Consider the following 57,193-nt stretch of genomic DNA (forward strand, 5'->3'; position numbering starts at 1 on the left):
GAAGGTTTTTTCAAACGCTTCCGCGGCACGATGGGCAAGTACATTGTCTGGCATGAAGAAGATCTGAAAAAAGCAAAGTACAGAAGGAGATACAAGGATCGGATGATACCCTCTTCCGAACAATCAGGGAACAATTAAAGCGTACAATGAAAAAAGAATTGTCGGCTATTGAAGCCAAGTATGAAGCACAGAAGATCGCGTTTGGCCCGATGTACTTCCAGTCGGTGGTGGCCCTCAGGGACCTGGGCATTTTGCAGTACATCAGCGAAAACCGCAAGGGAGTAAGCATTGCCAACATTATCGAAAATGTGAATGTCTCCGAATACGGTGTGACGCTTTTGCTGGAAGCAGCGGAAATTCTGGGCGTGGTGGAAATAGAGCATGATATTGTCAGGATCAGTAAAATAGGTTTCTTTCTCTTGAAGGACGAAATGACGCGGGTGAACATGAATTTCATGAAAGACGTGTGCTACCTGGGTGCAAGCCACATGACTGAGAGTATCGTGAACGGCAAGCCCGAAGGCCTGAAAGAACTGGGCAATTGGCCGACGATCTACGAAGGACTCTCGATTTTGCCTGAGCCTGCCAAAACTTCCTGGTTCGAGTTCGACCATTATTATTCGGACAATGCATTCCCCGACGCGCTGAAAATCGTGTTTGCGAAAAAGCCTAAAATGCTTTTCGATATCGGTGGGAACACGGGGAAATGGTCGTTTGCATGCTGCGATCATGACGCGGATGTGAGGATTAAAATACTCGATCTGCCGGTGCAGCTCAATGTGGCGCGCGCGAATGCTACCGAGCGGGGCCTGCTCGACCGGATCGATTTCCACGCGATCAACCTGCTGGATACCACCCAGAAAATTCCGCAAGGCGCCGATGTGATCTGGATGAGCCAGTTTCTGGATTGTTTTTCAAAAGAGCAGATCGTCGCGATATTGGAAAATGCCTTCCAGGCAGCTTCCGAGAACACCACTTTGTACATTCTGGAACCATTTTTTGATAACCAGAATTATCCTGCTGCACATTATAGCCTGGTGGCGACATCTTTGTATTTCACCATCATGGCCAATGGCAATAGCAAAATGTACAGGATCGGCGTGATGAAAGAGCTGGTATGCCAGGCTGGGTTTGAGGTGGTTAACACTTATCCGCTGATTGGCGACAGTTATCATACGATTCTGGAATGCAGGAAAAAGGCTTGATGCCCGATCCTTTTAGATCCGGAATACGTAAATATTGATTGTTATGAAGCGAATGGTAGCGGTTTGCCTTGTTCTGCTTGCGGTGACGCTCACGGCCCAGGCGCAGATCGACAAGGGAGTTTATTACAAAGCATTGTCAAGCGGAGAGGAAGCGTCGATCGATAAGGTGCTCGCCAAGCTGGAAACCGAAAAGTCGTCATCGAAAGTAAATGCTTACAAAGGCGCGATGACGATGAAAAAGGCAGGTTTTGTCAAAGGGGTTGGGGGAAAGGTCAAGACCTTTAAGAAGGGAGCTAGCCTGCTCGAAGACGAGATTAAAAGCAACCCTGGAAACACAGAGTTCCGCTTCCTGCGGTTGACCGTACAGGAGCACGCGCCAGGGATTTTGAAATACAACAAGGAAATAGATGCCGATAAACAGGCCGTCGTTTCGGGCTATGGCAAGCTCGACGCCGATCTTAAAAACGTCATCGCCGATTATGCGAAGGATTCGAAGGTGTTGAAAGAATCGGATCTCAAATAGCAATGCATTAACAGGATTTTTGCGGATCAATGAAAAATATACTAGTCGTAAACTACTCTCAGTCAGGTCAGTTGAATGAAATTATCGATCAATTCCTGATTCCGTTCCAGCCTGAAACAGTAGAGCGATTAGAGATTTTCCCGGCAAAGCCTTTTGTGTTTCCCTGGACCTCGGACGAGTTTTTCGATAAAATGCCCGAATGCGTGCAGGAAGACACGATCGAGCTTAAACCACTGCATTTCGGTGCCGAACGTTACGATTTGATCGTGTTGGGTTACCAGCCGTGGTTTTTGTCGCCATCGCTGCCTATCACGGCGCTGCTTAAGAACCCTGGCTTTAAAGCCAGGGTTAAGGAGACGCCCATCGTGACGGTGATCGGCGGGCGGAATATGTGGCTCAACTCGCAGGAAAGTATTAAGAAGCTGATTGCCGAGGCGGGCGGGAAGCTGGTAGGAAATATCCCGCTGATGGACCGCGTTTCGAACCTTGTCAGCGCCGTAACCATTTTGCACTGGATGCTTACCGGCCGTAAAGACCGCAAGTGGGGCATTTTCCCCAAGCCAGGCGTAAGCGACGAAGACATCGAAGGCGCCTCCCGTTTTGGAGCGATCGTTAAGAACGCGTACGATAACCGGGAGTACGCCGGTTTACAGAAAGAAATCATGGCCACCGGCCTTATTAACATACCCACTGATATTCTTTTTATCGAAGGGCGGGCCAAGAAGCTGTTCAGGATCTGGGCAAAGCTGATCAAAACAAAGGGTACCACGCCTGAAAAGCGGAAAAGGCTGGTTGGTTTTTTCAAATACTACCTGCTGGTGGCCCTTTTTATGGTGGCGCCTGTGCTGGTGACGGTTTACCGGTTACTGATCGCCCCATTCGCCGCCAATGCGATTAAGAAGAAAAAAGAATACTTTTGTGGTGTAGAAACCAAATCATAATGTCAGAAGCATATATTACCAGGATTGCCAAGTTTTTACCGAATGAGTCCGTTTCCAATGAGGAAATGGAAGAATACTTAGGATACATCAACGGAAAACCTTCCAAATCAAAGGCCATTGTTTTGCGCAATAACGGTATCAAAAACCGGTATTATGCCTTGCGCAAAGACGGAACGCCCACGCACACCAACGCGGAAATGGCCTCTTTGGCTATTAAGGGCCTATTCAAAAACGCGCCGGCGGAAATCGGCGAAATGGATTTGCTGAGCTGCGCCACGTCCAGCCCCGACCAGCTGATGCCTTCGCACGGCTCTATGGTGCACGGTTACCTGCCCGAGGCTGCGTCGATCGAAGTGGTGTCACCTTCGGGCGTGTGCTGCGCGGGCATGCACGCATTCAAATATGCCTACATGGCCGTGAAACTAGGTGAGAAGCAGAAGGCGGTAGCCTGCGCTTCTGAGCGGCTGTCGACTGTGCTGCGCTCAGACCAGTTCGAAGATGAAGTCCAGCAGCTCACCCGCCTGGAAAAAAATCCTTTCCTGGCATTTGAAAAAGATTTTTTGCGCTGGATGCTTTCTGACGGCGCCGGGGCATTCTTGGTAGAATCGGCTCCGAACCAGGAAGGAATCTCGCTGAAAATAGACTGGATCGAAGGCTGCTCGTATGCCAACGAAGTGGAGGCGTGTATGTACATGGGCGCCGACAAGCTCGAAGACGGCACATTGAAAAGCTATAAGGATTTTACAGCCGAAGAAATAAAGGAACGTTCTGTTTTGAGTATCAAGCAGGATGTGAAGCTATTAGGTGAAAAAATTGTTAAATTGGGTTTTGCCAAACTCAAAGATATTCTTGTCAAAAAAGGAGTGACGATCGAGGATGTGAGCTATTTCCTGCCGCATTTGTCGAGCTATTTCTTCGAGGGCAAGATCGACGAATTTTTCAATGAAAACGGTATGCCCATTCCCAAAGAGAAATGGTATACCAACCTGGTGACGAAAGGCAACGTAGGAGCGGCGTCTATTTACATGATGCTCGAAGAGGTGTTCAATAGCGGGGCTTTGAAAAAGGGCGAGAAAATATTGCTGGCCGTACCGGAGAGCTCGCGCTTCTCGTACATGTTCTGCCTGCTCACCGTGTGCTGAAACCATACAAAAGCTGCCCATATCCATGAAAAAGGAAGACCTGCCGCAAGACCCCGGCGCGCTCGATAAGTTTACCCGGGAAGTATGCTACGTTAAAAACGAGGACGGTAAATACGAAACCGCGTTGAGCAAGGGCTGGGATGTGAAAAAACAGGCGCTGGATAGCGCCTGGGAAGAGGTCAACGAGCGGGTGGAACAGGCGCGCAGGGCGGTGGCCAGTGGTGAGAAAAGCCCGGTATACTATTTTATGGAACTTCGCCTGATGGATTTGCCGGTCCTGTCGGGTTACACGGGCATCTTCCCGTTTTTTATCAAACGACATTTCAAACCATCCGTTTTTAAAGGTCTCAGCGAGCGGAAACTGGAAAAATATGCCAGGGCTTTCGATATCACTGTGGACGAGTTGAAAAATTTTAAAGGTTGATACAGTGAATATTGACAGTCAAACGGATGAATTCCATCACATACAAACGGCCCATTGCGAAAACGGGGTTACGACGGCACTACTGCGCTACCACGGCCTTGATTTCATGACCGAGCCTCTGGCATTCGGTATGGGCTCGGGTCTGTTTTATATACAAATACCTTTTCTGACGGTCAATAACGGCCCGGCGATCTCATTCCGGACCATGCCGGGGGCGATCTTTAAACGCACCTGCAAGTCGCTTGGCGTGGAGGTTACCCGTAAGAAATTCTCCAATCCGGCTGCCGCGGAAGCATTTCTGGATAAGAAAGTAAGGGAAGGTATGCCGGTAGGCTGCCAGGTGGGTGTTTTTCACCTCACCTATTTTCCCAAAGAGTATCGCTTTCATTTCAACGCGCATAACCTGATTGTTTTCGGAGAAGAAAATGGCCGCTACCTGGTAAGCGACCCGGTTATGGAAGATGTGACCTCTCTTTCCAAAGAAGAGCTCTCGCGCGTACGGTTTGCGCAAGGCCCGCTGGCGCCCAAGGGACATATATACTTTCCTGAGAAAATAAAACCCATTACCCAGGACATGATCCGCAAGGGCATCGTGTCGGGCATTCGCCGTAATGTGCGGGATATGCTCAGCATTCCGGGTAATTTTGCGGGGGTGAATGGTATCCGGCACACTTCCAACCACGTCCGTAAATGGCGTGACAAGCTCGGTCTACGCAAGGCCAGCCTTTATTTGGGGCAAATCGTGCGTATGCAGGAGGAAATCGGCACGGGCGGCGGCGGCTTCCGTTTCCTTTACGGGGCTTTCCTGGAAGAGGCGGCCGCTTATTTGCAGGACGACCGCGTAGCCAATGTTTCGGAAGATTTTACCAAAGCCGGCGATATGTGGCGTGCCAGCGCCATTAAAATGGCGGGGGTATACAAAGGCCGCCTGACCGAACAGAAAGACTTCGAAGAAATTGCCGATATGATGCTGGAAATCCGTTTGGTGGAAAAAGAGGCGTTTGAAAAGCTTTCCAGCCTGAAACTGGGTAAATAAGTGCGGATGGATAGGACGGGTCAGGTGTGTATTGCGATCAGGGACGTGTGTAAGCGTTATAAATCCTCCCAGGAAGATAGCTTGTCCGATGTTTCGCTGGACATTATGCAGTCGGACGTATTTGGACTGCTGGGCCCGAATGGGGCAGGTAAGACGACGCTGATCTCGATTCTCTGCGGGATTATCCCCGTTTCTTCCGGCAAGGTGCAGTTTTTTAATAATGGCGCGCCTTATTCAAATGCTGAAAGAAAAAGCCGCATTGGTTTTGTCCCCCAGGAATATGCTTTCTATCAGGAGCTGACCCCGCGCCAGAATCTGGATTATTTCGGGGCGATGTACAACCTTCCCAAAAAGAAGCTGGAAATGCGTCGTGAGCATTTGCTGGAAGTATTGGGCCTTGAAAAAGCAGCTGACAGAAAGGTTGGCACGTTTTCGGGTGGAATGAAGCGGCGCGTGAACCTGGCGATCGGCATTATCCATGAGCCGGATATCCTTTTTCTCGACGAGCCGACCGTTGGCGTGGACGTGCAGAGCCGCAACGCGATTATCCGCTATTTACAGCAGATCAATCAAGCCGGAACGACGATCGTTTACACTTCGCACCATATGTCGGAAGCGGAGGAGTTTTGCAAAAACATCGCGCTGATCGATCACGGAAGGGTTATTGCAGCCGGTGGCTTGCAGCATTTGAAAACCATGCACGATGCAATCAGCCTGCAAACATTGTTCATCAACCTGACCGGCGAAGAGTACCGCGATTAAGCCTATGTTTAAATTATTCGCATCATTACGCAAAGAACTGCTGCTGCTGATCAACGATAAAGTGGGGCTGGCTCTAATGTTTCTGATGCCGTTGCTGCTGGTTTTTATCATTACCATTATTCAGGATAGCGCCTATAAAATGGTGAACGAGAACCAGATTCCGCTTTTGGTGGTCAACCATGACAACGGTAAAGAGGGTAACAAACTTGTGGAGCTGCTCACTAAATCCGGACTTTTCAAGATCGACTCGCAGAACGCGATTCGGCAGGAATCGTTAAAGTCGGAATTGTTGTCAAGGGGTAAAATGATAGCATTGTACATTCCGGCCTCTTTTTCAGCAGGGCTGGAAAGTAACGCCGAAGATGTGAGCACGATCCTGATGGATGACCTGGGCCTGGACCGCGACACGACCAGGCACCAGAAGGTGTCAATGCCCAAACTATCTTTTTACAACGACCCGGTTTTGCAGGAAAATTACAGCTACTCGGTCATGAGCGTGATCCAGTCCTATATGAGCGTGATCGAAAACTCGCTGATGATCGACCGCATGTATGCCAACATGGACATCGCCGAACGCTCTGGGAAGCTGAAAGACAAGATGATTTCCAACCGCGTAGGCATCGACCAGATCGTCGCGCGCAACAATAACTCGACGGCCATTCCCAATTCTACGCAGCATAATGTGCCTGCCTGGACCATTTTTGCCATGTTTTTCATGGTGGTCTCCCTGGGCAGCAACATTGTGAAAGAGCGCATTAATGGCAGTTTCCTACGTTTGAAAACGATGCCTACCACGTTTATGGTGGTGATGTTTAGTAAAATGGCGGTTTATGTGGTGGTAGCGGCATTGCAGGTAGCGCTCACATTCTCGATGGGCGTGTGGATTTTGCCCAAACTGGGTTTGCCCAAACTGAGCGTACCCGATAATATCATCGCGACTATCGCCGTGATTTTCATCAGCAGTATGGCGGCTGTGAGTTATGCTTTAATGATCGGCGCATTTGCTAAAACCGAGCAGCAAGCCAACGGGTTTGGCGCCATATCCATCATCATTTTCGGGGCGATAGGAGGTATTTTGGTGCCTACCTTCGTGATGCCGGGTTTTATGCAGTTTTTCAGCAACTTTTCGCCATTGCATTGGTGCCTGGAAGGCTTTTACGTATTGTTCCTTAAAGGCGGCAGCTGGCAGGACCTGCGGACGGTGTTCGCTTTTCTGGGCATTTTTATAGTGTTTTGCCAATTGGGCACATATTTTAAGTTGCGGTTGGAAAGAATTATTTAAGTTTGAAATTCCCCCGGCCGGTAAGCAGGCTGTAACCGGCGATTACATTAAGTGATTAACAAATCAATATGGACATAGAAAGCTTGAAGCCCATTCTGAAAGGGCAAATTGTACAGTACTTGAACCTGCTCGACATTAACCCTGCCGACATCAAAGACGACGAACCGCTTTTTGGCGGCGATCTGGGCCTGGACTCGATCGACTCGCTCGAACTGGTGGTGCTGCTCGAAAGGGAGTATGGTATCAAAATCAATAATCCGGCCGAGGGACGCAAGATCCTGGTCGATGTAAACCACATGGCCGAGTACATTCTCGCGCACACAAAAGCCGCTTAATTTTCGATGGGAAGGGTGTTGGTCACTGGTATGGGCATGATTTCGGCCATTGGCAACAATGTGCGGGAGAATCATGAGAGCTTGCGCGCGGGGCGCTCCGGGATCGGTAATGTTGCTTTTTTCGAATCGTTGTACGCCTCGCAGCTGCCTTTCGGCGAGGTGAAGCTCAGCAACGGGGAGCTCAAAGCATCGCGGCAACTCGAAGCCGCCACAGGTTACACGCGCACGTGCCTGCTGGCCGACAAGGCTTTCTCAGAGGCCGTTGCCGATGCCGCATTGACGCCAGGTCAGCTTTCATCGCTGGACACCGCATTGATATCCGCCAGCACAGTAGGCGGCATGTGCCTGACCGACCAGCTTTATGAGGATGCCAACCACAAGTCACAGGGCTCTGAATACCTCGAATCCTATGGCTGCTCAGCGCATACATTGAAGCTTATCCAGCGGTACCGTATCAAAGGCTTCACCGATACAATCAATACCGCCTGTTCCTCGTCTGCCAACGCCATTATGCTCGGCGCGCGGCTGATCCGCTCGGGGCGTGTGAAACGGGCGATCGTGGGTGGGGTCGATAGCCTGGCCAAATACACGGTCAATGGGTTTAATGCGTTGAAAATACTTTCGGAATCGCCTTGTAAGCCATTCGACGTGAACCGCGATGGCCTGAACCTGGGCGAAGGCGCTGCTTACCTGGTGCTGGAAGCCGAAGAGCTGGCCGCAGGAAAGAAGGTATATGCGGAAGTAGCGGGGTTCGGCAATGCAAACGATGCGCATCACCCCTCGGCGATGTCCGATGAAGCTACGGGCGCGATCCGCTGCATGCGTGAGGCGATCGCCTCGGCAGGGATCGAAACCGCGCAGATCGGGTACGTCAATGCGCACGGTACCGGCACGCAGAACAACGATCAGGTCGAGTTTTTCGGAATGGGGCAGTTATTCGGGGTAATGCCTCCTTATAGTTCTACCAAGGCCTTTACCGGGCATACGCTGGGTGCTGCCGGAGCTGTCGAGGCTATTTTCAGCATTTTAGGGATTGTCAACTCGGAGCTTTTTCCAAGTTTGAACGTAGCGGAGCCTATCAATGGCGCGGAAAATGCGCCGGTTTCACAATGGAGAGGCAACTACAAACTGAATTACGTGCTTTCCAACTCCTTTGGGTTTGGGGGCAATTGCACTTCGCTGGTTTTTGCGGGGGTTAACGCGGCAGATAAGCAGACTTAGTAATTTAGAGTAGGCAAGTACTATTTTTAGAACCGCAAATAAACTCTCGTCGAAAGGTTGTTGGTAAAGTAGATGAAACGAAAGAAGTTAGGAAGGCTAAACCTTGTTTCATTTTTTCTGGAATTTAAAGTTGAGGGGTAAAGTAGTTCCCCAAGTCTCTTTGGGGAGGGTGTAAGTCGAGGTTATTGGAATGTAATTCCCGTCAATCTTCAAATCTATGTATGGTAGATACCTGTCTAGCGAAACTGAATCGGATGATACGGGCCTAATATCTATCGCATCAGTCGTCTTCGGTAGTAGCTGGCTAACCTTATACGAGCCGTTTGCATCAGTAAATACAGTCACATTGAAAACAGTTGCCTGCTTTAATCCACGCTGTTCACTGCCATACATATTTATACCGGCGTTTTTAATCACACGCCCATCCTGGTCGATTACTACACCCTGAATTGTTGTATGTGTGTCGGGGATTTTGTCTCTGCATGCAGCGAAATTGAGAACGACCCAATAAACGAAGACAAATGACCAGGCTCTGTTGATTGCCATAAAGGTTTGGATTCTGTTTGAAAAGCTGGTATTAAACGCATTAGATAGTGCGAAGGTTAGCCGACTCAAGACCGTTTTCTCTCTACCACGCCTAATTTCCCTGCATCAGTTTGGCAAGAATCTCCTGGGCTGCAACCGAAATGACGGTCCCCGGGCCGAAAATGCCTTTTACGCCCGCATCATAAAGAAACTGGTAATCCTGCGCGGGGATCACGCCGCCCGCGATGACCATAATATCATTTCTTCCCAGTTTATTCAATTCGCTGATCAGCTCAGGAATGAGCGTTTTATGCCCCGCAGCGAGGCTCGATGCTCCTATGACGTGCACATCATTTTCAACGGCCTGCATGGCTACCTCCTGCGGCGTCTGGAACAATGGGGCAATATCGACGTCGAATCCCAGATCGGCGAAACTGGTCGCGATCACTTTTGCGCCCCGGTCGTGACCGTCCTGGCCCATTTTGGCAACCATCATTCTTGGGCGCCGGCCTTCCTGCCGGGCAAACTCGTCGGACATTGCAAGCGCGCGCCGGAAGTTTTCATCGTCGGAAACTTCCGCCCGGTAAACGCCCGAAATCGACCGGATGGTGGATTGGTATCTGCCAAACTGCTTTTCCATAGCCTGAGAAATTTCTCCTAATGTCGCTCTTTTACGTGCCGCATCCACAGCGAGTGCGAGCAGATTTGAATGCATGTCCTTACCGCCGGCGTGCTTGCTAGCCTGGGTAAGGCGGTCAAGGGCATGGCGCACCTCCGTTTCGTTCCGGTTGGCACGGATAGCTGCAAGCTGCGCAATTTGCGCGTTTCTTACGGCCTCATTGTCAATTTCAAGTATTTCAAAAGATTGCTTCTGGTGGGTTTTGTAGCGGTTAACCCCCACTATTACTTCCTTACCCGCGTCGATCCGCGCCTGTTTTCGGGCGGCGGCTTCTTCGATACGCATTTTAGGCAGGCCGGTTTCAATGGCCCTGGTCATGCCACCCAACGCTTCCACCTCCTCGATCAACGCCCAGGCCTTTTCGGCGAGCTGCATAGTCAGGTACTCGACATAGTAGGAGCCGCCCCACGGGTCGACGGCCTTGCAAAGGTCAGTTTCATTTTGAATAAAAAGCTGCGTATCGCGGGCAATACGGGCCGAAAAGTCGGTGGGCAAGGCAATGGCCTCATCGAAGGAATTGGTATGCAGCGACTGCGTGTGCCCCATTACCGCGGCCATGGCTTCGATCGTAGTGCGGGTAATGTTATTGAAAGGCTCCTGCTCGGTGAGGCTGTAACCACTCGTCTGGCAATGCGTGCGCAGCATCAGCGACTTTTCGTTTTGTGGGTTAAATTGCTTTACAATTTTCGCCCAAAGCATTCGTCCGGCCCGCATTTTAGCGATTTCCATGAAGTGGTTCATTCCAATTCCCCAGAAAAAGGAAAGCCGCGGCGCAAAGTCGTCGATGAGAATGCCGGCGGCGAGCCCGGTGCGGAGGTATTCAAGCCCGTCCGCGAGTGTGTAGGCCAGCTCTATGTGCGCAGGCGCGCCAGCCTCATGCATGTGATAGCCGCTGATGCTGATCGAGTTGAAACGGGGCATGTTTTGCGAGGCATAAGCAAAAATATCGCCCACAATGCGCATCGACGGCCCTGGTGGGTAGATATAGGTGTTGCGCACCATGAACTCTTTGAGGATGTCGTTCTGGATCGTTCCGGTGAGTTGCTCCGGCCGTACGCCCTGTTCTTCGGCTGCGACGATAAAAAAGGCCATTACAGGTATCACCGCGCCGTTCATGGTCATCGATACCGACATTTGATTCAACGGTATCTGGTCAAACAGCGTTTTCATGTCTTCTACCGAATCGATCGCAACGCCGGCTTTTCCGACATCGCCGGTCACACGCGGGTGGTCGGAGTCGTAGCCGCGGTGGGTGGCCAGGTCGAATGCAACGGACAAGCCCTTTTGTCCCGCCGCGAGATTCCGGCGGTAGAATGCATTGGATTCCGAGGCGGTCGAGAAGCCCGCATATTGGCGGATTGTCCAGGGCCGTTCCAGGTACATGCTCGCGTACGGCCCGCGAAGGAATGGGGGAGTACCAGCGCCGAATGCGAGGTGCCGGGCGTCGGTCAGGTCATTTGCCGTGAATTTGGTTTTAAGTGAGATGCCTTCGGCGGTTTGGAAAGCATCCTGCTGAGCTGTGGGTTCCGGCAGGATGCGGCCAGGCACGCTGAGGAATACCGGATACTTTTGTAAAAACTGATTCCAGGCCTGGGTGATCAGTTGATAGGTCATATCTTCCAGCAGATATGAACCTCCGGCAGGGTCGGCTACCTTGGCAAAAAAGCTCTCGTGTTCCAGGATCGTGGAAACATGACTGGCTAACCGGGTGGCTAATGCATTGTCGGGCGCGTTGTCAAACGGCAATACCGTGATTACATCGCATCCGCCGATGGCGGCGCTCATGGCTTGTGAGGTTGCGCGGACAAGGTTCGCATAGTCAGTTTGCCCTGCCTGGTAGGCGAGCAAGGAAATGCCGTGGATGAAAGGTGCTCTATCAGGAATATCAAAGGTCTTCGATACTTTGCGGAGCATGTATCGCAATGCCCGCAATTTGGCGATTTCGGTTAGATATTGGGAACTGATGGGCACGGTAATGCACACCCGGTCCAAAGTGTCCGGCCAATTTATGCCGGTTTGCCGGGCTTGCAGCATGGTTTCAGCGAACGCGGATACGAGGGTAAAAAGCTCGGAAACGGGATCGCCGGATGGTGTACTGATCTGAACCGGCGGCAGCTCATAGCCGGAAAGCAGGTTTAGATTCAGCCAGCCGGGTGTTTGTTTTTGCGCGGTGGCTATTTCTGCGGCCGCCTTCCAGTGCACTTCATCTTGGGTAACATAAGGTTTGAAATGCAAGCCTTTGGCAACTTCCCATGAATCCAGTAGCCCGGTACGGCCCTTTACCTCCTTCGCTGCGAGCTTTTCCCAGGCGCTTTTGTCCGAAGGAAGAAATTCAGAAAAGAGGTTTGCTGACATGGGCTGCTGGGTTGATCAACGGTTTGCGGAAATGTGCTATTAGCAAAACTACAAATTTTGAGACGCAATTGCGGGAGCCGAAACAGCAAAACCGCTTCTGTAACCTTCTGGGCACGATTACGCTCCCAATTTTATTTTGGGGTTTGCAGATACACTTTGTGACGATTAAATTGAATACCCGTTTCATCTGGAGAGATCAGGTATTTTTATATCTTTGCCGTCCTTTTGAACTATGATACTCAGAGTTTGGTAAATTATACATTGGAAAGAATCAGCACAAATAGAGAGGTAGACCAGGTTTGGGATGCTTGCCTGCGGATTATTCAGCAGCACATTCCCGAGCAGAGTTTTAAGACGTGGTTTGAACCCATTCGTCCCTTAAAGCTCTATGGTAAAGTACTTACCGTGCAGGTTCCCAGCCAGTTTTTCTACGAATGGCTGGAAGATAATTATGTCAATCTGTTGAGAAAGGCGCTGGACTATGCGATCGGCCGCGACGGTTTATTGGAATATTCCATTATTGTCGACACCGGTAACGAGAAGCATCAGCCGCTGACGATGAACGTCTCAACTCAGAAATCTCCAAATTATTCCAAACCGGATAATTTCTCTACCGACCCACGCATGGGGGCAAGCATAAAGGAGAAAGACCAGGATTCGCTCACGCTCGATACGTATCTGAACCCGAATTATTCGTTCGATAATTTCATCGAAGGGGACTGTAACAGGCTTGCGCGCTCGGCTGGTTTCGCCGTAGCGCAGCGTCCGGGGCTTACCTCGTTCAATCCGCTGATGATGTACGGCGGGGTAGGATTGGGTAAGACGCACCTTGTGCAGGCGATCGGAAACTACATTACCAACCACTACGAGAATAAGCTGGTACTATACGTTTCTTCTGAGAAATTTACCAACCAGTTCATCAACTCGATCCGCAACAACACGCTGCAAGAATTCACGGATTTTTACATGAAAGTGGATGTGCTCGCGATCGACGACGTGCAGTTTTTGTCGGGTAAGGAAAAAACGCAGGATACATTCTTCCATATTTTCAACCACCTGCACCAGCTCGGCAAGCAGATCATCATGACCAGCGACCGCCCGCCGCGCGAGTTGCAGGGCTTGCAGGATCGTTTACTATCCCGCTTCAAATGGGGGCTCACAGCCGATTTGCAAGCGCCGGATTTTGAAACGCGTATCGCGATCATCCAGAAAAAAATCCAGTCGGAAGGCATTTCGATCGATTATGATGTAATCGAATACATTGCGCACAGCGTGAACTCGAACGTAAGGGAGCTGGAAGGGGTGATCGTCTCGCTAATGGCGCAGGCATCGCTTACCCGCCGCAATATCGACGTGGAACTGGCGAAGAATACGCTCCGTAACATCGTGATGAACGAGGACAAGGAGGTTACCATTGACACCATCCAGGAAATTATCGCCGATTACTTCCAGGTATCGATTGCCGATCTGAAAAGCAAGAGCCGTAAAAAAGAAGTCGTATACCCACGCCAGCTTGCGATGTATCTGGCCAAAGAATACACCGATCTGCCGCTTAAATCGATCGGCTACCACTTCGGGGGGCGCGACCACAGTACGGTCATCCACTCGATCCAGAGCATTAACCTGCTGATGGATGAGACGCCGGACGTGGAAGAAACTTTGCAGAAGCTTCGCAGTTACTTCAAATAGGTTTTGACGTATCAATGTTCAGAAAATCCCCTGAACAGCATGGTACCAAAGCCTATTCTTCTTTCCAGAGAGCAAATCGACGCTCAATCCTGGGATAATCACATCCACAACAGCCGGCAAGGCGTGATCTACGCATTAAGCTGGTACCTGGACATCATATGCGAGCAGTGGGAGGCGTTTGTCTGGCCTTCTGCCGCTGATTTCTCCATTACCATGCCGCTGCCGGTAAAATGGAAATGGGGCAAACGCGTTTTATACCAGCCGCTGTTTTGCCAGTATCTTGGCATGTTTTCAGCACAGGAATTGAATGCAGGGCAACTGGATGCATTTCTTGAAGCTTTGAAAGCGCGATTTTCTTACATTTCCCATTATGCTTTCAATCCGGAGAATTTTTCGGTAATCGGTAGGCCCGGTCCGAACGGTTTTAAGATGGAGGTATTTCAAACGCATTGGCTGCATTTGAATCAGTCCTACACTGAACTTTATGCCCGCTATACGAAGGACCGGAAGGTGAACCTGAAAAGAGGTAGCCAGATATCTTGGGAGATTGTTGAATCGGAAGATTTCGAGCCGTTGATGGCGCTGTTTGAGAAAAATCATGCTAGGGGCATCGGTAAAATCAAAGCCGATGCTTATGGGATGTTAACAAGGCTCGGAACGGAATGCATTGGAAGGGCCTACGGCCGTCTGATGTATGCGCAGGAGGGTGCGCAAATGCGGGCGGGCGTGTTGCTCACGCGTTACCGCGGACGGACGATTTACCTTTTCAATGCAGCCGATCGCGCAGGTCGCCGCGGAAATGCAAGGGCCTTAATGCTCGACGCCTATTTTCGCGAAAATGCAGGTACAGCAATGATTTTCGATTTTGAGAGCCCGCCGAAGGCACCGGTTGCGGATTACTATGCAGGTTTCGGGGCAGTAGCAACCCCTTTTTACGTCATCAAAAGGAACGCCTTGCCCTTTCCATTCATGCAAATGCAAAACCTGCGAAAATGGCTACTGCCTAGAACCAGGCAATATCTCTTTTCAGTCCTTTATAGGATTTCAAATCCATTTCCAGCGAACCGATTTTAAGATCGACCTCGGCTTTCAATGGAATCTTGTTCGAATCGTCGGACACCCAGAGCGCCATTGGCTCCTCGCCTTTGAAGAATTTGTTCGAGGGGATTTGGGGCGATAGTCTCAATACTTTGCTTTTGCCAAACTTGGTTTTGATCACATCCCTGCCCACATATCGAATGCGCAGCTTGTAAACTTCGCCGTCAAAGAAGGTGGGAACTTCGATGATCTCGCCTTCGCGCACCTTGTCGAAATTGATGGTACGCAGGAAAAAATAACCGCTGATGATATCGTGGATGTTGTTGGGGACATTGTAGGTCTTGCTTTCGTCCTTCACGTTGGAAACCGCCTGATCTTTGCTGTGATTGAAAAATACGGTTTCCTCTTTGCGGTATTTGTTTTCCTGGATTTGCCGCTCGAACATGTGGGGGAGAATGGCGGTGGTGTCAATGTAGGAGCGCCACGTGTCGCGCACGCGGGAGATCAGGTCGAACGCGCCGACGGTCCGTCCGATCACGTTGACCCGGTAGCAAGGCCGGTTATTGATCATCGAAACTGCCTTGCCCACCTCTACTTTCGCCTCGGCGGCATTGATAAAGCCATAATGCACGCGGTATTCAACCCGTTCGCCGGTTCCGAAACTTTTATTGTGAACTACCCGGTCCATTTCCGCACTCTCCTCGAACTGGCGGAAAGAGAACAGCAATGTGAATGTCGATATGGCTAATAGTAATGCGTAGGATCTTTTCATGCTTATGATAACATTACAGGGAAGGGTATTTGCCCTTTAAATGGTTCAGGTATTTCTTCAAATCCCCATCAAACTTCTTTTCAAATTCCTGCCTGAAACTGTCCTGTTTCGACTTGTAGGTCAGATAGCTGTTAAAGTAAGCATTATTGGGAAGTTTTCCGTCGGGCCAGCGGCTTTTGTTTGTTAACGTACGCTTGCCTGAAAGAAGTGTATCTGTCGCGCTGACGATATCAGTGATCAGTTTCATCTTCAATGAGTCCTTTTCAGGGCTCGGGGTTGGATTCGCACCGAATGTCCTATAAAGACTATCCAGTCGGCCCGCACCCCTAAGCATGTGCCGCGAATAGGCATCATTATACCGTTTGGAATACTCATACTGGCGCATTTGTTCCGAATCTGGGCCGTATTTGTATTTTAAAAACCGTATCGTGCCCTGGTCACCTACAAAACTGGCCAGGTTTTCATTGAGTTCCAGGTTACTTTTCACAAAAAGCGTACCATGTGTGAGCTCGTGCAATATCAGATTGGTCAGGCTGCCAACGCGTCGGACCAGCATGCTCGAAAGGATGGGGTCTTTCAGGTAACCCAGCGTCGACCAGGCCGATACTTCACCGATATCGGTGTCCAACCCGTTGTCGATCAGAATCTTTTCTTCGGCGACGGCGCGGGTCGAATCAAAATAGCCTTTGTAAGGGAATGTGCCCACAATCGGGAAATGCCATTGGTATGGCTCTATTTTATAGCGTTCCGAGGCTGTAATGAGCCATATCAGCGGGCGGCCGTGCTGATTGTAGAAGGTAGTATAATTATCAGACGGCGTCAGCCCGAGCGAGTCGACGCCGAATTGCTTGATCTCCTGAATGAGGCGGATCCTGGCTTTGAGCGAATCGGGAAACGTTTTACTGGCAAGTACATCTTCAACGTCTTCCACCTGCATGAGTATGCCAATTTGTCCTTTGGCCTGCAAAAATGCGTAAGTAAGCACATCCCTTTGCCAAATGCCGAGCAATACCACGACGGCCAGAAGGGCAAGCAATATTTTCTTGATCACAATTTCAATGTTAAAATGAATGCGGATGGCCGTGGGCCGGCTTTCGTGTAGCGGTAACCGGAAATGGCTTGCCGGAGCGCGCTGTTGTTGCTTGCAAAATTAGCCAATTGGCAGACATTTAAATATCGGCAACCCAGCTTCTTCACCGTTTGGTAATCTGTTGTCTCCGCTTGCATATCGCCGTTTTCATACTTCTGTTACAAACGCCGTAAAATGCGAAAATTTCGGGAAAAATTAAGTTTTAGGGCAAAATTCGGGTTGTTGTTTTAGTGGAAATTAGCTATTTTTACAAAACAATAAAGACCCATTTACGAGCGGTTTTTGTCCTGCAAAAGCCGCTTTTTTATGTACCAACCAAATTACTGTTACCATTTCTATGGCACAAGCAACAACAGATAAAGACAACAAACTAAAAGCGTTACAGACCACGCTCGAGAAGCTCGATAAGACTTACGGAAAAGGTACTGTGATGCGTCTGAGCGACACCAAAGTATTAGATATTCCGGTGATTTCGACCGGTTCACTGGGGCTTGACCTTGCGCTGGGCGTAGGTGGTGTTCCCCGCGGCCGTATTGTGGAGATCTACGGGCCTGAATCATCGGGTAAAACCACCTTGTCGATGCACTGCATTGCCGAGGCGCAAAAAAAAGGCGGACTAGCGGCGTTCATCGATGCGGAACACGCATTTGACCGTACCTACGCTGAAAAGCTCGGTATCGACACCAGCAACCTGCTTATTTCGCAGCCCGACAGCGGTGAGCAGGCGCTCGAAATCGCTGAGCACCTGATCAGCTCAGGAGCGGTGGACATTATCGTAATCGACTCTGTGGCGGCATTGGTACCACGCGCCGAGCTCGAAGGCGAAATGGGCGATAGCAAAATGGGCTTGCAGGCACGTTTGATGTCACAAGCGCTGCGTAAGCTCACAGGCGTGATCAACAAAACAGGATGCTGCTGCATCTTCATCAACCAGCTTCGCGAGAAGATCGGTGTGATGTTCGGTAACCCTGAAACCACTACCGGTGGTAATGCATTGAAATACTACGCCTCGGTGCGTTTGGATATCCGCCGGGTAGGCCAGATCAAGGAAAGCGCCGACGCGATCCTGGGTAACCGTACACGGGTGAAGGTTGTGAAAAATAAAGTAGCACCTCCATTCAAAGTGGTTGAATTCGATATCATGTATGGAGAAGGCGTTTCCAAAGTAGGGGAGATCATCGACCTTGCGGTGGAGCTGGATATCGTGAAAAAATCGGGCTCGTGGTTCAGCTACGAAGGCAACCGCCTCGGACAGGGCCGTGACGCCGTAAAGGCGCTGATCAAAGACAATCCTGAGCTGATGGATGAGCTGGAAGGCAAAATCCGCGGCCAGGTGAATACCGATCCGGATTCATTGATCGACACCAGCGAGCCGAATGTTGCAGACGACGGCTCTCCTGAATAAGCATTCAAGATAAGTCATAAAAAAATGCCCTGTTTCGAGCAGGGCATTTTTGTTTATAAGCTATTGGATTAACCCAGGCCTTTCAGAAAGGCTTACGGTCATCATCGTCGTCATCTTCGAAGTCGTAATCGTCTTCTCCGGGCCCGGAGAACATGCTGCTTACCAAATCCTGGAACTTCATGCCCTGGTCAAGCGCCTGCTTGCCTACGAGCGAGAATTCGGCCATGCCATGCAATGCGAATTCCATCATGAAGAGCTTTTCCTGGGCATCGCCGTAGGCTGAGAGCATATCCACGAAATCGTCCAGGCCGTCGATGGTTTTCAGCCGGGCAATGTACTCGCGGTCAGTCATGTCGGCAGGCATTTCCATTTCGTTGCCCGCGCCAAACCATTCCACCACTTTTGCGTAAGGATTGATCTTGCTTTTTTTGCTCTTCTCAGGATCCGGGAAGAAATTCAGGAACTGCGTACGGATCGCTTTGCCGATCAGGTTCTGCGCCACGATCACCGGGCCTTCCACTTCACCTTCATAAACCAATTCCACCTTGCCGCAAATTGCCGAAACGACCCCGTAAAGGTCCGAAATGCGCACGTAAGTTGAGCTTTCGCCGTTGATCAGCGCTCTTCTTTCGGCAGTGCTCAACAGACTTTCATAGGCCGAAATCGTCAGACGAGCGGAAACGCCACTTTTACTATCGACATATTCACTCTCGCGGGCTTCAAATGCAATTTGTTCGATGAGCGTTTTCACCAGCTCATTGACGCGCACAGTGCTTTTCTGCTCAGGTTTTACCACCGCTTCCTGTTCGGTAATGCGCTTGCCGGTCTCGATCGTTTTCGGGTAGTGCGTCACGATCTGGCTCTCGATCCGGTCTTTGAGCGGTGTAACAATGCTTCCGCGGTTGGTATAGTCCTCCGGGTTAGCCGTGAATACGAACTGAATATCGAGTGGTAACCGCAGTTTGAAACCGCGGATCTGAATATCGCCTTCCTGCAAAATATTGAACAACGCCACCTGAATACGCGCCTGCAAATCGGGTAGTTCGTTGATCACAAAAATACCACGGTGGGAGCGCGGGATCAATCCGAAATGGATCACCCGTTCATCTGAATACGGCAATTTCAATGTCGCTGCCTTGATAGGGTCTACATCACCGATCAAATCCGCAACCGAAACATCCGGCGTTGCCAGTTTCTCGGTATAGCGCTCATCGCGATGCAGCCATTCGATTTCCGTATCGTTGCCCTCTGCGGCCAAGATGTCTTTGGCATAGCGGGAAAGCGGGGCGAACGGGTCGTCGTGCAGCTCCGAATTTTTAATGTAAGGGATATACTCGTCGAGCAGGCTGACCATCATGCGCGCGATACGCGTCTTGGCCTGTCCGCGAAGGCCCAGGAAGTTGATGTTATGCATCGAAAGAATGGCCCTTTCCACGTCGGGAATGACCGTTTCTTCATAACCCCAGATTCCCGGGAAGATATTCTCCTTATTCCTGATCTTTTCAATCAGGTTATCTCTCAGCTCCTGCTTGATAGAACGCGACTGATAACCTGCTTTTTTTAGTTCTCCGAGCGTTCGGATTCCCAGTAGTTCTGTGCTTGTAAGCTTTGAGTATGTCATGTATGAAATAGTGGATTAACGCGCGTAAGCCACCGACCGCATTTCACGGATCACCGTGATCTTGATCTGGCCGGGGTACTGCATTTCTTTTTCAATTTTTTGCGAGATATCAAACGAGAGCAAGCCCGCTTTTTCGTCGGAAACATTGTCGGCGTCGATAATCACGCGCAGCTCGCGGCCTGCCTGGATCGCGTAGCATTTCTCCACGCCGTCGAATGAAAGCGCCAGGTTTTCCAGGTCGCGAAGGCGCTGGATGTACGATTCCATCATTTCGCGGCGTGCGCCCGGGCGTGAGCCTGAAATGGCATCACAAACCTGGATGATCGGCGAGAGGATTGAGGTCATTTCGATCTCGTCGTGGTGGGCTCCGATCGCATTGCAAACCTCAGGGTTCTCTTTGTATTTCTTGGCCAGTTCCATCCCCAGGATTGCGTGCGGCAGATCCGATTCCTCAGGCCATACTTTACCAATATCGTGGAGCAGACCCGCGCGTTTTGCCAGTTTGGTGTTCAAGCCAAGTTCAGCAGCCATAGTAGCGCACAATTTGGCTACTTCGCGGGAGTGTTGCAGCAGGTTTTGTCCATATGAAGAGCGGAAACGCATCCGGCCGATCATTTTCACCAGTTCAGGGTGCAAGCCGTGTATACCCATGTCGATCACGGTTCTTTCACCTATTTCGACGATTTCGTCTTCGATATTCTTACGCGTTTTAGCAACCACTTCCTCGATGCGGGCAGGGTGGATGCGGCCGTCCTGCACCAAACGGTGCAGTGACAGGCGTGCGATTTCTCTTCTTACAGGGTCGAAACCGGAGATAACGATCGCTTCCGGGGTATCATCCACGATAATCTCGACGCCGGTAGCCGCTTCCAGCGCGCGGATATTACGCCCTTCCCGGCCGATGATTTTACCTTTGATATCGTCGTTTTCAATGTTGAATACCGACACGCAGTTCTCGATTGCGTGCTCGGCGGCAGTGCGCTGGATGGTTTCGATAACGATCTTTTTAGCTTCTTTCGTAGCCGTAAGACGCGCCTCTTCCATGGCGCTTTTGATGTAGGATCCCGCGCGCGTTTCGGCTTCCGCTTTCAATGCGTCTACCAGCTGCTCACGTGCCTGCTCGGCGGTGAGGTTTGCGATTTTTTCGAGCTGGGCTACCTGTTGTTGCAGTGATTTTTCAGCTTCCTCCCGGCGCTTTGTTGCCGTTTCGAGCTGCTGGTTGAGGTTGTTTTTCAGGTTATCAAGCTCGTTTTCCTTACGCTTGGTCTGTTCCATGCTCTGGTTGAGGCTCTGCTCGCGCTGTTTGAGCTTCTGCTCGTTGCTTTGCAGGATGCTGCGCTTTTTATTGGCATCTTCTTCAAATTCCGATTTCAAACGGAGGTACTTTTCTTTCGCTTCGAGAATGCGGTCTTTTTTGATGTTTTCGGCTGCTACCTCGGCATTGCGGAGAATTTCAGCGGCACGGTCCTGGGCTTCTTTTTCCTTTGCGTCGAATGATCGCTGAAAGATGTACTTTCCTGCAAAAATACCCACACCTATGGCGATGATATCGGACAGGATAACGATGAAATACAATGAATTAGACATTTCAATAATGGTTATATATAGTTGGTTTTACCGACTACACCCGCGTTGAAATGCCGAAGATGGAAGAAATTGAAAGTATATTTTGCAGATACTCTAAAATCAAAGGGTCAGGTATGGGTGTCAGCTCTCAATAGCACTGGCGAGCGTTTCGTCCAGTTTTTCCACTCTGCTCTTAAAAGCCGCTACCAGGTCGTCCATTTCTTCCTGGTTCCGTTGTAATGCCACCAGGCATTCGATAGAGGTTAATGCAATAGCCTCTATATCACCGTATACTTTCCCTTTTAATTTATGCTGTTGCACACGCTGCATGAACACCTCATACCCATCCCTGTAGAATTTCTCCTGATCCGCCGGAACGCTCAGTTTGAAACCTCTGTCCAGCAGTTTTATAAAGACAGAAACGTCTGGATTAGGTATGCTATTTTTTTTCATAAGGTATCTTCAAGCAATTCGATGCACTTATCGATCTCCTGGATATATCTTTCAACTGATTCTTTCAGTTCGGCAATTGCGCCTGTTGGTGTCAGTTTACTAGTGACAAGTTTAGCGAAACTTTTAGACTTATTAAAGTCTTTTTCCAAAGAGGTGTATTTTTTCCTTATTTCTTTCGATTCTTCCGTGAGCTTCGCATTGGCGGCCCGGAGCTCGGCGTTTTCACGCTGGAGCTCTGAGATCGACCAGTTTAACTTCTCTTTATGATTGATCAGGATTTCGAGTTTTTTCTCGACGTCGGACAGTTTGTGTTCGATAATACGTTCGGTAGTCCTCTCCATTTTCCTCAACTGAAAAAATCCGACAATGAAAAAACTGTGGTTTACTTTCTGATCACCGCTTCAAATTCCCTTTCGTAGGTAGCGATCAGGCGCTGCATCGTTTTATCGATCACTTTGTCGGTGAGCGTTTGCTGCTCGTCCTGCAAAATGAAGCTGATCGAATACGATTTTTTGCCTTCCAGGTTCGCCCCCTCGTACACGTCGAACACGTTCACTGCGCGCAGCAGATTGCGCTCGGTTTTGTAGGCCGCCTGACGCAGCTCTTCGAAGGTTACTTTCTTGTTGAGCACCACCGAAAGATCGCGGCGTACTTCGGGGAACTTTGGTACTTCCGCATACTCAACGGCCGCATTGTACTGGCGCAGCAGGTATTCCCAGTCGAAATCGGCGTAGAAGACAGGCGCCTTAATGTCAAGCTTCTTGGCAACAGCTGCATTCAGCAAACCAAAGGATACGACCGGTTTTTTACCGGCCAGCAAGGTAAGGCCGCTTTTGAAAATGGCGCTGTCGGCTTCCTGCTTCTGCACTTCCCTGATTTTCATTGAAGTCAGAACCTGGTTTACAAACGCGGCCAGGTCATGGAAAACCACTTCGCGCGACTTCTCAAACCAGCTTTCCTGGCTGATATTGCCTGTCAGGAAAACCGATAGACGCTCTTTTTCGGTGTATTTGCCGTCTGTTTCATGGTAGGTTTTACCGAATTCAAATACTTTCAGATCCTTCTGGCGGCGGTTGCTGTTGTAGGCGATCACCTCAAGCCCGGAGAAAAGCAGTGTCTGGCGCATTACCGAGAGGTCTTCGCTGAGGTAATTCAGGATTTTTACCGGATTACCCGCAAGGCTCTCTCCCAATATGGCCTGATATTCAGGTTTGGTCAACGAGTTGTTGATCATCTCATTGAAACCATTGCCTACCAGCAGCTCGGCAACGCGCAGTTTGAGCTTTTCCGGGTCATTCACAGGGAAATCCGAAAGGTAATCAGAGCTCAATGCGTCCGAAAGCTCCACCTGACCGAATCCGTAAATGCGCAGAATCTCTTCGATCACATCGGCCTCACGCTGCACGTCTACCCGGTAAGGCGGCACAATGGCCGTAAAACCAGCCTCGGTTTCGTCTGTAACGCGGATATCAAGCGATTCGAGAATGCTTTTGATCAGCTCTTTTTCCAGCGACTTGCCGATCAGCCGGTCGATGTTTTTGTATTTGATATTTACCTTGAAATCCTCGATAGGCTCAGGGTAAATGTCGATAACGCCGGATGAAATGCTTCCGCCTGCTATCTGCTGGATCAATAGCGCAGCGCGTTTCAATGCGAAAAGCGGCATATTCGGGTCGGTGCCGCGCTCGAAACGGAACGACGAATCGGTTTTCAATGCAAAACGCTGCGCGGTCCTTCGCACCCACACAGGCGAGAAGTAGGCCGATTCTAGGAAGATAGAACTCGTGCCGTCGGTTACCCCGGACGTAAGTCCGCCGAACACACCGGCAATGCACATCGGCTCGGGATTGCCATCGACGCCTTCATTGCAAATCATCAGGTCGCCAGCCGAAATCTTGCGCTCAACACCGTCCAGCGTCACGAATGGCGTACCTTCGGCAAGGGTTGTCACAATCACTTTTTTACCCAAAACCTTATCCGCATCGAATGCGTGCATCGGCTGGCCGAGCTCGTGGCAAACGTAATTGGTAATGTCGACGATGTTATTGATCGCGCGGATACCGATCGTTTGCAGGCGCTGTTTGAGCCATTCCGGCGATTCGGCCACGGTAATACCCGAAATTGTCAGGCCGGAGTAGCGGGGGCAGGCCTCCGTATTACGAACCTCTACCGGAATCGGCAGAGTCTGGTTATCTACTTTAAATGCATCCACCGAAGGCAAGGTGATCTCGCGCTTTAAAACCGCTTTCAAATCGCGCGCTACACCATAGTGCGAGGCCGCATCAGCGCGGTTAGGCGTAAGGCCGATCTCGATCAGGTAATCCGATGAAATGCCGAAATATTCAGCGGCAGGCGTGCCATTGGGGAGCTGGGTGTCGAGTACGAGAATGCCCTCGTGCGAGGTGCCTACGCCCAGCTCATCTTCGGCACAGATCATCCCTTCGGAAAGCGCTCCGCGGATTTTAGATTTTTTCAGAACCAGCGGCTGGTCGCTGCCGGTCGGATATAAGGTAGCGCCCACGGTCGCTACGATCACTTTTTGCCCGGCAGCCACATTCGGCGCGCCGCAAACGATGGAAAGGGGCGTTTCGCCGCCCACGTCCACGGTCGTCAGGCTCAAACGGTCGGCTTCCGGGTGCTTCTCACACGTGAGTACCTGACCGATCACCACGCCCTGCAAGCCGCCTTTTATCGATTCGATCTCTTCAATACCTTCGACTTCCAGCCCGGTGCCCGTTAGCAAACGGTCGATTTGTTCGGGTGTTTCAGTAATTTCAATTAAATCTTTAAGCCACTTATAAGAGATCTTCATCTAGAATGCTTTAATAACAATAAAAATTCAGGCGCAGCAAATGCGGCCTGTCTGCAAAATTAATGATTTAGTTTGAACGGCATTCGGGCATTTGATGCCGCGTGCTTGTTTTTTATCGGGCCATCACTCCTCGTGTGTGGCTTCCTCAGTCACTTCGCCTGCGTGAATGGCGACTCTCAACGTGTTTTCGGCAGGCGGCACCGGACAGGCGTAGCTTTCCTGGTAGGCGCAATAAGGGTTATAGGCCTTGTTGAAGTCGAGCACTATGGTGTTGTTCTTGATCTGATCCACCGGATAATCCAGGTAACGACCGCCGCCATAGGTCTGTTTCCCGCTGGTGCCATCGCGGAAAAGCACCGAAATAGTGCCCTCGTTCTTTAAAAGCAGCAGTTTTTGCGGCTGACCTTCGATGCTGAAATTGGCATAGCCGTATTTTTCATATTTCTCGGTGGTGCCGTCAGTATATTTCACGATTACCTCCTTATCGTCTTGCATGTAGGGAGAGATATTGGCTTTCACACGGAATGCCAGGCTCGGCTCGAAATAATGCAGGCCGTGAAAGCTCTCCTTATCCTTGATAGGGGAGTCGTCGCCGGACTTGAACTGCTCGTCCTTGGCGGCGCGTTCTTCGAGGATCTTGGCCTTATATGCCGCCGGGTTGGCCGCGACGGCATCATCGGAGCTGCTGGTGCCTGCCATATTTTCAATAATGAAGTAAGCAAGGATCGCAATGAACATTGCGATCGTGCTGTATCGGATCACTTTATTTTTGAACATAATAAGGATAATAGGGTAATCGGACTGCAAACTTACACCCGATCGCGCGCTTTGAAAAAGTATGGAAGGTTTATTTACTTTTTTGGAATAATTTTGAAACTTCGCGACCATCGGGTTTGCGATGTTGGTTGAAATATATCTAAATTGACCTGGGAAAAAACTTTAAACACAATACCTGCCCCATTGTATGTCATACACAAAACGAGTACTCATTGCCGAAGACAGTTCAGTTATTCAAAACCTGGCAAGGAAGATTCTGGAATTTCAGCATTATGAAATCACTTCCGTGAAAAACGGCGAGCAAGTGCTGCAATTGCTTGAAAAGGAGGATTTTGATATCATTCTTTTGGACATCAATATGCCAGTGATGGATGGAATGGAATGTGCGAGAAGCATCCGCAAATTGTCTGACGAGAAGAAGGCCAAAACGCCGATCGTAGCGATTACGGGCAATGCCAAAAATTATTCAGACGAAGATTTCAAAGAAGCAGGATTTGACGATGCGCTGATGAAGCCGTTGAATTTCGACCGCCTGGTTGAAGTGGTGGCGCATCTGACCGAATAAACACCTGATGAGGATTACATTTTTAGGAACCGGCACATCGCAGGGAATACCGGTTATTGCCTGCGATTGTGTCGTTTGCCGTTCTAATGATCAGCATGACAAGCGCTTAAGAACTTCCGTGTGGATTCAGACCCACGGGAAATCGTTTGTAGTTGATACTGGCCCCGACTTCCGCCAGCAAATGCTCCGCGCTAAGGTGAAGGATCTGGACGCGGCTATTTTCACCCACCAACACAAGGACCATACCGCCGGCCTAGACGACATCCGCGCGTTCAACCACCGCCAGCAAATGGATATCCCCCTTTACGGCAGGCAGGAAGTCTTGAACCAGATCAAAACCGAATTTGCCTACGCATTTGCCGAAAAGCGCTACCCGGGTGTTCCGCATTTTTCGCTGCATCCCATTGAAAACGAGCAGTTTGAGATAGAAGGTGTGAAGGTGATTCCTATTGAGGTAATGCATCATAAGCTTCCCGTTTTCGGCTACCGGATCGGGGATTTTACCTACATTACCGACGCTAATTACATTTCCGAAGAAGAGCAGGAGAAAATCAAAGGTTCGCAGGTGCTGGTGCTCGACACGCTGCAAAAAGAGCCGCATCTTTCGCATTTCACCCTTTCACAAGCGCTCGATCTGATCGACAAGCTGAATGTGCCCCAGGCTTATCTGACACATATGAGCCATAAACTAGGCCTGCACGCGGTGATTGAAAGCGAGTTGCCGCCGCACGTGCATCTGGCGTACGACGGCCTTGTGCTGGATCTTTGAGCTGGCAACCAACAAGAAGGGAAGCCCCTTGTTAGCCGAACAGGCTACTGTGATCCTTCACGAACTGCTCGAAGCTGAATGCGCTTTTTGCTGTGATATTTTCAACGGTGCTACGTACCAGCGCGGCTTCCCCGCGCGCATAATGGGCGTAGTCCTCGATCAAGCCACCTACCTGCCACTGGGGAAAACCGGCGGCTTCCAAACCTGCTTGCATTTGTTCGGGGGTGACGTCTATAAATTGTACAGGTTTGCTTAAAACCCGGGAAAAAATAGCAGCGATTTGATGGTGGCTAAGCGCCTCTGGTCCGGTCAAATCGTATACCTTATTTTCATGTCCGGTTTCAGTCAGACATGCGGCGGCCACTGCGGCAATATCTCTTACATCTATCGCGCTTACCCGGGCATTGCCGACGGAGGCAAAAAACTGGCCTTGGTCGCTGATGTATTCTTTGAAGGCTAATAGCCCCTGCATATATAAATTGGGCCTGAGAAACGTGTAGGTCAGCCCCAATGATCTGATCTTGTTTTCAACCCTGGCATGGTAGCGCAGAAACCGGACGGGCGAGTATTCGCTTGCGGCAAACTGGGATAATTTGACAATATGCCGGACACCGGCCCTGTGAGCAGCCTCCGCAAAGCCGATCTGCAAGCGCTCGGCCTGTTCGGATGAATTGGTCAAAAGAAAGGCCCTTTCTATTCCTTCGAGAGCTGCTTCAAAGCTGGCCGGATCGGCCAGGTCGCCCGTAACGACTTCCACATTTGGGATCGTTGTCAAATTTCCGGCTTGTGAGCCGGGCCTTACCAGCGCTTTGATCCGCACATTTGCAGACGCTAGTTTTTGAATCAATTGCGCGCCTACCGATCCGGTAGCGCCTGTCAGAAAGATTGTTGCCTGTTTCATAGATTGTGATTTTTAATGAACAGGACAAAATTCATCGTTGCGCGGCCCGAAAAATTGTAAGAAAACGAAAACGACAGGTTTCGCCTCAATCACCGATCCGGCAAACTGCCGACTGAAATTTGATATACCGGCTTGGCGTTAGATTCAGATAGTGATTAAAGTCGTGAATAAGCTGACTCTGGTCATAATAGCCGCACGCTTCGACGATTTGATGCCAGTCAATTTTGTGTGGCGGGTTTTGCAGCAATCGTACAGCTTCTAAAAACCGGTCGTAACGCGCTCTTTCCTTGGCGGTGTATCCCAGAAACTTTTTGTGGTTTAATTGCACGTTCCGCTCGCTTTGTCCGGTTTTTTGCGCCACTGCTTTGATCGGACTTACCGCACGGTAATCGGAGGCTGCTTCGGAAATGCCCTCGAACAGGGCATCGCGGCATTTCAGGTAAGGCCTGCAAAAGTCAAGCAGTAGCGCCGTCCGGTTATCCGCCGGCTCGTATCTCAGCCGAAGCCATAGTTGAGAGAAGCAATTCTGCTGCAAAAGCTGGTCGGGGTGCACCGTTACAAGCCCCGACATCAGCGCCGGGCCAAAGAAGCGGTAAAATGCATCGTCTTTGAAATTGACCACGAACAGATCCGCCGCCGGGGACAGGGTATATGCAATAGGCTGCTTAATCGGCCCAAGCACCAGGCATTGGTCCAGCGTAAGCGAATCCCCTCCGGATTTAAAGATGATCGGGGTCCCGAAGCTGAATACCAGAATGGTCTGAAAACTGGGAGCCAGTATTTTTGCAATATCCTTGTGTCCGCTATTCTGCGCAGCGTAGCAATAGGTTATCACCTCCAAAAATTCATCCGGAACTTGTATCCGGCGCTCGCAGTAATCTTCGCTGCCGTCGTGCATGGCCGTTTTATGCATTAGCTATACCGGTCGTTGCGCCACGGGTAGGCCGTATTGGAATACCCTCTCAACTCCCAGAATCCAAGTTGATTTTTAGGTAAAAACTGGATGCGACTGATCCATTTGCTGCCTTTCCAGGCATAAAGCTGCGGGGTGATCATGCGTACCGGGCCGCCGTGGTCGCGTTCGAGGGGCTTGCCGTCGGCGGTATGCACGAGCAGCACGTCTTCTTTGAGCGCTTCTTGCAGTGAAAGATTGGTCGTGTATTGGTCGTAACCATGGCAGAGCACGTGTGTAGCGGTCGGTTTGGGCATGACCAATGCGGCAATATCAACCAGGCGCACGCCCACCCAGGGCACGTCCATGCGCGACCAGGTGGTTACGCAATGAAAATCGCTTACATCGTTGGTTTGAGGTAATGCCATGAAATCGTCCCAGGTCAGCATGAGAGGCGATTCCACCTCGCCATCGACGACCAGCTTCCATTTGCTAAGCGGCACATCCGGCTTGAAACCCAGGTCTAATACAGGCCATTTGACGGTCTTAGTCTGACCTACCGGCAGCTGGGGCATCCCGTGGCGGTTGGGCGCGCCGCTTCCCATGGGCCGGGTATCAGAAACAGAAGGTGTTTCCGCCATTTGCTGCTCGAAGCGGGCTTTGAGCTTCATCCGCGCTTCGATGATTTTATCGAGTTTGCTGTTTTCTTCCATGTCAACCGTGTTTAGGTGCTGATCCATTGCATCATTAAAGCAGTCAAATACCCCCCATAAGTTCCGATGGCGTAACCTAAAATTGCCAGCAGCACGCCCACGGGCGCCAGCGAGGGGTGAAATGCGGCCGCCACAACGGAGGCCGAAGCCGAGCCGCCCACATTGGCCTGGCTGCCGACGGCAAGAAAAAAGAAGGGAACTTTAAGCCATCTGCACGCGATGACCAGGATCATGCCGTGAATTGAAATCCATATCAGCCCGATCGCGAATAGGCCGGGGTTACCGGCCACTGCTCCCAGATCCATTTGCATCCCGATTGTAGCCACCAGCACGTATAGGAACACCGAACCGAGCCGCGAGGCGCCGTAATATTCCAGCTTGCTTATTGGCGTGAGCGAAAGCAGGATACCGATGAGTGTAGCAATACTGATAACCCAGAAAAAGTTGGAAGTAAGGCTGTATTTTTCAAGCGCCGGATAATTTGCAGCCAGGTATGGAGTGATAACCTCCGCCAGCCCGTGCGCCACGCCCGTTGCGCCAAAACCTGCTGACGCCAGGAAGATATAGTCGCGCAGCATCGGGTTTTTTTCGTTGGCCTTTTGATCCAAGTCCAGGTGTTCCTTCACCTCTTGCACCGCGCGGCTGTCCGCGCCCAGAAACGCGTCCACACGCGATGCAATGCCGGCCCCGTAGATCAATGCGGCCATCCAGAGCTCGGCGATCAGCACGTCGACGGCTACCATTTGAGAGAACAATGCATCGCTGGGATGAAACACCTCGCGCAACGCGGTCTGGTTGGCCCCGCCGCCAATCCAGCTTCCGGCGATCGTCGCTAGTCCGCGCCACACGGCGTCCGCGCCTTGGCCGGCAACGGTGGCCGGGCTGATGCTGCCGACGATCCACAATGCAGCCGGGCCGCCTATCATAATGCCGGCAGTGCCAATCAACATGGCCGCCAATGCCTTTGGCCCCAGCCTAGTCAGCGACTTCCAGTCCATTCCGACGGTGAAAAGTACCAGACAGGCCGGCAGAAAGTATTTAGAAACGACTGGATACAGCTGCGATGTGGCGCCGTTGACCACCCCGAACGAGTTGAGCAAACCCGGTATGAAGTAGCATAGCAATAGGGGAGGTATAACGGTGTAAAACCGCTTCCAGCCGGGCTGGGCGGCCGTGTAGAAAATGCCGGCCAGTATCAGCATTAACAGGCCGAGCACGACGGCGTCGTTGGTAATCATGCGTCAGAATTACAGGTAAGGGAAAAGTGAATGGCTAAAAATAGCTGAAAAGTGCCGGAAATGCATTCTTTTAGCGGTTTTGCATAGGGCGGCTTGTGTGTGAAATTGCGGGTTTGTAACTTACTTCTAATATATCATTTACTTATATCATGGCCATGCAGGCAGGTTATTCCAATACAAGTCTTGTCAAAAAACTGGGCATCAAGCCTGGCTTTAAAATCAGGTTCGTAGATCCGCCGGAGCATTATTTCGACCTGCTGGAAGGACTACCTGCTGACATTGTAGTTTTCGAAGAACCCACGCCGGGTCTGGACTTCGTGCATTACTTCACCAAACAAGCAGCCAGTCTGGAAAGAGATTTACCGGCATTCAAACAAGAGATCGTTCCGAACGGCACTATCTGGATCTCGTGGCCAAAAAAGGCTTCCAAAGTACCAACCGACGTTACGGAGGACGTCATCCGGAATCTTGCAGTCTCGATTGGTCTGGTAGATGTGAAAGTATGCGCGGTAGACACGGTTTGGTCAGCTTTGAAGTTGGTTATCAGGGTTAAAGACAGGTAAGAATATGTTTGGAAAGCTAAAAAGGTATTTGCTCACGGTATTGTTGGTAAACCTGGTGTGCAATGCGCTAGCGCAGCAGGTTGACGAAAAGCGCCTTGATTCGAACATCAAAGCAAGCATTACCGCGATATGGGATACGACCGATGGTACCAAATACCGCCATTACTACAAACTGGCCAATGGCCGGGTGGTTGGGGAGGACAGCGTTTACGCATTCGATGCCATAGATGATTGTGAAAGCGATGGAAAAATTCGTTTTCGCGATCGCATTACCAATAAGGCCGGTTTTTTTGATCACCATGGAAAGGTGGTAATTCCCGCTATGTATAATGATGTTAGCAGGTTTCAAAACGGCATGGCCATGGTGATCAAGGATGCCAAACAAGTAGGATGGGACGGGGAAGATTGTGAAAAGGGCGGTTGCGAGCATTGGGTATGGAAGGGCGGCAGCACAATGCTGATTAACGCGCGCAACGAGGTGTTGGTTGATGATATGGAGATGGATTTTTATCCGGTAATCAACTGGTACTCCCTGCAAATCAAGGATACGCCCGGTGATACCAGTCTGTATCGTTCAGCCAAAGGCGTCAACGGCAAATGGTATGTATTTATGGATTATCAGAGAGAGTTCGACCAATGGTTCTTTGAAAAATATCTGCCTGTATCCACGGATCCTGGCAAGCTGCGGGAGTTTGCACACGATTCGCTGGTGAGTTCATTGCCTGAGTCGGAGGAATGGATGCGGATGTCGGGAGACGAGTTTATCCAAAAGTGTGGGGATCGATTGGCCGCCAGATTGAAGCCGATCAACGACCGTCAGATACACGTATTTACGGGCCTGGCCCCGTTTGGCCTGAATCCCTATATTCACACCGGCCCGTCATTTGATCCATTTTATGACGGATGCATTCCAGGTGACGCCGGAATTTACCCGGCGTTCGAAGTGACATCCAATTTCATGGACAAGAGCGGTCGGCTTGATTATCAGGAGAATTACTCATTCCTCCGGACAGGTAGCGGCTATAAATTGATAGGCGTGTCCTGGCGTAATCCGTAGCGAAACACGCCTTATTTCAGCTTAACAAAAAATAAATACTCCCGATTGCGATCATTGGTGAGGCAGATGTTGTTGTCAGAAACGGAGTCAATCCGCTTTTCAACCACCAATCATTCCAAAACCTTCAACATGAGTACACAAAACGAAACCACCGCGCTCAAAACCAGTAAAGAATTATTTGTTAAAATGGTAGTCTCCAACTGGGAGCTGCAAAATCAGCGCCTGAATGGCTGGCTGGCCCAGTTGCCTGACGAACGTTTGTTGGAGCCCGTTGCCGAAGGCAAAAACCGGGCAGTTTACTTGCTGGGCCATCTGGTGGCAGTCAATGACGGAATGATCGCATTGCTGGGGTTGGGTGAGCGCCTTTACCCGGAGCTCGACGAGGCTTTTGTGAAAAATCCCGATCGCACGTTTGATGAAATCCCATCGGTTGCCGAGCTGAAAGAAAAATGGGCTAATCTCAATGCGGTATTGACCCGCTACTTTGCCGAACTGGATGCTGATGAATGGTTTGCCAAACACAATGCGGTGTCCGAGGAGGCCTTCGCGCGCGAACCGCACCGGAATAAGCTTAATATATTGATTAACAGGACTAATCATGAAGCTTATCATTTGGGGCAACTTATTTTTTTAAAAGCCTGACATCCTTCCGCAGTTGTTGTAAAAGTCAGCGATTTTGTAATATTTTACAGGATTATTCACCACTCTCATTAAATCTTCATCACGGATCACCATGGCTGTATATAACCTATCATTAAATGGCAAAAAGGTGAAAGTCGATGTGGAACCCGATATGCCTTTGCTTTGGGTAATACGCGACTTTGCCGATTTGAAAGGGACCAAATTCGGGTGCGGCATGGCGCTTTGCGGCGCTTGCACGATCCACCTGAATGGTCAGCCGGCACGGGCATGCCAGACACCGGTTTCGAGTGTCGGGAAAAACGATAAAATCACGACCATCGAAGGTATCGGCGAAGGGAAACTGAGCATTATCCAGAAAGCCTGGATTGAAGAGCAGGTCCCGCAATGCGGCTATTGCCAATCGGGCCAGATCATGTCGGCGGCGGCATTGCTGAAATCCAATCCATCACCGACCGACGCGGACATCGACGCGGCTATGAGCGGAAACTTGTGCCGCTGCGGTACTTACGACAGGATCAGAAAGGCGATCCACCGCGCATCGGACGAAATGAAAGTTGCCGAAAAAGGGATCGGCCAGCGCTAGTGCAAGTTCATCAACCTTAGCCACAGAAAACATTGGAAAATATACAAACGTCACGGCGCGACTTTTTGAAAGCCGCCGGATTCACATCACTCGGACTGGCTGTCGGCATCTCGGGTTTTACCCCGGACGCTTCGCTGAAAAAGATCGCGCCGGCGGTATTGAAACTGGAAATCAATCCATTCATTATCATCGATACGACGGGCAATATTACGCTGGTAAACCCGCGCCCGGATATGGGCCAAGGCTCAACGCAGGCCGTACCCTCGCTTTTGGCCGAAGAGCTGGAAGTGAGCCTGGAAAAAGTGCTTATTGTGCAAAGCGACGGCAAGGGCAAATATGGCAGCCAGACGTCCGGGGGAAGCAGCTCAGTGCGCGAGCTATGGATGCCGATCCGCAGAGCCGGCGCAGCAGCCCGCGAAATGCTGACGACCACCGCCGCCAAAAGATGGAACCTGCCCGCCTCGGAATGTGTAGCCGAAGACGGTAAAATCTGGCACAAGGCCAGCGGAAAGAGCCTTACTTACGGAGAGCTCGCAGACGATGCCTCGAAACTGGAAATCCCCAAAGAGCCGAAACTGAAAGATCCGAAGGATTTCAAGATAATCGGAAAGTACAACAAGCGCCTGGATGTGCCTGAGCGCGTGACGGGAAAGGCTGTTTACGGCCTGGACGTGGACGTGCCGGGCATGGTGTATGCCGCCATCGTGCACTCACCGATGATCCACGGCAAAGTAGCTTCCATCGACGAGTCGGATACCAAAAAAGTGAAAGGCGTCTTGCAGGTGATCAAAACTGAGCGTACCATGCCGCACCGTACGTCGGAGGCCGTAGCGGTTGTTGCCACCAACTGGTGGGCCGCATTGAAGGGTAAGCGGGCTTTGAAGGTGAATTGGGATAATGGTAATTATGCCAAAACCGTGGATACTGCGAGCTATTTCGCGGCCACTTACGAAGCTGCGAAAAAGGAAGGGGTGAATTTTGAAGAGAAGGGAGATTTCGCGGTGAAATATGCGAATGCGAAGGATAAGCTCGAATCACATTATGAGACGCCCTTCCTGGCGCATGCACCTATTGAGCCCGAGAACGCGGTCGTGCATGTGAAGGATGACGGAAATGTAGAGATATGGGCGCCGATTCAGGGGCCAGACTGGGCGTTGCGGGATGTTTGCGGTTATCTGAAAGTGAAACCAGAGCAGGTGAAAATTAATGTCACGTTGCTGGGCGGTGCATTCGGCCGCAAGGCATACCACGACTTTCTGCTAGAAGCCTGCCACATTTCCAAAGAGCTGAAAAAGCCTGTGAAAGTGATCTGGACCCGGGAGGACGACATTACCCAAGGGCCTTACCGGCCGGGTATGCTGAGTCATATGCAGGGTTTTGTGGAAGACGGAAAGATCACCGGGTTTCACCACCATGCAATCGGAGAATCCATTGTCGGTCAGGTTTTCAAAGGGCTGAAAGATGATGAGGCTGACCCGTGGCTGAGCGAGGAAATCAGCACAGGGAATAACAAATATCAGTTCGGGACTGCCTCGAAAGTGAGCTGGACGAATGTGAAAACCGATATTCCGGTGGTTTGGTGGCGATCGGTGTATGCTTCCAACTTCGGCTGGGGGCAGGAATGCTTCATAGATGAGCTGGCGCATCTGGCCAAGAAAGACCCGCTTAAAGCACGCCTTGAAATTCTGCCAGACGAGCGCTTTAAAAAAGTACTTGAAACGCTGGCCGAAAAAGCGAATTGGAATGAGAAACTTCCCCAGGGCAGCGGCAAGGGAATTGCGGTTTTCAAATCATTTGGAAGTATTTCGGCCTGCTGCATTACGGTATCCAAAAAGGATAGCGGGGTGAAAATCGACAAGGTCGTTTCGGTGATCGACTGTGGTTACTATGTAAACCCCGACAATGTGAAGGCGCAGACGGAAGGAAATATCGTAATGGGTATTACAGCGGCGATCAAGGACGGAATTACATTCACCAACGGCATTTGCGAGCAGACTAACTATCACCAGTTCAATGTGATGCGTATGAATGAGGCGCCGCCGATGGAAATCCATATTGTCGATAGCGGCGCGGTTCCTGGTGGGGTGGGAGAGCCTGGCCTTCCGCCGATCGCTCCGGCATTGGGCAATGCGATATTTGCAGCCACCGGCAAGCGCCTGAGAAAATTGCCTTTTGATATTAACAATATTGCCTGATAGTATGGCCTATGATGAGCGAGTAGCCAACCGCATTCGTGAGGCATTGGCTAAGCAACCCCTGGTGGAGGAGAAAATCCTCTTCCAGGGGTTGGCTTTTATGGTCGAGGACAAGATGTGCATCTGTGTCCGTAACGATGTGCTCCTATGCCGCATTGGCCCCGATGAGTACGAAGCTGCGCTGGAAATAAACGGCGTGGAGCCTATGGTCCACAATGGACGGTCGATGAAGGGGTATGTATTTGTAAGCCCGGAAGGATATGCTGCCCGGGGAGCTTTCGAATCTTGGGTGGCTAAATGCCTTAGCTTTAATAAGCTGGCCAAGTCCTCCAAAAAGAAAAAGTAATGGAGCAATTGTTGATTAACCAAAAGTACCAGCTGGAAAAGTTTCCTGGAAAAGGCGGCTGGACTTATGTGATCCTGCCCGAAATCCCGCAAAGTATCAAACGGAAATTCGGGATGGTGAAGGTCAAGGGACGCATTGATGATTATGAACTAATGGGCTACAATCTGATGCCCATGGGCACCGGACAATTGTTTCTTCCTGTGAAAGCAGAAATCCGCAAGAAGATTGGCAAGAAGGAAGGGGACTGGGTGAGCATCGAGCTGTATGCCGACAATTCCGCATTGGCTATTCCGGAAGAACTGATCGATTGCCTTAAAGATGAGCCCAAAGCCTATGCCAACTTCATGAAACTCGGCGAAGGCGCCCAAAAAGAGTACCGCGACTGGATCTATTCCGCCAAAAAGGACGAAACTAAAGTAGCCCGCATCGCCAAAATGATCGACATGCTGCTGCAAGGCAAGCGTTTGACGGGCGACCAGCCGATTTGAATAACGCATTCAACAAAAAATCCCTACCATAGTGGATAGGGATTTTTTGTCGTAGAACAAGACTAAGTGCTACTCCGCACCATCCGTTTTAGCACGCTGAACGGCATAGCTACCGATCTTGTGGCCGGATGACAGGCCGACTTCGCAGTCGAAGCGGTAGTGGATCATGCCGTAAATGCGCGATACCGATGCTTCGGAGGCCATATCGTCGACTTCCTTCTTTTTATCAGGAAAAATGTGGGCCAATACCTCGGCAGCAGCTCCCGAGAATGTGGAGTGACCAGACGTGTAGGAGGGGAAGTTAGGCAACCCGACGGACGTTTTGATCTTGCTGCTCATTTGGTTTGGCCGTGGGTAGTAGTACCAGTACTTTACGTCCCAGCAGCAAATACCTGCGTCTTGCATGGTGGTGCCGAGCAGGGCGAGTGTGCGTGCGGTGCGCACTTCGCTGTACTGGTTCTGGTGGCACAATTCGGCACCTTTTCTGTGCCAGTGGCCCGGAGGAGTGTAGCTTCCTACGCCGTCGGACCAGAAACTGGCGATGCGTGCCTGCTCGCGGGTCTGGTTTTTTGCGATATTGAGCAGCTCGTCCAGGTCTTTTTGGTATGCCGGGCTGCCGATAATTGGCGGTGCTTCGGGGCGGAGCGTCACTACGGTTGCCGAATCGAAATTCCAGGGTTTTACCAAACCATAAGTTGGAAGCATAGGTGGGCGCGGCGGAAATTCCTGGCTTACCCAAGGTTCGGTAACACCAATTTTACGTGCATTTGCAATCATAGAGGCTGTTTGCGCCTGGTTGTTTGCGCCGCTCATTTTGTCGGTTTTGGCACGTGCCATGATTTTTGCACCCACGGCTTTGCCCAGTTCGGAGCCGGCCAGGATATCGCTTTCAACGTTCATTCCCGCCGATAGTCTGCTTTGTTTATGCTCAGCGAGTTTAGCTTCCAGGAACGGTACTTCCCCGGGGAACATCGCTTTCAGAACAACGCAGGAAGCTTCTGCAACCACAGCATCTTCCGAAGGGTACGATGGAAGATCGCTCACCGGCAGCAGCGTTTTGATCGAAGTGTCGTTTTTCGAAGGGGCTTTGCGGTTGTATTTGAATTTGTAGTTCCAGGCCGATACCAGCGCATCATATTGCGCGACGCTCAGGTATGCAAGCGCGCGCGCCGTGTAAGGCGGGTTGGCGAAGGGGAATTTTGGGTCATCCAAAGGTTTGCTCGCGTCGGGCACGGGGTATTTGCCCTCGGCATTGGAAGCCGGAGGACTGTTGTAGCGAGCAGCCAGCTCGCGCGCTATTTCATTCCAACGGTAGACCGCACCCGCCCCCCAGTAGTTGATTTGCTCGCGTTGCTGCGGAGTAACCGCCTCGGTTGCTGTTTTCAGTTTTTGAAGCTCAGCTTTGTAGTCAGCAGAGGTTGCTTCTTTGGGTTCAGCGACTGCGATCGCGTCTGATGAGGCCAGTACGTAAGGCTTCCAGGTGCCGGCTTTTTCGTCCAGGCTGGAAGGTGTGTTGATACCTGCTGTTGGTTCATCGACGGTTTTCGAACAGGACCATAGCATCATTACCGCGATTGCCGGTATGGCCAGGCGCGTAATGGAATGCCGAAAGGAGATATGATTAATTTTCATTGTTTTCTGTCTGGAATATTAGTTTTTAGCTTCTTTGGCGTAACGGAACTGGTAAAGTACGCCTACGGAAAATGCAGTGCTCTGGCCCATGTTCTGCCCGGAGATCACGTGTGATGCGCGCGCATTCACACCGATATTTTTAGGCTGGAATTTGGCATATACCCCCACCACGGTCGATCTCATATTGTTGGTCGGGAAGGGCATGTCGTTACGACGGATGTTGTCACCGCCGTCGCAAGCCCCGTATTCGATGAAGCCTTCGGCCTGGATGGCCTTTTTGAGGTAACCCAGTCTTGCCGAAGCATCGTATGCATTGGGTACAGAAACCTTGTTGGTGTTATAGAGCTTGCCATCGGCCTGGTAAGAATCACGGTCGATGGTGATTTTGCTTCTGAAAATATAGGAGCCCGAAGCGGTCAGGTAAATGCCGCTTTGATGCCGGTAACTAGCCAGCAACCGCGCAGTGGCGGTTTTGCATTGCAAGCCGATGGACATCGGCAGAAAGTCAGGGATGTAATTGGTTGTCGGAATCGATGCGCCCCCGATGGCGTGCAGCGAGAATCCCGATTTATTCAGGAAGCGGTATTTCAACCACAGGGAAGCATCCTGAAAACCTTTCTGCCATTTGAGGTTGCCCGCGCTGGTCTGCGTCCACACATAAGGCAACGCGGCAATGGCGTTGAGATTTTTAGTGATACCGACTGCCAGCATAGGCATAACACTTTGTGTCGTATGGGTGCCGATATTGAGGTTTTCCCGTTTCAAGCTATTTTCCCAATACTGGTCCCACGAGCTGTGCGTGTAGGATACTGCCAGACAGGCCGTTTTTTTACCCATATAAATCGCGTCGTTGGGCATCTGTGCGTAGGCGGAGGATATCGGGCCGGCGATCGTCAGCAATATGCCGAGCAGACGCAGCCCTTTTTGATGTAAAGAACTTATCATAGATCAGAAATTAATATGTGGCGCACACCTGGATGGGTGCAAATAATGTAGCATACCACTCGCCGCTCTGGATTTCTGGCGGTAATGTGTTATGATTCAAAAAGAAATGCTAGCAATATTCGGGTGGGGGAGATGCCAGTAAGGTGTGGTGTGAGGGGTAGTGCGCCGCCACATAATGAGTGTTAGCCGACAAACGAATTTCCAGCGCAACGGCTTGGGGATGGCCGGGAAACTGCTGCGTATTGGGAATGTAGATTTTTACAAGATTGCTTAACAGCTTGATAGCTTTGCCATGCGGACTCTGCGGAACATCCGCCTGAGGATCATTCAAGACCTGGATTGCATTGGCTAGTTCAAAAAAGTGGTCGCGGGCGGCTTCGTTGGATTGCAGTGTCACATAAAGCGTGTCGTTCTGGTGCAGAACGTGGGTCGGATTGTAAAACTGCCCGTCCTGCCTAATCAGGCCCTCGATGTTGCCGGGGATGTCAAGATCGCCGGAATAGGGTAGCGAGGGAAGGTACATTTTACGAACCAGCGACTGGGCCGCTTCGCCGGAAGTAGCTGTCTGATAGTCTTTTTCAAAAAAAAGAACAGCAAAGCTTACCCCAAACATGTTGTAGAGCAGCAGTACCAGTAACCCTATCGACGCCAGTCTTCTCAATTCTTAAAGAGGATTTATAACCAAATGTAATCATTTTAGCTACATATAAACAAGGGCCTTTGGAAATCATTAACAGGCTCATTTACTGTTGAATGTAGTAACCGCTGGTTATTTGTGATAGGATGAATAAGTTATTTATTTGGATTTCAGATGTATGAATGAAAGACCCGGATCAACGACCGTCAAAATTTGCTATCTTGATGCCACCATCATCATCTCCTGAAAGCGATGCGAACCTATCGGTCTTTATCTGAGCTTTGTAAGAGCGCGGTAATACTGCTGTTTCTGGCGTGGTGTGCATTTGTGCCGGAAACCACATTCACCCAAAAGGATTTTGAAAAACTGAAACCCATTGTGGGAACCTGGCTCAATAAACGTTCGAGGGGCGATATTTATGAAACCTGGACCCGGAAGAGCGAAACCGAATTTGCCGGGATGAGCTATACGCTGGCGGGCGCCGGTGCTACGGCTGGTGATACTACGCCGCTTGAAAAGGTCCGGCTTTACATTCAGGGAAGCCAGATTGTATATGCGCCGGTAGCCGCGGGGCAAAATGATGACAAAGAGGTTTTATTTAAACTAAAAACCATTGAAGGCGACCGCTTTGTGTTCGAGAACCTGCAACACGATTTTCCCAAGCGGATTGTCTACGATTTCCGGTCAAACGATTCACTCTACGCCCATATCGAGGGTGAAGTACAGTCCAGGCAGCGCAGGATCGATTATCCCTACCGTAGAATTCATTAAACTATCCATAACACCATGAAAAGATCAGAGATCCTGCCAATGCCCCCGTTTTTTGACAGATACATTAACCTTGTTGAGGATATCGACCTTTTCGATGGTTTCTCAAAACTCACGCCGGAGCATGTTTTTGCCGAAGCCGAAAAGCTGACTGCGCTTGAAGACCGCGTTTATGCGGAAGGCAAATGGACCATCAAGGACATTTTGCAGCACGTGATCGACAACGAAAGGATCATGTCCTACCGCGCGCTACGTTTTTCGAGAAATGACAAAACCCAGCTTCCGGGCTACGACGAAGCCATTCTCGCTGCGAATACAGTAGCTGCTCACCGCACTGTAGCCGATTTGATTGAGGAATGGAAAGAGCTGCGTCAAAGCACGATCACCCTGTTTAGAAACATGGACAGAGCCATGCTCACGCGCGTGGGCAATGCCAATCAGACAGAAATTACGGCCCTGGCTTTGGGTTTTGTGATCCTTGGGCATCCGGTGCATCACATGAATGTGATCCGCGACCGATACTTCCCGCTGCTTTAAAGGCCTGCAAGCTGTTCGAGCGCTTCTTCTACCTTGGTTACCGGCAGCTGGCAGGTCTTATCGAAACACACGTAAATAGCCGTTTTGGCATTTATTTCGGTCCTGTTTTCCAGCAGCGGCAATGTGGAGGAAGTGCTTGTTCCCATCACGATTTTGTTGGGGATAAAGAACCGGTCGAAATCCTTGCGCATGGCATCGGCATCGCCGCCTATGATCGCGATTTCGGCGGTAGGTACGGCTCGCTGGCAGTACAAGGCGGCCCAGTTGGTAACCCATTGCACATCAGCGAGCAGCAACTTGGTCATTTTGGAAAGCATATGATCAGCGATTTCCAGGTAGTCGTCGCGATCCAGCATTTTACCTAATGTGTAAAGATTATGGGCCATCATTGAGTTGGAGGCCGGGATCACATTGTCGAAGAGCTCTTTTTTGCGCGCGATGAGCGTTTCGCCGTAGGCGTCTGTGAAATGAAAGAACCCTTCGGACTGGTCGTAGAAATTGCTTAATGTGTAGTCGGCCAGCACTTGTGCTTTTTGCAGCCATTCTTCCTGGAATGTGACCTGGTAAAGCCCCAGATATCCCTCGATCACCGCGGCATAATCTTCCAGAAATCCGGTCACGGTAGCTACCCCATTCTTATAGCTGTGTTTCAAACGGTTTTCTGTCGTCATTTTCGAGGCGATAAAATGCCCGGTTGCAACGGCCAGATCGCGAATTTTTTCATCTCCCAATGCGCGGTAGGAGTCCGTTAGGCCTTTGATCAGTAGCCCGTTCCAGGAAGCCAGTATTTTGTCGTCAAGCCCCGGCCTGATTTTCGACCGGCGCTTTTCGGCCAGTTTGGCTAATGCATTTTCATACAATGCAGAAAAATCGTCGGCCTGAATGCCAGCAGTTTTTGCAGCATATTCTACGGGCTCGGTCAAATGCAGGTGATTATAACCGTGCTCCCAGTTTCCCTGCCGGGATACTTTATACAGTTTTGAAAACCAACTGAAATCCTCACCTAATGCTGCTTTAAGTTCCTGTTCGGTCCAGATATAGAATTTGCCTTCGACGCCTTCACTATCGGCGTCCAGTGCAGAGAAGAAGCCGCCGTCCGGGCTGCGCATTTCATGGGAAAGCCATTGGATGGTCTGCTTGATACGGTTTGCGTAAAGCGGGTTCTGGGTCAGTGAATAAGCTTCTGCATAAATGCTCAGCAGCTGCCCGTTATCGTAGAGCATTTTCTCGAAATGCGGTATAAACCAATCCTCGTCCACCGAATAGCGCGCCCAACCGCCGCCGACGTGATCGTAAATTCCGCCCAGGGCAATGCGGTTCAGGGAAAGTTCTACCTGCGCAAGGGCCTGGGGGTTTTGGCTGATATCGAAATAGCGCAGCAAAAATTTATAGATCGAGGGCATCATGAATTTCGGCGCACGATCCATACCGCCTTTCTCTGTATCGAAATGACGCTGGATCTGCTCGAACATCGCGTCCGCATCGCTCGTGTTGAACTGAACGGTAGCATTCACCAGGCCGTATTTTTGGCTTTCGGAAGCCACCATGTTTGCGACAAAGCCTTCCGCGGAGCTTGCCAGCTCGAGGTAATGATTGGTGAATGCCTGATTAATGCTTTTCAAAAGCTGTACCCAGTTTTGCGGCGGCAGGTAGGTAACCCCGTAAAATGGCTTGGTATCGGGCAGCAAAAACACATTCAGCGGCCAGCCCCCCCGCACGCCCATCGCCTGCACGGCATCCATATACACCGCATCCACGTCGGGGCGCTCTTCGCGGTCGACTTTGATGCACACGAAATACTGGTTCATTACCTGAGCGATAGGCTCTTTTTCAAAGCATTCCCGCTCCATAACATGGCACCAGTGACACGCCGAATAGCCGATGCTGACCAGAATGGGCTTGTTTTCACTTTTAGCTTTGGATAATGCTTCTTCGCCCCAGGGATACCAATCTACCGGGTTGTGGGCATGTTGAAGTAAATATGGGCTGGTTTCTTGGCTGAGTCGGTTCATATGAGTGCAGGCAGTGACTATTGCAGGATCACTACCTTTTTAATGACAGTTCGGTTATTGGTAGTGAAACGGGCAAAATACATGCCAGACGATAGTTTGGGGAGTGGGATCGTCTTCTTGGTTTCACCGGCGAATGCTTTCAGTTTTTGGTGCAGGAATGTCTGTCCTTTGGTATTGGTCAATGCAAATTCGACTTCGGTCACACCATTGATACCCGCGAGCGAGACGTTGAGCTCTTGTGCTGCCGGGTTTGGATATACATTCACCATGTCCAGCGAGGGTTCAACACCGTTAACCGAGTCGTTCAGATCGAATTTGCAGAGGAAAACTTCCTTGCCTTTCAGGGTAATGTTGCGCGCCCAGTTTTGATAGGAAACTGTGATCGAAGTCGTAGCATTGTCGGCCGCATAGGGATTTTGGGCGGCGATCAAAATATTCTGGCCTTTTACAATGCCCCGCCAAACCGGATTTTGCTGTTCCATATTGTCCCGCGCGGACATTGGGATCACCAGCTGATAATTTCCTTCAAGCATATCCTTGAATTGCGAGAGCCGGTACAGCCCGTAAATGAAATGCTCATAGGGCGCATAATTTTCCTGCCTGTCAGCAGATAAAAACGGGTTTTCCCAAAGCCAGAGGCCTTTTGCGCCGGAAAAGAACGGGAAAATAGCAGTAGCTTCTGCCATGAAATCGGTGATCAGTGGGATGTTCGGGTCATAGCTGTCGTGCACACGCAGCCAAACGAACGGGATGATCGGCTTGGTGCTCCACGCCGCGTTGGCTTCAATGCTGAATAGCAGGTAGGAGAGGTAGTCCTTGCCGATCGGGTGATCGTAACCATAATAATAATAGGGCGAAGGCGAGAGGAAATCCATGGCATTGTAAAAACTGCCACCGATCTTGCCCGTATTGTCCTGCATCAGGTAATGCGTGCGCGAGAGGTTGGTAGTCCAGTCCTGCCAGCTGTTGGCAGTGATATTCAGCCAGGTATTTCGGATAGGCACATCGCTGTAACTGGTCAGCGACGCTTTAACACCCTTCGCGCGCAGGCGGTTGGCGGCCTCGGTGTACCACCAGCGCATATCACGCTTGTAGGTGGCCAGAAAATCCGCGTCGGACAGGTTGCGGTAATTCTGGGGTATCTGGGTGTTGGTTTTCAGCGCGAGAATATCGCGGTCCTCGCGCTGCATGCGCTCGATGTCAAGGCACACAACATCGGTGCTGGTGACGGTGCTCGCGTAATTATCCCAATAGCTCCGGTATGCGGCCGTATCATTACCCCACGGGCTTTTCAATGCATTATCGGCCCACGGCTGGTTGCCGCTGGATGTGGCCACTCCGTACCAGAGCATAGCGCGCTGGTCCTGCGCCAGCGACCCGGGTTCGGACCCGCTGAACGCAGAAATATGGCTGAAACCATGTTTTAATGGCTGCGACTGTGTGTCTCCGAAGCGCGGCCCGCTATAAATGATTTTGAATGGAAGCGAAAATTCGGGGAATTTGCTCCATTCGATGCGATTGTTGGTTGTGACAGGGTTTAGCACATAACCGGGCTGGCAATTCTGGCTATGCGCTTTGGATATGAACAGCATCGCAGTCAGAAATACGCTGAAAAATGCCTTTGAATAGATGTTTGTATAGTATGTCATAAGATTTGACCAGACAAATTCGTTACTTTTGCAATGTCGCCAATTTCATTTTTCCGGGACGCGAAGTCCGCGACGCGAAGTCCGCGACGCGCAGCCTGTGACGCTGAATAGTTCAGTAAAAAAGAAATTGCCTTGAAACGTAAAATACAATCAACATGAAACGACTACTTCTTTTTGTTCCAGTCCTGTTTTTCTCGCTTTTGGTGATTAGCTGCAAGGACAAAGATAAGGACCAAACGCCTGAGCCGACAGCAAAGAGTAAAATACTGGTCAATTATCCGTGGAGAATGTCTGCCGTGACGGATTTGTCAGGAAAAGACATTCCTAAAAATCAATTAAGCGGCGACACAAAGTTCATTCTGGAAATGGACATTCAGTTCCAACAAAACGCGACGGTGAGAGCTTTGGACCAGACGTCGAGCCAGGTACTCAATGGCGGCACCTGGTATCTGATCAACGAAGAAAAGGCGCTGGATATCAAGATCGTCGGATTCTCTGGTCAGTTCGGATTGGAGGAGCTGACCAACAGTAAAATGAGATTGAAAAGCAAAATGCCGGTTAACGGGGTAGAGCAGGAGGCGATCATGGTCTTCCAGCCTGTTATCAAATAACTGGTGGTGCGGTATACAATTTATAGTGAAAAGCGGCGGATAAAATCTGCCGCTTTTCTTATTTTGTACAAATTTTTTTGAATGAAAAAGAACGTACCCTCCATCATCAACGCGTGGTGCATGTACGATTGGGCCAATTCGGTGCACGCATTGGTGATCGTTTCCAGCATTTTTCCCGTCTATTTCAGCGCGACCGCATTAAGTGCTTCGGGTACGCCCGAGGTTAATTTTTTCGGCGCTCAGATCAAAAGCTCTGTGCTTTTCTCCTACACAGTCTCGGTTTCGTTCCTGATCACGGCCCTGTTGATCCCGATTTGCACGGCCATCGCTGATTTTACCGGCAAGAAAAAACGTTTTATGCAGTTCTTCTGCTACACCGGCGCATTGAGCTGTATGCTGCTGTACTTTTTTACGAAGGAAACCATGCTTTCCGGGGTGTTCCTCTTTGGTTTGAGCCTGATCGGATGGAGCGGCAGCATTGTTTTCTACGACTCTTACTTGCCGGAAATCGCGACCGAAGACCGTTTCGATCAATACAGCGCGCGTGGTTTTTCGCTGGGTTACCTGGGCAGCGTGCTGCTTTTACTGTTCAATTTGAGCATGATCCTTGCGCCGCAGTTCTATGGCATCACCCAAAAATCGCTTCCTGCCCGCATTTCGTTTTTTACCGTCGGATTGTGGTGGATATTGTTTGCCCAAATTCCTTTTTATTATTTGCCATCCGGCAATGCCGATAAAGAAAAGAGCGGAAACTGGATATTTCACGGGTTTAAAGAACTTAAAAAGGTTTACGGACGCCTGCGCGAGCAGCCATACCTGGCCAAGTTTCTGAGCGCGTTTTTTATTTATACCATGGGCCTGCGCACGGTCATGTACGTGGCGACGATTTTCGGTGCAAACGAGCTGAAATTACCTTCCCAAAGTCTGATCATCACCGTGCTGCTGATACAGCTGGTCGGGATTGCCGGCTCGTACACATTTGCGTGGCTCTCGGGCAAGATTGGCAATATCTATGCTTTGATGATCGGTGTTGCTATCTGGATTGGTATTTGCACGGGGGCCTATTACACCACCGAAGCCATGGAGTTTTACGTGATCGCCTGCACGGTAGGGATGGTGATGGGTGGCATTCAATCACTTTCCCGCTCCACTTATTCCAAACTGATCCCGGAGAACATTACCGACACTGCATCCTATTTCAGCTTCTATGATGTGACCGAAAAGCTCGCGATTGTGATCGGTACATTTATATATGGTACTGTTGAGCACATTACCGGCAGCATGCGCAACAGCATACTGGCGCTGCTGATTATTTTTGTAATCGGATTGCTGCTGCTGTACCGTATTCCTTCCAGGAAAGTTTACAGCTTCGAATTGGATCGTAATAAAAATTGAGCTAATATCGCGGCACGAAAGCGCAGGATGTTAGCTCAGCTGGTTCAGAGCGCCGCCTTGACAGGGCGGAGGTCAGCGGTTCGAACCCGCTACGTCCTACAAAAAAAGGCTTGTATATCAACATGATATGCAAGCCTTTGTCGTATTATCCCTGACGACTTTTAGCTGCCGCTTATAATTGATATGCGATCACAAAAATATCAAGGAAACCGGCTGAGATTTTGGAGCTGCCGCCGAATGTGAGATTCCCTTTATAATACCCTGACAGGTGGGGTTTGTCATTACTGCCGACCGCTACGCTAGTACCGACAACAGTATCATCGCTACGCGGAAATTCCGCGCGCTGCAGTGAACCATCCGCGCCATATTTTAACAGCGTCGAGACATTGCTTATCACGTACGCATTGCCCGACTTGTCAGTGGCTACACCCGATCCCTGAGCGGACCTATCAAGCGGCATATTCCATAACGGGCTGCCATCGGGGCTATATTTTGCCAGGAAGCCGCTGGCATTGGCTTGGTGTTGGCCCGTCACGAACACATTACCAAGCAGGTCCAAGGCGATCCCCCTGCCTGAATCCGAGTATGGCTTTCCCAATGATTGCATCCATTGAAACGAGCCATCCTTATCATATTTGGCAACAAACGCATCGGCATTTCCCACGGAGCTCGTGCTGGTATTGCCGAAGGCGGTGGTGCCGAAAAATGCGCCTGTCACAAAAACATCGCCGCCCGGGTCGGTTGCGATCCCGTATCCGGTTTCGCGCTCGCTCCCCCCTGCTGATTGTACCCACAAAAATTCACCGTCGGTATTGTACTTGGCAACAAACAGATCAAACTCTCCGGCAGACTGTTTTGGGACGCCTCCAAAGAAACCGGTGCCCTGAAACTCTCCGGTCAGATATACGTTAGCCGCATTATCGAGGGCCAGGTCATAGCTGCGCTCTCCGCCATCGCTTCCAGCAGTGCGGATCCATTGTGGCCGACCATGGGTGTCATATTTAGCAATGAACACGTCGGCGCTGCCCGCGGAGGTAACCGAGATATCGCCGGTGGAAACCGTTTCATAGTAATGTCCGGTCACATATACATTGCCATTCGCATCCACTGCAATACCGTGCCCCTCGTCGTGTCCGGAACCTGCAATGGCCTGGACCCATTCGAGTTTCCCTGCCGGCTTGTATTTCGCGATGAATACATCGGTGTTACCTTTCGTGTTTATGCTAATGCTGTCGAAGGTCGTTGTGGAAGAAAATGCACCGGTCACGTAGATATTGTTTGCCTTGTCTACGGCAATATCATAACTAATGGCATTTGATGCGGTGATAATGACGGGCGGGGTTATGATTCCCATTGTATCTGCTTTCCCGGCATTCTCCGGTACCGGGATAGGTTCATGGGAATGCGGATTTTTACATTGCCATAACCCCAAACACAAAATGAAAAAGCAAACATATCTCATGATCAATTAAAGATTGGTGAAGCTGTAATTCTAAATCCGGCCGGATGAAGGAATTGTAGCTACATAGAGCGAAATACAGATCAAATCAGTTGCACGGTGCAAGTAATAATTTTAATAACCAGAGTTTTATTATTACTTTAAAAAGACAAAGTTGAATACAGGCTGTAATTCTCGATTGTATTAGAAACTATGCTGGAATTGACCGAGCGCCAGTGGGCGCTGTTTGATTATGTGAAGGAAATGCACGGCGGGCAGAAACGTAAATACACCGGCGCGCCGTATTACACGCATTTGCTCAGTGTTGCCAACCGCGTGGAACAATATGTGCAAAATGGTTATGAAACTGAAATAGCGCTTTGCCACGATCTGATCGAGGACACCGAATGCTCGTTGGCGGATCTGTCCTACAAACTGATGAGCATTGGCTATAATATCGAGGAAGACGAGGTAATCCTTGCTTGCGTAGATGACCTTACCGATAAATTTACCACCGAGAGATACCCGTCGCTCAACAGAGCGGAGCGAAAGGAGCTGGAAAGCGCCAGGATAGTAACATCGAGGCCGGTTGCCCAGACGGTCAAGTATGCCGATATTATCGATAATATGCTTTCTTTGGCCGAGCATGATCCGGGCTTTGCCAGGGTGTACGCGCGCGAGGTGGACAGCTATTTGTGGAAGATCAATATGGGAGATCCTGGGCTTTATGCAGCGTGCTGCGAGCTTCTGACGGAGGTAAAAGGGAAACTGGGTATCGGCCAGAATTAATATGGATCCGAAAGCGCATTAAAAAAGCCTGCTTCTTTGTGTGAAGCAGGCTTTTATTATATCGGGAGCTGATTATAGCGTCCGTTTTACTTCGCGTAGCTCGAAACTTTCGATGATATCGCCGATCTCGATGTCGTTGTAGTTTTTGACACTCAAACCACATTCGTAACCGTTTCTTACCTCCTGAACGTCGTCTTTGTAACGTTTCAGCGAGTCGATTTCACCTGTGTAAAGTACGATACCGTCGCGGATCACGCGGATCTTGTTGTTACGCTTCACATAACCATCCGTAACGTAGCAACCTGCAATCGTACCTATGCGGCTGATCTTGAATACTTCGCGGATTTCGATGTTTCCGGTGATGATCTCTTCGATCGTCGGAGCCAACATACCCGTCATCGCGTCTTTGATCTCTTCGATCGCCTGGTAAATTACCGAGTAGTGACGGATTTCGATCTGATCCTGCTCGGCCATTTTCTTCGCATTCGAAGACGGACGAACCTGGAACCCGACGATGATCGCATCGGAAGCAATCGCAAGGTTGACGTCGGATTCGGAAATCTGACCTACTGCCTTGTGAATGATATTTACCTGAACTTCGGATGTCGAAAGTTGCAGCAATGAATCCGAGAGTGCTTCTACCGAACCATCCACGTCACCTTTTACGATTAGGTTCAGCTCGCGGAATGTACCGATCGCCTTACGACGGCCGATTTCTTCCAGTGTAATGTGCTTACGCGTCCGGATCGATTGTTCGCGCTGGATCTGCTCGCGTTTGGTAGCAATGTCACGCGCGTCACGTTCGTTTTCGAATACGTTGAAGCGGTCACCTGCCTGTGGAGCTCCGTTAAGACCGAGCAGCTGTACCGGCATGGATGGGCCCGCTGTTTTGAGCCTTTTTCCGAGGTAATCCGTCATTGCTTTTACTTTACCGAAGTGCGCACCGGCCAGTACCACGTCTCCTACTTTCAAAGTACCGGTTTGAACAAGGATCGTCGTCACGTAGCCGCGGCCCTTGTCGAGCGAGGCTTCCACAACGGTTCCTGCCGCACGGCGGTCCGGATTGGCTTTCAGTTCGAGCAATTCTGCTTCGAGCAATACTTTTTCAAGCAGCTCGTCGATACCCAACCCTGATTTGGAGGAGATTTCCTGGGTTTGGTATTTACCACCCCATTCTTCCACCAAAAGGTTCATATTGGCCAGCTCTTCGCGGATCTTCTCGGTGTTAGCACCTGGTTTATCCACTTTACTGAATGCAAATACGATAGGTACACCGGCTACCTGTGCGTGGTTGATCGCTTCGCGCGTTTGCGGCATGACGCTGTCGTCGGCCGCGATCACGATGATGACCACGTCGGTTACCTTGGCTCCACGGGCACGCATCGCGGTAAATGCTTCGTGACCCGGTGTATCAAGGAACGTTACCTGTTTGCCGGTTTTTGTTTTAACACTATATGCACCAATGTGCTGGGTAATACCTCCGGCCTCGCCGCTTGCTACGTTTTCCTGACGGATGTAGTCAAGAAGCGATGTTTTACCGTGGTCAACGTGACCCATGATCGTTACGATCGGTGCTCTTTCTTTCAGGCTTGCTTCGTCATCGATCTCTTCCTGAACGTCGTTCTGTACTTCTTCTTCGGCAGATATAAAGGCTACTTCAAATCCGAATTCGTCGGCAATAAAAGTAATTGCTTCCGCATCCAGGCGCTGGTTGATCGAAACGAACATACCCATGCTCATACACACCGAGATTACCTCCTGTACGGTCACGTCCATCAGGGACGCCAGGTCGTTTGCAGAAACGAACTCGGTTACGCGCAATACCTTTGTTTCTTCATCGTCGAAGCCGTTCGGATCGTTCTGATCTCCGCGGTCGCGGCGACGGCCTTTTCCTCTGGCTGGACCTTTGGCGTTACTACCACCCATACGGGCCATTGTAGCTTTGATATTGCTGGCAACTTCCTTGTCGGAAACCTCCTCACGGCGGCCGCCTCTGCGGTTGTTGTTGCTGTTGCCGCCGCCGCGGTTGCCCTGGCCGCCTTGCGCCGGACGTTGTCCGCCGCCTTGCTGGTTACCACCCTGAGAGGTGTTGCCCGGCGTGTTAGGACGGTTGCGGTTAGCATCGGTGCCACCGGTGTTGGCATTTGTAGTATTACCCGGAGCAGCTGCATTCGCATCGGCAGGCCGGTTTTCACCAGGGGCTGCTGCACCATCGCGGATTCTCTTTCTTTTTCTGCGGCGTTTCTTATCAGCGGCATTGTCGCTGGAAGCAACCGGATCTTTCTTTTTGTTGGAAGGCAGTTCGATTTTCCCAACCACCCTTAATCCTCTGAGTTGCTCACCACGCGCCTCAATCAGCTCTGATCCGCCTGCGGGCTGTTCTTCGCTTGTATTGGACGGTTCCGGTGCAGCAGGGGCTGCTGGCGGAGCTTTTTCAGCAACTGGTGCTGCTTCCTTCGGCTCAACCGGCGCAGGTGCTGGTTTGGCTTCCGCAGGTGCGGCCGGGCGTGGCTCTACTTTAACTGGCGCTTCTGCGGCCGGCGATCCGGCGACCGGCGCTCCGGCTTCAGGTGTTGCCGCAACTGGTGCCGCTGGCGCAGCAGAAGTTTCTTTTACCGGAGCCTCTGCCGGAGTTTCCTTCACAGGTTCAGGCTGGGCCGCAACCGGCTTGATTTCTTCTTTCTCAACCGGCGCAGGAGCAGGTTTCGGTGTTTCCGCAACTACTTCTTTGGGAGCTTCCGGCTTTGGTTGCTCTTCGGGTGCAGGCTGTTGTACTACCGGTCGTTTTGCATCCAGGTCGATCTTGCCAACTACCTTGATACCAGGAAGTTTATTTTCAAAAGCAGGCTGTGGCTCGGTTGCAGCAGGTTTCTCTTCTACAACTGGCTTTTCTTCGGCTTTCGGTGTATTTCGGAAATAAAGAATTCCCTCAACATCGCTTTTTACTTTGTCTTCCTTCACCTCAATCGGCGCTTCCACAGCAGGAGCAGCCGGTTTTTGTGTCAGGGAAGTTCTCAGTTCATTCGATTTGAAGTCCTTCGCAAGAAACTCAATTTGATCGGCATTAATTTTGGTATTCGGATTAGTTTCCACCTTATACCCCTTGGCAGACAGATGATCCACGATCGTAGTAATACCCACGTTCAGGATCCGTGCCACTTGGCTAAGGCGCATCATTTTATCTTCTGCCATATTAGCAATTTAGTAGAATAAGGTTTTGCATTGATTGCAGGGCTGTTTTGCACAGCCCCACGGGTTAATATTATTCAAATTCTTTCCGCAGAATATCGAGCACTTCCTCGACAGTCGCTTCTTCCAGGTCGGTCCTTCTTACAAGTTCCTCCTTGCTCAGGGCCAGTACGCTCTTGGCAGTATCCAGACCGATTTTGTGCAATTCGTCGATGATCCATTCGTCGATTTCATCCGAGAATTCGGTCAAATCAACGTCTTCATCATTTTGTTCTTCGATATCGCGGAATACGTCGATTTCCATTCCCACCAGTTTGCCGGCCAGCTTGATATTCTGTCCGCCTTTACCGATTGCCAGTGATACCTGGTCTGGTTTGAGGAAAACCGATACGCGTTTGGCGTCGCGGTCAATTTGCATGGAGCTTACTTTCGCAGGGCTCAATGCGCGGCTGATGAGTAGTTCGAGGTTGTCGGTGTAGTTGATAACGTCGATGTTTTCGTTACCCAATTCACGAACAATGGAATGGATACGTGAGCCTTTCATACCTACGCATGCGCCCACCGGATCGATCCGGTCGTCGTATGATTCAACGGCAACTTTGGCACGTTCCCCTGGTTCACGAACAACTTTCCGTACCGAAATGATTCCATCATAGATCTCGGGAATCTCCACTTCGAACAATCTTTCCAGAAATACCGGCGATGTTCTTGACAATGTGATCTTGGGCGATCCGTTGTTCATTTCCACTTTATGGATCACCGATTTCACGGATTCTCCCTTGCGGAAACGGTCTTTGGAGATCTGTTCGGTACGTGGCAGCGAAAGCTCATTACCTTCCGAATCCACGATGATTACCTCGTGTCTCAAAGTTTGGTACACCTCGCCGGTGATCATTTCACCCACCTGATCCTTGTATTTTTCATACATGATCTCCTTCTCCATGTCTTTGATCTTCTGGATCAGGGTCTGGCGGGCAGTTTGCACGAGGCGACGGCCGAATTCCACCAGTTTTACCTCTTCGGCTACTTCTTCACCTACTTCAAAGTCACTCTGGATCTTGCGGGCTTCTGCAAGAGGTATTTTGTTATATTCCCAGATATCCTCGGAGTTGTCGTCCACGATTTCGCGGGTACGCCACATTTCAAGGTCACCGCTTTCCGGGTTGATGATCACATCAAAATTATCGTCGGTGCCATATTTCTTACGAATCATAGTACGAAATACCTCTTCCAAAACACTGATCATCGTAGGACGATCGATGTTCTTGGAGCTTGCGAACTCCGCGAATGATTCAATTAATATTCCGCTATCCATGGGTATGTTAAAGAATATTTGCTGATACTAAGTTAGACATATTATATAATTGATCACAACCAGAATATGCGATTCCGGCGTTGTGGGTCTATTTAAACGAGATTTCGATCAGTGCCTTGGAGATTTCATCCAGGCGGATCGTCCGCACCAGCGACGCCTCGTCGACAGGTGTTTTCGGCTTTTTCTTGGGAGCGGGCAGCTGTATGGTAATGCTTTCGTCACCTGCTTCGGTCAGGTTTCCCAGCAGGGCTTCGCCGGTCTTCAAAGAAATCTTGAGGTTCCGGCCCACATTTTTCTTGTACTGGCGTGGCAGCACTAACGGCTGGTCCAGGCCAGGGGAAGAAACTTCCAGCGTGTACGCGTCTGTGAATATTTCCAGCTCTTCAAGCTGCTTGGCGAGCCTGCGGCTGATGGAGGTGCATTGCTGAATTGTAATGCCCTCGTCGCTGTCGACAAGGATGGTAACTTTCTGACTTGCCTTAGAAGGTTTCATAACGATGTCTATCAGAAAACAATCGCCATCTACCAGAAGTGGGGCCAGCAAAACTTCTAAATGTTCCTTTACGGTCATGTATAAGCTATACAAATAAAAAAGGGGATTTAGACCCCCTCAATCAATCGATCAAAATAGAATTGGATGCAAATATAAAATTATTTTATCATTTCTACAAACATTCGGGGATGTCTTCCAAATCCGTTTCTGTCGCCTATTTTTGCAAAAAATGCTATTCTGAATCAATGAAGGGGATCAAGAAGTTACTGTGGTTTTTGTATCAATGCTTTGCTTGCTATACCCTGCTGATTTACATACTGATACTGTGGGTGCCGTCCGACGGCTGGTTAGCAGGGTTTATGATGATGTCGTTTCCGGCCGTGGTACTCGTTCATTTGATTTCGGTGCCTGTTTGGTTTGTTGTCGAGAAGAAAAAGGCCATTTTGCCGCTGATTATCTTCATTGCTGCCGGTTTATTTCTTTCCAGGACATATCAGTTCGGTAGTTCCGATCCGGCGCCGGTTGAGAAAGACCATAAGGGCAACTTCTCTGTGATGAGCTATAATGTCCACGTGTTTCAGCGTTTTTCGGAATGGCGTCTGGAAAGCACAAGAAAGGAAATCAGGGAAATGAAAGCCTGGATAGGGGATAGCGGCGCGGATGTACTTTGTATGCCCGAGTATTACGACGAGGACGAAACCATTTTCGATTCGGGGAATTACCTGAACAAAAAGGGCTACAAGCATTCTGCACATTTCTACCGCAGGAAATACGGAAAGTCGTACTGGGGATTGGCAATACTCTCTAAATATCCCATTGTAGCATCCCGTGACACGATTTTTGTAGCGCAAAATGGCATGATCCAGGCCGATATCAAAGTAGGCGGTGATACCGTGCGGGTTATAGGCCTGCATTTGTATTCTATGACACTGGGCCTTAGTAAACTGGTGCATCAAAAGGAAATGGACGGCGTGAAGGCCGAGGGCCGCATTACACTCCGGAAAATGAAGAATGGCTTCACGCAAAGGGCCGAAGAGTTTACTGTTTTGCAGGACTGGATCAAAGCATCGCCTCACCCGGTACTGATATGCGGGGACTTTAATGAGATACCATACAGCTACATCTACGGCAAGCTGCGCAAATCACTCAAAAATAGTTTTGAAGAGAAAGGCCGTGGGTTTGGCTTTTCTTACAACCACTTGCCTTATTTTATCAGGATAGATCATCAGTTCTATGATGATAGCAAACTCTCGGCGCTGGACTTCACTACCTATTCCAAAATAAAGTACTCGGATCATTATCCGATCATGGGCACTTACCGGTTTAAATAAAAACAGGCTCCTAAGAGCCTGTCTACTGATATTGAATGCCGAGACTGTCCAGCTCGTGCATGGAGACCGTAGGCGGGAAGATACCCCTGTCGAGTTTATGCTTGACCAGTCCTCCTATTTTAGCGGCCTCCTGCTCGGTCGAAAAACCATTCATGCCAGGCACTCCGGGAATTACCTTCTGCTCGATTACCAGCGTGGTATCCTGACGGATATTGTAACCCCAGCCATGCTCGCCCCTGATTGTTTCAACCTTGAAACGGGAAAGGCCTTCGCCGCCCTGATTTAGCCCTTGTCCTTTCAGGAACAAAAAGTAGATCGCGGCGGCAAAGGCCAGTATACCTATTATCAGGATTCTGCTGTTTCTGCGAATCACAGATCGTCGTCAGTGTTAATCGCCTGAGAAGGATCAAAGCCCCAGAAGTCGTCTGAACCAACACCTGAGCCGGATGGGCTACCCGTTCCCAGATAGCCGATTTTGCCCACTACGAATGAGCCTGCAAATCCTCTCTGAGTTGGGAACGGAGCTCTTTCGATCCAGCTGTTTGCACCCGGATCATACTCCCATACGTCAGATCTGCCTTTTCCGCCCACTACATAAGCTTTTCCGTCGATCACGAAAGTAGCACCGTAAGAACGCGCCGGGAATTTGTCTTGATCGAAATCTGCGGCGAAATCTACGCGGGTCCAGTTACCTGCACCGCCGTTACCAGCCGGGTCGAAGCTGTACATATCCTTATAAGCAGTTTGGGAATTGCTATCACCAAATCCTACATAAGCCTTGGTACCGATGGTGAATGACATCGCACCACTTCTTTTACCACCTTTGAACGTGGCCATTTCAGCCCATTTATCGGTAGTAGGATTGTATTCATAAAAGTCCTGATAGTAGTTGCTACCGTTGTAGCCAAGGCCGACATATGCTCTGTCGTTTACTACAAAAGATGTTGCAAACTGACGGGTTCCACCACCGAAGTCAGCGATAGCCGCCCATTTGTTAGTAGCAGGATCGTATTCGTAATAGTCTTTTTTATAACCGCCGTCAGCAGCTCCTGTTACGCCGTCGAAGCCGCCACCTACATAGGCTTTGCCTTTCAGAACGAACGCGGTGGCGCTGTTACGGCCTGATCCGGGGAACGGAGTTATTTGTGACCAGGTTTGTCTTTCGGCATTGTAAGCCCAAAAATCCTTTACCCGGGCAACTGTTTCTGTTGTATAACCAGTACCAATGTAACCTACGCTACCGATCACAAAGCTGACTGCATTGGTCCGGATCGATCCTCCGAAGTTTGGCAGATCCTTTCTGAACCAGTTTCCGCGTTTTTCTTCATCATCATCCTTGTTACAGCTCATCTGAACCAACGCGGTAGAAGCGACTAGAAGGGCTAACGAAGTCTTTTTTAAGGTATTAAACATGAAATTATTGTTTGACGAATTGTTACAAATGAGTAATGAGAATTATTGAATATTTCAACTGGCCGTTTGCCTGCATATGGTATGACAAGTTCACCGGTAACCTAAATTTTTTGCAAACATAACATCTTGATACTGCTAAGTAAAATAATCGGAAATTTTTTGTCCAAAACTTTAATCTGTCAGTTACTTTCAACGCGTATCGGGTTACAATGTTGCGCCGTTAACGCCGGTAAGCTGTTTCAGGATGCATTCCAACCCCGAATGGTTTAAAATAGTCCTGCATCTTTTACGTTTCTTACCTTGTTTGCCACTATTGCAGTGCTTGCGGCGTAACGGTTCAAAAGCCTTTGTTTAACTCTTACGTATGCATCCCGTTTTTTGTTGCAAACCGGATTTTACTTTCTTATTTGCCCGAAATCGTTGAATCATGTTGT

54 protein-coding genes and 1 tRNA gene (1 of these 55 running past the window's edge) are annotated in these 57,193 nt (G+C 50.1%); 30 read left to right on the forward strand and 25 right to left on the reverse strand.

Going from position 1 to position 57,193, the window contains the following annotated elements; genetic code table 11:
• From J2Y43_RS31395 to J2Y43_RS31445, 11 genes are all read left to right on the forward strand, one after another.
• Positions 1-138 carry the end of a YdcF family protein gene (locus J2Y43_RS31395; RefSeq protein WP_309992159.1) on the forward strand. The gene continues 591 nt to the left of window position 1, outside the view, so only the last 138 of its 729 coding nucleotides appear in the window; the start codon falls outside the window, past its left edge; it ends in the stop codon at positions 136-138.
• Positions 139-146: 8 nt separating this feature from the next.
• Positions 147-1,205 carry a methyltransferase gene (locus J2Y43_RS31400; protein WP_309992162.1) on the forward strand — a complete coding sequence of 353 codons (1,059 nt, stop codon included), beginning with the start codon at positions 147-149 and terminating at the stop codon, positions 1,203-1,205.
• 43 nt (positions 1,206-1,248) lie between these two features.
• Entirely contained in the window at positions 1,249-1,728 is a 480-nt protein-coding gene (locus J2Y43_RS31405) for a hypothetical protein (protein ID WP_309992165.1), read from the forward strand.
• A 29-nt stretch (positions 1,729-1,757) separates the two neighbouring features.
• Entirely contained in the window at positions 1,758-2,669 is a 912-nt protein-coding gene (locus tag J2Y43_RS31410; protein ID WP_309992169.1) for a hypothetical protein, read from the forward strand.
• Positions 2,669-3,811 carry a beta-ketoacyl-ACP synthase III gene (locus tag J2Y43_RS31415; protein WP_309992172.1) on the forward strand — a complete coding sequence of 381 codons (1,143 nt, stop codon included), beginning with the start codon at positions 2,669-2,671 and terminating at the stop codon, positions 3,809-3,811. The genes J2Y43_RS31410 and J2Y43_RS31415 overlap by 1 nt, the downstream gene beginning before the upstream one ends.
• Before the next feature lie 25 nt (positions 3,812-3,836).
• Entirely contained in the window at positions 3,837-4,235 is a 399-nt protein-coding gene (locus tag J2Y43_RS31420) for a hypothetical protein (RefSeq protein WP_309992175.1), read from the forward strand.
• A gap of 4 nt (positions 4,236-4,239) precedes the next feature.
• Positions 4,240-5,271: a BtrH N-terminal domain-containing protein gene (locus J2Y43_RS31425; RefSeq protein WP_309992178.1), complete on the forward strand. Its 1,032-nt coding sequence runs from the start codon at positions 4,240-4,242 to the stop codon at positions 5,269-5,271.
• Between the two features lie 6 nt (positions 5,272-5,277).
• A complete protein-coding gene (locus J2Y43_RS31430; RefSeq protein WP_309992181.1) occupies positions 5,278-6,033 on the forward strand; it encodes an ABC transporter ATP-binding protein in 756 nt (251 codons plus the stop codon).
• 4 nt (positions 6,034-6,037) lie between these two features.
• Complete coding sequence (locus tag J2Y43_RS31435; protein WP_309992183.1) at positions 6,038-7,315, forward strand: ABC transporter permease; 1,278 nt, start codon at positions 6,038-6,040, stop codon at positions 7,313-7,315.
• A 68-nt stretch (positions 7,316-7,383) separates the two neighbouring features.
• Positions 7,384-7,650: a phosphopantetheine-binding protein gene (locus J2Y43_RS31440; RefSeq protein ID WP_106598059.1), complete on the forward strand. Its 267-nt coding sequence runs from the start codon at positions 7,384-7,386 to the stop codon at positions 7,648-7,650.
• A gap of 6 nt (positions 7,651-7,656) precedes the next feature.
• Positions 7,657-8,871, forward strand: coding sequence for a beta-ketoacyl-[acyl-carrier-protein] synthase family protein (locus tag J2Y43_RS31445; RefSeq protein ID WP_309992187.1), 1,215 nt, complete (start codon positions 7,657-7,659; stop codon positions 8,869-8,871).
• A gap of 108 nt (positions 8,872-8,979) precedes the next feature.
• Here the strand turns inward: J2Y43_RS31445 and J2Y43_RS31450 are convergent, their stop codons facing one another.
• Positions 8,980-9,417: a carboxypeptidase-like regulatory domain-containing protein gene (locus J2Y43_RS31450; RefSeq protein ID WP_309992190.1), complete on the reverse strand. Its 438-nt coding sequence runs from the start codon at positions 9,415-9,417 to the stop codon at positions 8,980-8,982.
• 91 nt (positions 9,418-9,508) lie between these two features.
• On the reverse strand, positions 9,509-12,430 hold the full coding sequence (gene scpA / locus J2Y43_RS31455; protein WP_409014516.1) for a methylmalonyl-CoA mutase: 2,922 nt from the start codon (positions 12,428-12,430) through the stop codon (positions 9,509-9,511).
• 261 nt (positions 12,431-12,691) lie between these two features.
• On the opposite strand from scpA, the gene dnaA reads away from it, so the two are divergent.
• Both dnaA and J2Y43_RS31470 read left to right on the forward strand, forming a co-directional pair.
• The gene (dnaA, locus tag J2Y43_RS31465; RefSeq protein WP_309992193.1) at positions 12,692-14,119 is read left to right on the forward strand and encodes a chromosomal replication initiator protein DnaA; all 1,428 of its coding nucleotides are present in this window, start codon (positions 12,692-12,694) and stop codon (positions 14,117-14,119) included.
• Positions 14,120-14,158: 39 nt separating this feature from the next.
• Positions 14,159-15,193 (forward strand): hypothetical protein, encoded by a 1,035-nt coding sequence (locus J2Y43_RS31470; RefSeq protein WP_309992195.1) that lies wholly within the window; start codon positions 14,159-14,161, stop codon positions 15,191-15,193.
• On the opposite strand, the gene J2Y43_RS31475 is transcribed toward J2Y43_RS31470, so the two are convergent.
• Together J2Y43_RS31475 and J2Y43_RS31480 are read right to left on the reverse strand one after the other, a co-directional pair.
• Positions 15,123-15,929 carry a DUF3108 domain-containing protein gene (locus tag J2Y43_RS31475; protein WP_309992198.1) on the reverse strand — a complete coding sequence of 269 codons (807 nt, stop codon included), beginning with the start codon at positions 15,927-15,929 and terminating at the stop codon, positions 15,123-15,125. The genes J2Y43_RS31470 and J2Y43_RS31475 overlap by 71 nt on opposite strands.
• Before the next feature lie 13 nt (positions 15,930-15,942).
• On the reverse strand, positions 15,943-16,980 hold the full coding sequence (locus J2Y43_RS31480; RefSeq protein ID WP_309992200.1) for an aminopeptidase: 1,038 nt from the start codon (positions 16,978-16,980) through the stop codon (positions 15,943-15,945).
• A 376-nt stretch (positions 16,981-17,356) separates the two neighbouring features.
• On the opposite strand from J2Y43_RS31480, the gene recA reads away from it, so the two are divergent.
• Positions 17,357-18,424 (forward strand): recombinase RecA, encoded by a 1,068-nt coding sequence (gene recA / locus J2Y43_RS31485; RefSeq protein ID WP_106598071.1) that lies wholly within the window; start codon positions 17,357-17,359, stop codon positions 18,422-18,424.
• Between the two features lie 82 nt (positions 18,425-18,506).
• On the opposite strand, the gene J2Y43_RS31490 is transcribed toward recA, so the two are convergent.
• The 6 genes from J2Y43_RS31490 to J2Y43_RS31515 form a co-directional block, all read right to left on the reverse strand.
• The gene (locus J2Y43_RS31490; RefSeq protein ID WP_309992201.1) at positions 18,507-20,045 is read right to left on the reverse strand and encodes a sigma 54-interacting transcriptional regulator; all 1,539 of its coding nucleotides are present in this window, start codon (positions 20,043-20,045) and stop codon (positions 18,507-18,509) included.
• A 15-nt stretch (positions 20,046-20,060) separates the two neighbouring features.
• Complete coding sequence (gene rny, locus J2Y43_RS31495) at positions 20,061-21,632, reverse strand: ribonuclease Y (protein ID WP_309992203.1); 1,572 nt, start codon at positions 21,630-21,632, stop codon at positions 20,061-20,063.
• 120 nt (positions 21,633-21,752) lie between these two features.
• Positions 21,753-22,064, reverse strand: a complete 312-nt coding sequence (gene zapA, locus J2Y43_RS31500; RefSeq protein ID WP_090148933.1) for a cell division protein ZapA — start codon at positions 22,062-22,064, stop codon at positions 21,753-21,755.
• Positions 22,061-22,405, reverse strand: a complete 345-nt coding sequence (locus J2Y43_RS31505) for a hypothetical protein (protein WP_012779629.1) — start codon at positions 22,403-22,405, stop codon at positions 22,061-22,063. The genes zapA and J2Y43_RS31505 overlap by 4 nt, the downstream gene beginning before the upstream one ends.
• 41 nt (positions 22,406-22,446) lie before the next feature.
• Positions 22,447-24,876 (reverse strand): phenylalanine--tRNA ligase subunit beta, encoded by a 2,430-nt coding sequence (gene pheT / locus J2Y43_RS31510; protein WP_309992207.1) that lies wholly within the window; start codon positions 24,874-24,876, stop codon positions 22,447-22,449.
• 123 nt (positions 24,877-24,999) lie between these two features.
• Complete coding sequence (locus tag J2Y43_RS31515) at positions 25,000-25,653, reverse strand: DUF1684 domain-containing protein (RefSeq protein WP_309992209.1); 654 nt, start codon at positions 25,651-25,653, stop codon at positions 25,000-25,002.
• A gap of 187 nt (positions 25,654-25,840) precedes the next feature.
• On the opposite strand from J2Y43_RS31515, the gene J2Y43_RS31520 reads away from it, so the two are divergent.
• Positions 25,841-26,218, forward strand: coding sequence for a response regulator (locus tag J2Y43_RS31520; protein ID WP_090148939.1), 378 nt, complete (start codon positions 25,841-25,843; stop codon positions 26,216-26,218).
• 7 nt (positions 26,219-26,225) lie between these two features.
• Positions 26,226-26,987 carry an MBL fold metallo-hydrolase gene (locus J2Y43_RS31525; protein WP_309992212.1) on the forward strand — a complete coding sequence of 254 codons (762 nt, stop codon included), beginning with the start codon at positions 26,226-26,228 and terminating at the stop codon, positions 26,985-26,987.
• Between the two features lie 31 nt (positions 26,988-27,018).
• On the opposite strand, the gene J2Y43_RS31530 is transcribed toward J2Y43_RS31525, so the two are convergent.
• The 4 genes from J2Y43_RS31530 to J2Y43_RS31545 form a co-directional block, all read right to left on the reverse strand.
• Positions 27,019-27,888, reverse strand: a complete 870-nt coding sequence (locus J2Y43_RS31530) for an SDR family oxidoreductase (RefSeq protein WP_309992215.1) — start codon at positions 27,886-27,888, stop codon at positions 27,019-27,021.
• An 85-nt stretch (positions 27,889-27,973) separates the two neighbouring features.
• Positions 27,974-28,801 carry a helix-turn-helix domain-containing protein gene (locus tag J2Y43_RS31535; protein WP_309992217.1) on the reverse strand — a complete coding sequence of 276 codons (828 nt, stop codon included), beginning with the start codon at positions 28,799-28,801 and terminating at the stop codon, positions 27,974-27,976.
• Entirely contained in the window at positions 28,801-29,493 is a 693-nt protein-coding gene (locus J2Y43_RS31540; protein ID WP_309992219.1) for a molybdopterin-dependent oxidoreductase, read from the reverse strand. Before J2Y43_RS31540 ends, J2Y43_RS31535 begins: the two co-directional genes overlap by 1 nt.
• A gap of 11 nt (positions 29,494-29,504) precedes the next feature.
• Positions 29,505-30,731 carry a DUF819 family protein gene (locus tag J2Y43_RS31545; protein ID WP_309992222.1) on the reverse strand — a complete coding sequence of 409 codons (1,227 nt, stop codon included), beginning with the start codon at positions 30,729-30,731 and terminating at the stop codon, positions 29,505-29,507.
• A gap of 149 nt (positions 30,732-30,880) precedes the next feature.
• Between J2Y43_RS31545 and J2Y43_RS31550 the strand changes: the two genes are divergently transcribed.
• The 7 genes from J2Y43_RS31550 (at position 30,881) to J2Y43_RS31580 (ending at position 36,605) form a co-directional block, all read left to right on the forward strand.
• Positions 30,881-31,294, forward strand: a complete 414-nt coding sequence (locus J2Y43_RS31550) for a DUF3052 domain-containing protein (protein ID WP_309992225.1) — start codon at positions 30,881-30,883, stop codon at positions 31,292-31,294.
• Between the two features lie 4 nt (positions 31,295-31,298).
• Positions 31,299-32,351: a WG repeat-containing protein gene (locus J2Y43_RS31555; RefSeq protein ID WP_309992229.1), complete on the forward strand. Its 1,053-nt coding sequence runs from the start codon at positions 31,299-31,301 to the stop codon at positions 32,349-32,351.
• A gap of 129 nt (positions 32,352-32,480) precedes the next feature.
• On the forward strand, positions 32,481-32,993 hold the full coding sequence (locus tag J2Y43_RS31560) for a DinB family protein (protein WP_309992230.1): 513 nt from the start codon (positions 32,481-32,483) through the stop codon (positions 32,991-32,993).
• Between the two features lie 91 nt (positions 32,994-33,084).
• Complete coding sequence (locus tag J2Y43_RS31565) at positions 33,085-33,576, forward strand: (2Fe-2S)-binding protein (protein ID WP_223400469.1); 492 nt, start codon at positions 33,085-33,087, stop codon at positions 33,574-33,576.
• A 32-nt stretch (positions 33,577-33,608) separates the two neighbouring features.
• Positions 33,609-35,771 carry a molybdopterin cofactor-binding domain-containing protein gene (locus tag J2Y43_RS31570; protein ID WP_309992235.1) on the forward strand — a complete coding sequence of 721 codons (2,163 nt, stop codon included), beginning with the start codon at positions 33,609-33,611 and terminating at the stop codon, positions 35,769-35,771.
• A 4-nt stretch (positions 35,772-35,775) separates the two neighbouring features.
• A complete protein-coding gene (locus tag J2Y43_RS31575; RefSeq protein ID WP_309992237.1) occupies positions 35,776-36,117 on the forward strand; it encodes a TfoX/Sxy family protein in 342 nt (113 codons plus the stop codon).
• On the forward strand, positions 36,117-36,605 hold the full coding sequence (locus J2Y43_RS31580; protein WP_309992240.1) for a YdeI/OmpD-associated family protein: 489 nt from the start codon (positions 36,117-36,119) through the stop codon (positions 36,603-36,605). Before J2Y43_RS31575 ends, J2Y43_RS31580 begins: the two co-directional genes overlap by 1 nt.
• Positions 36,606-36,674: 69 nt before the next feature.
• On the opposite strand, the gene J2Y43_RS31585 is transcribed toward J2Y43_RS31580, so the two are convergent.
• The 3 genes from J2Y43_RS31585 to J2Y43_RS31595 form a co-directional block, all read right to left on the reverse strand.
• Complete coding sequence (locus J2Y43_RS31585) at positions 36,675-38,237, reverse strand: phosphatase PAP2 family protein (protein WP_309992243.1); 1,563 nt, start codon at positions 38,235-38,237, stop codon at positions 36,675-36,677.
• Positions 38,238-38,255: 18 nt separating this feature from the next.
• The gene (locus J2Y43_RS31590) at positions 38,256-39,182 is read right to left on the reverse strand and encodes a hypothetical protein (RefSeq protein WP_309992246.1); all 927 of its coding nucleotides are present in this window, start codon (positions 39,180-39,182) and stop codon (positions 38,256-38,258) included.
• Positions 39,183-39,291: 109 nt separating this feature from the next.
• Positions 39,292-39,843, reverse strand: a complete 552-nt coding sequence (locus tag J2Y43_RS31595) for a hypothetical protein (protein ID WP_309992249.1) — start codon at positions 39,841-39,843, stop codon at positions 39,292-39,294.
• Positions 39,844-40,071: 228 nt separating this feature from the next.
• On the opposite strand from J2Y43_RS31595, the gene J2Y43_RS31600 reads away from it, so the two are divergent.
• The gene (locus tag J2Y43_RS31600) at positions 40,072-40,590 is read left to right on the forward strand and encodes a DUF6265 family protein (RefSeq protein WP_309992253.1); all 519 of its coding nucleotides are present in this window, start codon (positions 40,072-40,074) and stop codon (positions 40,588-40,590) included.
• 15 nt (positions 40,591-40,605) lie between these two features.
• Positions 40,606-41,124 (forward strand): DinB family protein, encoded by a 519-nt coding sequence (locus J2Y43_RS31605; RefSeq protein WP_309992255.1) that lies wholly within the window; start codon positions 40,606-40,608, stop codon positions 41,122-41,124.
• Here the strand turns inward: J2Y43_RS31605 and J2Y43_RS31610 are convergent.
• Entirely contained in the window at positions 41,121-43,136 is a 2,016-nt protein-coding gene (locus J2Y43_RS31610; protein WP_309992257.1) for a thioredoxin domain-containing protein, read from the reverse strand. The two genes, J2Y43_RS31605 and J2Y43_RS31610, sit on opposite strands and share 4 nt — an antisense overlap.
• Positions 43,137-43,153: 17 nt before the next feature.
• Positions 43,154-44,785 (reverse strand): T9SS type A sorting domain-containing protein, encoded by a 1,632-nt coding sequence (locus J2Y43_RS31615; RefSeq protein ID WP_309992260.1) that lies wholly within the window; start codon positions 44,783-44,785, stop codon positions 43,154-43,156.
• A 155-nt stretch (positions 44,786-44,940) separates the two neighbouring features.
• Between J2Y43_RS31615 and J2Y43_RS31620 the strand changes: the two genes are divergently transcribed.
• The 3 genes from J2Y43_RS31620 to J2Y43_RS31630 all read left to right on the forward strand — a co-directional run bounded on the left by J2Y43_RS31620 (position 44,941) and on the right by J2Y43_RS31630 (position 46,890).
• Entirely contained in the window at positions 44,941-45,396 is a 456-nt protein-coding gene (locus J2Y43_RS31620; RefSeq protein WP_309992263.1) for a hypothetical protein, read from the forward strand.
• A gap of 81 nt (positions 45,397-45,477) precedes the next feature.
• Positions 45,478-46,791, forward strand: a complete 1,314-nt coding sequence (locus J2Y43_RS31625) for an MFS transporter (RefSeq protein WP_223400484.1) — start codon at positions 45,478-45,480, stop codon at positions 46,789-46,791.
• A gap of 24 nt (positions 46,792-46,815) precedes the next feature.
• A tRNA-Val gene (locus J2Y43_RS31630) sits at positions 46,816-46,890 on the forward strand.
• A 73-nt stretch (positions 46,891-46,963) separates the two neighbouring features.
• Here J2Y43_RS31630 and J2Y43_RS31635 read toward each other — a convergent pair.
• Positions 46,964-48,145, reverse strand: a complete 1,182-nt coding sequence (locus J2Y43_RS31635) for an SBBP repeat-containing protein (protein ID WP_309992266.1) — start codon at positions 48,143-48,145, stop codon at positions 46,964-46,966.
• A gap of 297 nt (positions 48,146-48,442) precedes the next feature.
• Here J2Y43_RS31635 and J2Y43_RS31640 point away from each other — a divergent pair, with 297 nt between their 5' ends.
• Positions 48,443-49,018 carry a metal-dependent phosphohydrolase gene (locus J2Y43_RS31640; protein WP_309992268.1) on the forward strand — a complete coding sequence of 192 codons (576 nt, stop codon included), beginning with the start codon at positions 48,443-48,445 and terminating at the stop codon, positions 49,016-49,018.
• Between the two features lie 72 nt (positions 49,019-49,090).
• Here J2Y43_RS31640 and infB read toward each other — a convergent pair whose 3' ends face one another.
• The 3 genes from infB to rimP form a co-directional block, all read right to left on the reverse strand.
• Entirely contained in the window at positions 49,091-52,210 is a 3,120-nt protein-coding gene (infB, locus tag J2Y43_RS31645; RefSeq protein WP_309992271.1) for a translation initiation factor IF-2, read from the reverse strand.
• 70 nt (positions 52,211-52,280) lie between these two features.
• Complete coding sequence (gene nusA, locus J2Y43_RS31650; RefSeq protein WP_090385457.1) at positions 52,281-53,522, reverse strand: transcription termination factor NusA; 1,242 nt, start codon at positions 53,520-53,522, stop codon at positions 52,281-52,283.
• A gap of 88 nt (positions 53,523-53,610) precedes the next feature.
• Entirely contained in the window at positions 53,611-54,093 is a 483-nt protein-coding gene (gene rimP / locus J2Y43_RS31655; RefSeq protein WP_309992274.1) for a ribosome maturation factor RimP, read from the reverse strand.
• A gap of 167 nt (positions 54,094-54,260) precedes the next feature.
• Here rimP and J2Y43_RS31660 point away from each other — a divergent pair, with 167 nt between their 5' ends.
• The gene (locus J2Y43_RS31660) at positions 54,261-55,346 is read left to right on the forward strand and encodes an endonuclease/exonuclease/phosphatase family protein (RefSeq protein ID WP_309992277.1); all 1,086 of its coding nucleotides are present in this window, start codon (positions 54,261-54,263) and stop codon (positions 55,344-55,346) included.
• Positions 55,347-55,368: 22 nt separating this feature from the next.
• On the opposite strand, the gene J2Y43_RS31665 is transcribed toward J2Y43_RS31660, so the two are convergent.
• Positions 55,369-55,719, reverse strand: coding sequence for a DUF4907 domain-containing protein (locus J2Y43_RS31665; RefSeq protein WP_309992278.1), 351 nt, complete (start codon positions 55,717-55,719; stop codon positions 55,369-55,371).
• Complete coding sequence (locus J2Y43_RS31670) at positions 55,716-56,759, reverse strand: kelch repeat-containing protein (RefSeq protein WP_309992281.1); 1,044 nt, start codon at positions 56,757-56,759, stop codon at positions 55,716-55,718. Before J2Y43_RS31670 ends, J2Y43_RS31665 begins: the two co-directional genes overlap by 4 nt.
• Between the last annotated feature and the right edge of the window lie 434 nt (positions 56,760-57,193).

Origin of the sequence: Dyadobacter sp. BE31 (assembly GCF_031457695.1) — a bacterium.
Lineage (GTDB): Bacteria > Bacteroidota > Bacteroidia > Cytophagales > Spirosomataceae > Dyadobacter.

What these genes read in the sequence shown, in the direction of transcription:
- J2Y43_RS31590 (WP_309992246.1), bottom strand. Translation starts at nt 39,182, where the DNA reads ATGATAAGTTCTTTACATCAAAAAGGGCTGCGTCTGCTCGGCATATTG.
- J2Y43_RS31405 (WP_309992165.1), top strand. Translation starts at nt 1,249, where the DNA reads ATGAAGCGAATGGTAGCGGTTTGCCTTGTTCTGCTTGCGGTGACGCTC.
- J2Y43_RS31430 (WP_309992181.1), top strand. Translation starts at nt 5,278, where the DNA reads ATGGATAGGACGGGTCAGGTGTGTATTGCGATCAGGGACGTGTGTAAG.
- J2Y43_RS31515 (WP_309992209.1), bottom strand. Translation starts at nt 25,653, where the DNA reads ATGTTCAAAAATAAAGTGATCCGATACAGCACGATCGCAATGTTCATT.
- J2Y43_RS31635 (WP_309992266.1), bottom strand. Translation starts at nt 48,145, where the DNA reads ATGGGAATCATAACCCCGCCCGTCATTATCACCGCATCAAATGCCATT.
- J2Y43_RS31490 (WP_309992201.1), bottom strand. Translation starts at nt 20,045, where the DNA reads ATGACATACTCAAAGCTTACAAGCACAGAACTACTGGGAATCCGAACG.
- J2Y43_RS31615 (WP_309992260.1), bottom strand. Translation starts at nt 44,785, where the DNA reads ATGACATACTATACAAACATCTATTCAAAGGCATTTTTCAGCGTATTT.
- J2Y43_RS31600 (WP_309992253.1), top strand. Translation starts at nt 40,072, where the DNA reads ATGCGAACCTATCGGTCTTTATCTGAGCTTTGTAAGAGCGCGGTAATA.
- infB (WP_309992271.1), bottom strand. Translation starts at nt 52,210, where the DNA reads ATGGCAGAAGATAAAATGATGCGCCTTAGCCAAGTGGCACGGATCCTG.
- J2Y43_RS31440 (WP_106598059.1), top strand. Translation starts at nt 7,384, where the DNA reads ATGGACATAGAAAGCTTGAAGCCCATTCTGAAAGGGCAAATTGTACAG.
- J2Y43_RS31575 (WP_309992237.1), top strand. Translation starts at nt 35,776, where the DNA reads ATGGCCTATGATGAGCGAGTAGCCAACCGCATTCGTGAGGCATTGGCT.
- recA (WP_106598071.1), top strand. Translation starts at nt 17,357, where the DNA reads ATGGCACAAGCAACAACAGATAAAGACAACAAACTAAAAGCGTTACAG.
- J2Y43_RS31640 (WP_309992268.1), top strand. Translation starts at nt 48,443, where the DNA reads ATGCTGGAATTGACCGAGCGCCAGTGGGCGCTGTTTGATTATGTGAAG.
- J2Y43_RS31540 (WP_309992219.1), bottom strand. Translation starts at nt 29,493, where the DNA reads ATGGAAGAAAACAGCAAACTCGATAAAATCATCGAAGCGCGGATGAAG.
- nusA (WP_090385457.1), bottom strand. Translation starts at nt 53,522, where the DNA reads ATGGATAGCGGAATATTAATTGAATCATTCGCGGAGTTCGCAAGCTCC.
- J2Y43_RS31450 (WP_309992190.1), bottom strand. Translation starts at nt 9,417, where the DNA reads ATGGCAATCAACAGAGCCTGGTCATTTGTCTTCGTTTATTGGGTCGTT.
- rny (WP_309992203.1), bottom strand. Translation starts at nt 21,632, where the DNA reads ATGTCTAATTCATTGTATTTCATCGTTATCCTGTCCGATATCATCGCC.
- J2Y43_RS31585 (WP_309992243.1), bottom strand. Translation starts at nt 38,237, where the DNA reads ATGAAAATTAATCATATCTCCTTTCGGCATTCCATTACGCGCCTGGCC.
- rimP (WP_309992274.1), bottom strand. Translation starts at nt 54,093, where the DNA reads ATGACCGTAAAGGAACATTTAGAAGTTTTGCTGGCCCCACTTCTGGTA.
- pheT (WP_309992207.1), bottom strand. Translation starts at nt 24,876, where the DNA reads ATGAAGATCTCTTATAAGTGGCTTAAAGATTTAATTGAAATTACTGAA.
- J2Y43_RS31550 (WP_309992225.1), top strand. Translation starts at nt 30,881, where the DNA reads ATGGCCATGCAGGCAGGTTATTCCAATACAAGTCTTGTCAAAAAACTG.
- J2Y43_RS31410 (WP_309992169.1), top strand. Translation starts at nt 1,758, where the DNA reads ATGAAAAATATACTAGTCGTAAACTACTCTCAGTCAGGTCAGTTGAAT.
- J2Y43_RS31555 (WP_309992229.1), top strand. Translation starts at nt 31,299, where the DNA reads ATGTTTGGAAAGCTAAAAAGGTATTTGCTCACGGTATTGTTGGTAAAC.
- J2Y43_RS31435 (WP_309992183.1), top strand. Translation starts at nt 6,038, where the DNA reads ATGTTTAAATTATTCGCATCATTACGCAAAGAACTGCTGCTGCTGATC.
- J2Y43_RS31505 (WP_012779629.1), bottom strand. Translation starts at nt 22,405, where the DNA reads ATGGAGAGGACTACCGAACGTATTATCGAACACAAACTGTCCGACGTC.
- J2Y43_RS31610 (WP_309992257.1), bottom strand. Translation starts at nt 43,136, where the DNA reads ATGAACCGACTCAGCCAAGAAACCAGCCCATATTTACTTCAACATGCC.
- J2Y43_RS31560 (WP_309992230.1), top strand. Translation starts at nt 32,481, where the DNA reads ATGAGTACACAAAACGAAACCACCGCGCTCAAAACCAGTAAAGAATTA.
- J2Y43_RS31660 (WP_309992277.1), top strand. Translation starts at nt 54,261, where the DNA reads ATGAAGGGGATCAAGAAGTTACTGTGGTTTTTGTATCAATGCTTTGCT.
- J2Y43_RS31620 (WP_309992263.1), top strand. Translation starts at nt 44,941, where the DNA reads ATGAAACGACTACTTCTTTTTGTTCCAGTCCTGTTTTTCTCGCTTTTG.
- J2Y43_RS31605 (WP_309992255.1), top strand. Translation starts at nt 40,606, where the DNA reads ATGAAAAGATCAGAGATCCTGCCAATGCCCCCGTTTTTTGACAGATAC.
- J2Y43_RS31525 (WP_309992212.1), top strand. Translation starts at nt 26,226, where the DNA reads ATGAGGATTACATTTTTAGGAACCGGCACATCGCAGGGAATACCGGTT.
- J2Y43_RS31400 (WP_309992162.1), top strand. Translation starts at nt 147, where the DNA reads ATGAAAAAAGAATTGTCGGCTATTGAAGCCAAGTATGAAGCACAGAAG.
- J2Y43_RS31565 (WP_223400469.1), top strand. Translation starts at nt 33,085, where the DNA reads ATGGCTGTATATAACCTATCATTAAATGGCAAAAAGGTGAAAGTCGAT.
- scpA (WP_409014516.1), bottom strand. Translation starts at nt 12,430, where the DNA reads ATGTCAGCAAACCTCTTTTCTGAATTTCTTCCTTCGGACAAAAGCGCC.
- zapA (WP_090148933.1), bottom strand. Translation starts at nt 22,064, where the DNA reads ATGAAAAAAAATAGCATACCTAATCCAGACGTTTCTGTCTTTATAAAA.
- J2Y43_RS31625 (WP_223400484.1), top strand. Translation starts at nt 45,478, where the DNA reads ATGAAAAAGAACGTACCCTCCATCATCAACGCGTGGTGCATGTACGAT.
- J2Y43_RS31545 (WP_309992222.1), bottom strand. Translation starts at nt 30,731, where the DNA reads ATGATTACCAACGACGCCGTCGTGCTCGGCCTGTTAATGCTGATACTG.
- J2Y43_RS31530 (WP_309992215.1), bottom strand. Translation starts at nt 27,888, where the DNA reads ATGAAACAGGCAACAATCTTTCTGACAGGCGCTACCGGATCGGTAGGC.
- J2Y43_RS31670 (WP_309992281.1), bottom strand. Translation starts at nt 56,759, where the DNA reads ATGTTTAATACCTTAAAAAAGACTTCGTTAGCCCTTCTAGTCGCTTCT.
- J2Y43_RS31415 (WP_309992172.1), top strand. Translation starts at nt 2,669, where the DNA reads ATGTCAGAAGCATATATTACCAGGATTGCCAAGTTTTTACCGAATGAG.
- J2Y43_RS31535 (WP_309992217.1), bottom strand. Translation starts at nt 28,801, where the DNA reads ATGCATAAAACGGCCATGCACGACGGCAGCGAAGATTACTGCGAGCGC.
- J2Y43_RS31420 (WP_309992175.1), top strand. Translation starts at nt 3,837, where the DNA reads ATGAAAAAGGAAGACCTGCCGCAAGACCCCGGCGCGCTCGATAAGTTT.
- J2Y43_RS31520 (WP_090148939.1), top strand. Translation starts at nt 25,841, where the DNA reads ATGTCATACACAAAACGAGTACTCATTGCCGAAGACAGTTCAGTTATT.
- J2Y43_RS31470 (WP_309992195.1), top strand. Translation starts at nt 14,159, where the DNA reads ATGGTACCAAAGCCTATTCTTCTTTCCAGAGAGCAAATCGACGCTCAA.
- J2Y43_RS31580 (WP_309992240.1), top strand. Translation starts at nt 36,117, where the DNA reads ATGGAGCAATTGTTGATTAACCAAAAGTACCAGCTGGAAAAGTTTCCT.
- J2Y43_RS31445 (WP_309992187.1), top strand. Translation starts at nt 7,657, where the DNA reads ATGGGAAGGGTGTTGGTCACTGGTATGGGCATGATTTCGGCCATTGGC.
- J2Y43_RS31475 (WP_309992198.1), bottom strand. Translation starts at nt 15,929, where the DNA reads ATGAAAAGATCCTACGCATTACTATTAGCCATATCGACATTCACATTG.